The organism is Bradyrhizobium sp. UNPF46 (genome assembly GCF_006658625.1).
Lineage (GTDB): Bacteria > Pseudomonadota > Alphaproteobacteria > Rhizobiales > Xanthobacteraceae > Bradyrhizobium > Bradyrhizobium nitroreducens.
Map to the genome: position 1 here is coordinate 1 of NZ_LFJB01000017.1, position 46,816 is coordinate 46,816.

Below are 46,816 nucleotides of genomic sequence, written 5' to 3' on the forward strand. Positions count from 1 at the left end.
GACACCGGTTCGCGTGAAGAAAACGCGTCAAAACAAGAATCTAGAGCTTCGGTTCTGATTCAATCAGAACCGAAAATGCTCTAGCATAACTCAATGGTGCAGGCAGCAGGCTGCGCCATCAAGTGGCTTCCGCCTGCCGCATCAGCTCGCCGAGCGCTCGCGTGATGCGAGCCGGACGGCGTGGGCTTTGGCGTTCTTGCCGGCCGCGCGCGCTGCAATCATGCTGCGCGCCTTGCCATGGGCGGAAGCGCTCTTCCGGAGCAGGGTTGCGAACCGCTTGCGGGAACGGCTCGTCGCCAACCGCGCGGCGAGCTGCTCGGCCTTGCGAATGAAGGCGATGGCGGAGGGCGTCAGATTGACTGGAACCCAGGCGACGTCCTTTGCCTTCGACAGGCTGCCGACCCCTTCGCAAGGTGCTTCGCGCGGCAAGTCGATCCGGATCGCAAGGGCCTCCGATCGCTCGGTCCAGTCCTCGGCCTTGGTGCCGGTGATGATGCGGACATAGTCTCGCGTCTCGCGGGGCAGCTCGCTTTCCTTGGCCAGCCACTTCTGAACGCGGCCCGGGCCCGCATTGTAGGCGGCCGCGGCGAGGCCGAGATTGCCGAAATCATCGCGCAGCTTGCGCAGGAACTTTGCCGAAGCGGGCAGCGCCTTCATGGGATCAAAGGGATCGTCGAGCCCGACTTCGGCGGCCGTCTCCGGCATGAACTGCGCGACGCCCTGTGCGCCGGCCTGGCTGACCTCGTCGGACTTGAAGCGGCTCTCCTGCCAGAGCAGGCGGGCAAAGAACGGCACGGGAATGCCGCTGGCTTCGGCAGCTTCCCTCAGCGCGGAGCAGAATTTCTCGGTCGCGGAAGCCGGAGCCTGCATGGCGGTCTCGACCGTGAGCGGCGGCTCGATCGTCTCCTCGTAGGCCGCGCGTGCATTCGCAAGTTCGATGGCCTGTACGCTTGCGAGAAAGAGCTCGACGAGCGGAACCAGAGAATGCCCGCGATCGGCCTTCGGAAGGGAGCTGTCGATGTCGTCTGCGTGCCGGGACGTCGTCGACCCGACGTCGAACATCAAGATCAGGAACGCAGCGCAAGCCGCGACGAGAAATCGCATCTCGGGAAAAGTCCTCGAACTGTGGGGGAACGACCGGCGTCGGCCGGTGACGAGGACTTCATTAACCGTAATTGCGGCGAAGCTGCGATTCCGCTGGAGAGCCGGTGTTAGTACGGTGTTCCCGCCCCACAGCGAGCGCATCGGCCCGCGGATCTACGGGGCCGCGGCGCTCCGAGCGGTATTGCAGCTCAACCAGTGGCGCTTACGCCTTCGGAAAATCCTTGCGCATCGCGATCTCGGCGGCATCGCCGGGCGACAGTACGGTCTGGTCGAAGGCGGCCTGCGGCTTCGTCATGATGTCGTAGAGCGAGATGCCCTTGATCGGCTTGCCCATGAGCTCGCGGACGCAGTCGGCGAGCGTGCCGTTGTAGACGAGATAGGGCGGACCGCGGTCCTTCTGCCGCTCGCCCTTGAGCGACGGCCACTTCTTCAGTTCGGCCGGCGCGTCATAGGCGATCGGCGATCCCTCTTTGAACATGCGTTGGCCCCGGTGGCTTGGATCGCGGGGAATCCTAGAGCCGCCGGGTAAACATGCGTTAAAGAATTAGCTCAAATCAGCCGGTCACGAAGGCGAGCAGGGTGCCGTTGGCCTTGGCCGGCGGCACGCAGACCGCAGACCCGCTGCGCACGGCGGCCGACCCCAGCGTCTTCTCCGTCGCAGCGAGATCGCCGCTGACGAGCACCAGCGCTGCCCCGCCGCGCTCGGAGAGGCCGGCGAGCGGCACGCCGGGATAGCGCTTTCCGAGTTGCTCCAGCGTCAGATAGACGAAGTCGGCGCGATCGTCGCCGGAGGGCACGGTCACGGCGCCGTCGGACTCCGCGTTCGGCTCGCGGTCGATCAGCCGGCCGAGATGTGCAGCTTCCTGCGCCGGCTCGGGCGTTGCGATCAGCGTCTGCTTGATCCGCTTCGCCATGTTGGCGTGCTTCATCAGCTCGGGGATCCACACGGTCTCGCGCGTCTTGTGCTGGCAGGCGAAGATGCGAACGCCGCCCGGCGCTTCCGCGGTCGGCCACATGAAGGTGCGGAATTTTGCGGCCGAGACCGTGCCGTCAGGCAGCGTCACCGGCCGCTCGAAATCGGTGGGCCCGATCGGCGTCAGGCCGCGTGCGCGGATCTCCTCCGCGCCCGCGGCGGAATCGACGGCGGTGAAGGCGATGCGCTCGATTCCCTCGCCATGCTTGTCGAGGAAGGCGCGTGCCGGCGCGTTGTGCTCGGTCGCGGCGAGCACGCCGAGCAGCTCCATGTAGTCGGGGTCGAACATGATGGTGTAGTTGCCGGTGCCCATATGCGCACTATGGGTGCCGCGCGGGGACACCGTGAAGCCGAGCTGCCGATAATTCTCGGCGGCCTTGTCGAGGTCCTGAACCATGACCACGGCGTGGTCGATACCGATGACGTTCCTGAGGGCCACTGTTCTTCCCCGATTGCAAACCAACTTCGTGCCGCGGCGGCGGCTGCCGGTCCTGTCTACGCCGGATAGGCGCACAAGTCATTTTCAATTCGGCGCGAGACGAGCAATTTCGTTCCGCAGAAATGATCTGTTGGCGCGGCGATCAGCGGGCCTGCTCGAGATAGGCGGCGAGGACGGCGCGCTCCTCGCGGGTCATCTCGGTGATGTTGCCCGGCGGCATCGCGCTTGACCAGGCCGCGACGCGGCCGATCAGGCGGATGTTGCGGTGGATGTGCTCGGGTGCGTCGAGCAGGATGCCTTTCGGCGCGGTGACGATCCCGGCCCAGACCGGCTCGGCTGCGTGGCACATGCTGCAGCGGGACATCACGATCTCCTCGACGTTGGCAAGCGTGACCGGTGCAGACAGCGCGCTCGTTTTCGCCGCGCGCGGACCTGCCGCGGAGAGGAAGAGAATCGCGATGACGCCCACGGTTGCCACGCCCCACACCCACCATGGCGATTTGCGGCCCGCGTGCCGCTCGTTGAAGAAGTGGCGGATCACGGGACCGAGCGCCAGAATGATCGCGACGATGATCCAGTTGAAGCGGGTGGCGTAGAGCAGGGGATAGTGGTTGCTGATCATCAGCACGACGACCGGCAGGGTCAGATAGTTGTTGTGGACCGAGCGCTCCTTGCTGGCCTTGCCGAGCTTTGGATCCGGCGCCTGCCCGGCGATCAGGCTGGCCACGATCCTCTTCTGGTTCGGGATGATCAGGGTGAAGACATTGGCCACCATGATGGTGCCGATGATCGCGCCGATCTGGTTGAAGGCGCCACGGCCGCTCAGCACGTGGGTGAAGGCATAGGTCAGCGCGACCAGGAACAGATAGCCGCCGATGGCGAAGGGCAATTCGCGCTGTGCGAGACCGGAACGGCAGGCGGCCTCGTAGAGCAGCCAGGCCAGCGCGAGGCTCGCGAGGCTGAACAGGCCGGCCTGGAACGGCGTGAGGTCGAGGATCGACTTGTCGACCAGGAACAGATCGGCCTCGAGATAGTACACCACCACCATCAGCGCGAAGCCGGACAGCCAGGTGGTGTAGGCCTCCCATTTGAACCAGGTGAGTTCGTCCGGCATCTGGCTGGGGGCAACCAGATATTTCATGATCCGGTAGAAGCCGCCGCCATGGACCTGCCAGGCCTCGCCCTGCACGCCATCGGGCAGGTTACTTCCGGGCCTGAGGCTGAGGTCGAGCGCGATGAAGTAGAAGGAACTGCCGATCCAGGCGATCGCTGCCACTACGTGCAGCCAGCGCAGCAGCAGGCTCGCCCATTCCGATATGATCGATCCCCACATGGTCTTCCCAACGATCGCGATAGTGATGCCGCAACTTGCGGCCGCGCCCATATAATCTGTCGCATCGATCGGCCGCATTTTCCAGTACGATGGTCGTGGTTGATGCCCATCGTGCGGGCATCAGCTGGCGCAGGGGCTCGTGGACGTAAAGGGTCGGGAGGATCATGAGGTGACGAGCAGAATTTCGATCGTGGTGCTGGCTGTGGGGTTGGCTGCGACCTGTGCGCAGGCGGAGCCGGCGCTGCAGGGCAAGGATGCCTATGGCGATTGGCAGGCCGACAAGCCCGGCACGGTCAGGCTGATCCGGCCGCAGGATCTGGTCCGGCCCGGCGCGACGCGCTCGGTCGCGAGCTCCTCGCGCGTGGTGCCGCGTCCGGCGGAGGCCGCGCTCCGGGTGCCCGCGGGCTTCAAGATCGAGCTGTTCGCCGATGGCTTGCGCGCGCCGCGCATCATCAGGGTGGCGCCGAACGGCGACGTGTTCGTCGCGGAGACGCGGGCCGGAACCATTCGTGTGCTGCGCGCCGGCGAGGGTGGCAAGGTCGCGACCAACGAGGTGTTTGCCAGCGGCTTGCGCCAGCCCTTCGGCATCGCCTTCTTCCCGAACGGCGACAATCCGCAATGGGTCTATGTCGCCAACACCGACAGCGTCGTCCGCTTTCCCTATCAGGCCGGCGATCTCAAGGCGCGCAAGGCCGAGACGATCGTGCCGAGCCTGCCGCATGACGGTGGCCATTCCACCCGCGACATCGTCTTCACGCCCGACAACAAGCGCATGCTGGTCTCCGTCGGCTCGCTCAGCAACGTCGCCGAAGGTCTGGGCACGCCGCCGGGCGGGATGGAGGCCTGGTCGAAAGCGCAGCCGCTCGGCGCGGCCTGGGCCAGCGAGACCGAGCGCGCCGCGGTGCTGGCTTTCACGCCCGATGGCAAGGAGCGGAAGATCTACGCCACCGGCATCCGCAACTGCGTCGGTCTTGCGATCCAGCCTCAAACCGGTCTGCCCTGGTGCTCGACCAACGAGCGCGATGGTCTCGGCGACGATCTCGTGCCCGATTACGTCACCAGCGTGAAGGAGGGCGCCTTCTACGGTTGGCCGTGGTTCTACATCGGCAGCAACGAAGACCCGCGCCATGCCGGCGCGCGGCCTGATCTCAAGGACAAGGTGACGGTGCCGGATGTGCTGATCCAGCCGCATTCGGCGTCGCTCGGCATGACGTTCTACCAGGGCACGCAGTTTCCGGCCGAATACCAGGGCGATGCCTTCGCCGCCGAGCACGGCTCCTGGAACCGCTCCAAGCGCACCGGCTACAAGGTGATCCGCATCCGCATGAAGGACGGCAAGCCGACCGGAGAGTACGAGGACTTCGTCACGGGGTTCGTCGTCAGCGACACGGAGGTGTGGGGAAGGCCGGTGGGCGTGGCGGTGGCGAAGGATGGATCGCTGCTGATCTCGGAAGATGGCAACGGCACGATCTGGCGGGTGACAAGCGCGGCGCGGTGACGGTCTCCTTCGCCTCTCCCCGCGTGCGGGGAGAGGCCGGAATTTGCGGGAGCAAATTCCGGGTGAGGAGGACTCTCCGCGAGTCCATCTATCACCGACTTCGCGGAGGCTCCCCCTCACCCCGACCCTCTCCCCGCAAGCGGGGAGAGGGAGAAGAGAGACTACCCCCGTCTCACGCTGGCGCCGCCATCGACCGGAAGCGTCACGCCCGTGATGAAGTTCGCCTCGTCCGACGCCAGGAACAGCGCGGCGTTGGCGACGTCCCAGCCCGTGCCCATTTTCTTGCGCAGCGGTACCTTGCTGTCGCGCTCGGCTTCGACCTCGGCGCGCGTCTTGTGCCATTCGCGGGCGCGGGTGTCGACGGCCATCGGTGTGTTCATCAGCCCGGGCAGGATGACGTTGGCGCGGATGCCGTATTCGGCGTTCTGGTAGGCGAGCTGCTCGGTGAAGGCGATCATCGCCGACTTCGTCGCCTTGTAGGCGACGTAAGGATAGGTCGTGATCGCCGCCATCGAGGAGATGTTGATGATGGCGCCGCTGGCTTGCGCGCGCATGATCGGGATGACTTCCTTCGCGGCGAGAATGCAGCTCTTGAGATTGATGGCGACGACGCGGTCGAACGCCTCCTCGGTGAGTTGCAGCAGCTCGGCGTCGCCGCCGGACAGGCTGACGCCGACATTGTTGTGCAGCACGTCGATCCGGCCCCAGCGCGCCTGCGCGTCCGCCACCATTGCTTTGATGTCGGCGGACTTTGTGACGTCAGCCTTGAAAGCCGCGGCAGTGCCGCCTTTCGCGGCGATCATCGCAACCGTCTCCTGTGCCGATTCCAGATGATGGTCGACGCACAGGACCTTCGCGCCCTCGCGCGCGAAAGTCAGCGCGGTGGCGCGGCCGTTGCCCATGCCTTCGCCGGGGCTCTGTCCGGCGCCGACCACGATCGCAACCTTGTCCTTCAAGCGCATCTCAGTTCACTCCCGGGATCGGGTACTGCTGGAGTACCTCTTTGTAATACGGCTCGTTGTCGATCTTCATGGTCGCGAGCACGCGGACCACGCCGCAATAGAAGGCGATGGTGAGAACGAGGTCGACCATGTGCTCGTCGGAGAGGTGCGCCTTGATTTCGGCGAAGGTCGCATCGGACATCGCGAGCTCGCGCACCATCTCGCGGGCGCCCTTCAGGATCGCTCTCGCCAGCGGCTCGAGCTTCGACGGCTTGCCCTCGGTCTCCGCCATCAGGCCGGCGATATCAGCGTCGGTGACGCCGAACTCCTTGCCGATCTTCACGTGGTGGGTGAACTCGTATTCCGACTTCTCCATCCAGCCGACTTGGAGGATCGCGAGCTCGCGCAGGCGCGGGTCGAGCTTGCTCTTGAAGCGGATGTAGCCGCCGATGCCGTTGAAGGCGCGTGCCATCTCCGGCGAGTTGACCAGCAGCTTGTGGAGATTGGTGTTGCGCTTGAGCATGTCGCGATATTCGGGCGCGACCTGGTCGGCCTCGAGGTAAGGCAGGCGGGCCATTTCCATGTTTCCTCTAGTGTTCTTGCGACTCGCGTTCGGGGGCTTGCAGCGTCACGCCGCCGTCGACCACCAGCACTTGGCCGGTGATGTAGCGCGCGAAGTTGCTGAGCAGGAATCTGACGGCGTGGCCGACGTCCCAGCCGGTGCCTTCGGTCTTGAGCAGGGAAGCCCTGGCGCGGTTGGCGCGCGCCTGCTCGCTCATGCCGCGGGCGTAGACCATCGGCGTGTACATGGGGCCGGGGCAAATGCAGTTGACGCGGATGTTGTCGCGACCGTGGTCGACGGCCATCGCGCGCGTCAGGCCGATGATGGCGGCCTTCGATGTCGAGTAAGTCGTGAGCCCGCGCGGCCGCAGCGCCGAGATCGAGGAGATATTGACGATCGCGCCGCCCCCGGCGGTCCTGATCATGGCGGGGATCGCATGCTTCGACATCAGGAACATGGTCTCGACGTTGACCTGCATGACGCGGCGGTATTGCTCGGGTGCTTCGTCCACCACGCTGCCGCGGCTGCCGATGCCGACATTGTTGTCGAGGAAATCGAGCCGACCCCAGCGGTCGAGCGCGGCTTCGACGAGCCGCTTGCAATCGGCTTCATCGGTGACATCACCGCCATGCGCAGCGGCGGTGCCGCCTTCGGCGGCGATCATTCCCACGGTGCGTTCGGCAAGCTTGAGGTCGCGATCGGCCACCAGCACTCTTGCACCGGCGCGAGCCAGCAGAATTGCTGCGGCGCGGCCGTTGCCGATGCCGTCGCCTGCGGCGCCGCCGCCGCTGATGAGCGCCACCTTGCCGGCGAGGCCGGCATCGTCCTCTGGGCCCTGCATGTCGTTTCATCCCACGATTTTCGTGCAGACTAGCAATCGTGCCGACGAGAGAGAAGGCCGGTGGTCCCGCGCCGATGTCATTGACATCGCATGGAATTGCATGCCGCCGCACGAGATTGGAGACCGCAGGGATCGCGCGACTTGGAACCGGCTTCACGCGATCGCGTTTGTTGCGGAGCCTGTCCCGCGCTAGGCTGTCTCCCGGGGCTTCCCAACCGCCAGTGGCTTGCCGATGAATCTGCTCGATCCGCAAGGGCCCGTGGCTGCGGCCAACAGCACCATCCTGATCGATTCCGTCTTCATCATGCTCGCGATCGTGGTGCCGACCATTGTCGCGATCCTGGCCTTTGCGTTCTGGTTTCGTGCCTCGAACACCAAAGCGCGCTACCAGCCGGACTTCGTCTATTCCGGCCGGGTCGAGATGGTGGTGTGGTCGATCCCGGCGCTCACCGTCATCCTGCTCGGCGGCGTCGCCTGGATCGGCTCGCACCAGCTCGATCCCGCAGCGCCCGTGCCGGGGACGGGCAGTCCGGTCCGCATCCAGGCCGTCTCGCTCGACTGGAAATGGCTGTTCATCTATCCGGACCAGCGCATTGCCACCGTCAACACGCTGACGGTGCCGGCCGGCGCCGAGCTGAATTTCCAGCTGACGTCGTCGAGTGTCATGAACACGTTCTTCATCCCGCAGCTCGGCAGCATGATCTACACCATGAACGGCATGGTGACGAAGCTGAACTTGCGCGCCGACAATGAAGGCAAGCTGCAAGGACTGTCGGCGCATTTCTCCGGCGACGGCTTTCCCGACATGATGTTCGACGTCAACGTGATCTCGCCGCTCGCCTTTCCGGACTGGGTGGCGACCACGGCGAAGACGGACGCGGTGCTGGACGAGGCCAGCTACAGGAAGCTGATGCAGCAGGGGATCGAGAAGGGCAGGCCGGCCTATCGTCTCGAAGACCCGCGCCTGTTCGACCTGATCGCGAACCAGCACATTCCGCCGGGACCGGGGCCGGAGCTGATCTCCGAGGCCGGCCGTCCGCACAGTGGAGGCCACGATGCTCGGTAAGCTCGATTGGTCCGCGATCCCCGTCGATCAGCCGATCCCGCTCGTCGCGGGCGCGGTCGTGCTGGTCGCGATTCTGGGCGTGCTGATCTGGGTCGTGGTGAAGGGGCATCTGCCCTATCTCTGGCACGCATGGATCACGAGCGTCGATCACAAGCGCATCGGCGTCATGTACATCCTGCTGGCGTCTGTAATGCTGCTGCGCGGCGGCAGCGACGCCATCATGATGCGGATCCAGCAGGCCGTCGCCTACCAGTCGCAGGGCTATCTGCCGCCGGAGCACTACAACCAGATCTTCTCGGCGCACGGCACCATCATGATCTTCTTCGTGGCGATGCCGTTCGTGATCGGGCTGATGAACCTCGTGGTGCCGCTGCAGCTCGGCGTGCGTGACGTCGCCTTCCCGACGCTCAATTCGGTCGGCTTCTGGCTGACCGCGACCGGCGCGCTGCTGGTCAATCTCTCCCTCGTGATCGGGGAGTTTGCGCGCACCGGCTGGCTCGCCTTTCCGCCGCTGTCGGAATTGTCCTATTCGCCGGGCGTCGGCGTCGATTATTACGCCTGGTCGCTGCAGATCTCGGGCGTCGGCACGCTGGTGGCCGGCATCAATCTCGTCACGACCGTGCTGAAGCTGCGCACCAAGGGCATGAACTATCTGCGCATGCCGATGTTCTGCTGGACCACGCTGGCTTCGAACCTGCTCATCGTCGCGGCCTTCCCGATCCTCACCGCCACGCTCGCGATGCTGCTGCTCGACCGTTATCTCGGCTTCCACTTCTTTACCAACGAAGCCGGCGGCAACGTCATGATGTTCATGAACCTGATCTGGGCCTGGGGCCATCCGGAGGTCTACATCCTGGTGCTGCCGGCCTTCGGCATTTTTTCCGAGGTCGTCTCGACCTTCTCCGGCAAGGCGCTGTTCGGCTATCGCTCGATGGTGCTCGCGACCATGGCGATCTGCGTCATCTCCTTCATGGTCTGGCTGCATCATTTCTTCACGATGGGCGCAGGGCCCGACGTCAACGCCATCTTCGGCATCGCCAGCATGATCATCGCGATACCGACGGGGGTGAAGATCTACAATTGGCTGTTCACGATGTATGGCGGCCGCATCCGCTTCGCGACGCCGATGCTGTGGTCGGTCGGCTTCATGGTCACCTTCATCATCGGCGGCCTGACGGGCGTGCTTCTCGCGGTGCCGCCGGCCGACTTCATGCTCCACAACAGCATGTTCCTGGTGGCGCACTTCCACAACGTCATCATCGGCGGCGTGCTGTTCGGTGCCTTCGCCGGCTTCGAATACTGGTTTCCGAAGGCGTTCGGCTTCCGCCTCGACGAACGCTGGGGCAAGGCTGCGTTCTGGTTCACCTTCCTCGGCTTCTTCATCACCTTCGTCCCGCTCTACATTGCCGGCATGCTCGGCATGACTCGCCGCATGCAGCATTACGACGTCGCGGCCTGGCGGCCTTGGATGATCGTGGCCGCATTCGGCATGGCGGTGCTGACGATCGGGGTGATCTGCCAGATCGTGCAGCTCGTGGTCAGCATCCGCAATCGCGAAGCGCTGCGCGACCGCACCGGCGATCCCTGGGACGGCCGCTCGCTGGAATGGGCGACGTCGTCGCCCCCGCCGGTGTTCAATTTCGCCTTCAATCCCGACGTGCGCGGCGAGGACGCCTATTGGGACATGAAGGTACGCGCCCGGCAGCAATCGCTCGAGCATGACGTGCCCGAGTATCGTGACATCGAGATGCCCCGGAACTCGCCGACCGGCTTCGTCTGCGCGTTCTTTGCCACCATCATGGGCTTTGCGCTGATCTGGCATATCTGGTGGATGGTGATCCTCGGCGGCCTCGGCGCATTTGCGACCTTCGTCGTGTTCGCCTGGCGCGACCATGACGAATACGTCATTCCGGCCGAGGAAGTCGCCCGCATCGACCGCGTCAATATCGAGGAGCGCCGCAGCCTCGTCAGCATGGCGGGAGCGATCTGATGTCGATGACTGCAACCGCCGGCCGTGCGCATGCCGATCCCCATCACATCGGCGTCGTGATCGAGCATCCCGGGCCTGCGTCGAAGCGGATCGTCACCGCCTACGGCTTCTGGGTGTTCCTGCTCTCCGACATCGTGATGTTCTCCTGCTTCTTCGCCGCCTATGCGGTGCTGTCCGGCCAGACCGCCGGTGGCCCGAAAGGCTCGGAGATTTTCGAGCAGGGGAATGTCGCGATCGAGACGGTCTGCCTGCTGCTGTCGAGCTTCACCTGCGGCATGGCCAGTATTGCCGCCGACGTCCGCAACCGCTTCTGGTTCTATCTCGGCATGGCCGTGACCTGCGTGCTCGGGCTGATCTTCCTCGCCATCGAGTTCCGCGAGTTCGCCGATCTCGTCGCCCGCGGCTATGGCCCGTCCCGTAGTGCGTTCCTGACCGCTTTCTTCTCGCTGGTCGGCTGCCACGGCCTGCATGTCTCTGCCGGCGTCTTGTGGCTGCTCACCATGATGGCCCAGGTGTTCGCCAAGGGTTTCCGCGCCGATGTCTTACGCCGGATGATATGCTTTGCGCTGTTCTGGCACGCGCTCGACATCATCTGGGTCGGGGTCTTCTCCGTGGTCTACCTGCTTGGGAGTGGCGTATGAGCGATCAGACGCACATGCATGCCGAACATGACCTCGCACCGGGCGACGAGGAGCAACATAGTGTCGGGGTCCGTATCCTCGGCTACGTCGTCGGGCTCGTGCTTGCGCTGCTGCTCACGGCGACGTCGTTCTTCATCGCCGGCACCGATCTGGTGTGGCAGCCCTCGATTCCCGTCGCCCTGATCGTGCTCGCGATCGCGCAGATGGGCGTGCATCTGGTGTTCTTCCTGCACATCACCACCGGCCCGGACAACACCAACAACGTGCTGGCGCTCGCCTTCGGCCTTCTGGTGGTCTTCCTCGTGGTCGGCGGCACGGTCTGGATCATGGCGCATCTGAACGCCAACATGCCGCCGATGGACCAGATCATGCGGATGCAGTGATAGGACCGGCGCAAAAAAGAAGAGCCGCTTGTTGTGACAAGCGGCCCAAGTCTAGGGAGGAAACGCCCAAGCAAGGCAATCGGCCGAAGCCGGATTGCTGCCAAGGAAACGCATGCGCAAGCGCTTGCGTACGCATACAAATGCAGCAAGTCCCGCCTGAGTTCAATTCCGGATCAATACGGTCCCGGACTACCACTCACGGCTGCGTGAGCGATTTCATTCACTTCGGCCGGCGGCAGTTGTAGGCCTTGCGGAAGCCGGCAGCCTGGGCGTCGTTCTCCGAGCAGAACCAGCGGTCCGGCTTGGTGGTGGCCGGGTAGCTCGGGCAACCCCGCAGATGATAGATGCCGATATTACCGGTGACGCGGGCGCGCACCGCAAGCTTGCCCTTGATGCTGCAGCTCGGCGGCATCGTCAGCTCCTCCGGGAAGAGCACGGCTCGAATTTCCTTGTCGCGGTCCTGGCGGCAGGCAGCGCCCAGGAGGGCGCCGTCCTTCTTGCCACTGCGAAAGTCTTGCGGTGCAACAAAGCAGCCCTTCCAGATTCCGGCCGAGGCCGTCTTGGCTTCGCCCGCCGCCGGCTTGACGTTCGCCTTGATCGGCTCCCGCGCGACGGCAAATCCGAGCTTGACCAGCTGCTCGTTCAAGGTGGCCTTGTCGCCCTCGGCCGTGCAGATGGCGCGATGCCGCTTACCGAAGCTCTTCTCCGGTCCGACATCGTCACAACGCACCGAGCGCTTGTTGATCAGCTTCGCCAGCTGGTCGCGGGCCTCGATACCGCAGGTCCAGGGATCGGCGTGATCGTCGATGCAGACCTGGTCCAGCTCGGGCGCGTCGACACCGTCGAGCCGGTAGGTGACGTCGCCAAGCTGGATGGAGTTGCCGTCACGGACTGTCGCGGCGGCGGTCAGCGCGGAAGCCGGCTCGGAGGACGACAGAAATCCGGACAAGGCGAAAGTCAAAATGAGCGCAAAAGCGCGGGCGGCGGCAAAGACATTTCGGAAGGACATACGATCTCGCTATCGATTGCTCGTGCACCTCGTTCCTAGCATCCGGATGTGGCGATACCAATGGTCTGCACCCTGCGAAGTGCGACATTCCGGCCCTGCGGCTTTACTCCCCGCCCGCTCTGACCCTATCGTTCGCAGGCCTTGCCGACCATGCAGGCCGAATCGCCCGGTAAGCGGCGAGGGCGGGAGGAAGAGGTTGCGATGAAAGACCCCGTGGACGTCCTGATCATCGGCGCCGGCGCTTCGGGCGCGGCGGTGGCGTGGTCGCTGGCCGACACCAAGATGCACATTCTCTGTCTTGAGCAGGGCGGCTGGATGAACCCGGCGGAATATCCGAGCACGGGCCGGGACTGGGAGGCCAAGTTCTTTGGTGAGTGGTCGTCGAGCCCGAACGTGCGCGGCCGGCGAGAGGACTATCCCATCAACGACGACAATTCGCCGATCAAGGTCGTGAACTACAACGCTGTCGGTGGCTCGACGGTGATGTACACCGCGCATTGGCCGCGGCTGCATCCTTCCGATTTCAAGGTCAAAACGCTCGATGGCGTCGCGGACGACTGGCCGATCGACTACGACGCGCTGACGCCGTTCTTCGAGGAGAACGACCGCATGATGGGCACGTCGGGGCTCTCAGGCGATCCACTCTCGCCGCTGACGCATCCGCCGATGCCGCAGCAACCGATGGGATTGTCCGGCGCCATCATCGGCAAGGCCATGAACAAGCTCGGCTGGCACTGGTGGCCGTCGGACACGACGGTCGCGACCATGGACTACGAGGGCCGGGCGCGCTGCATCAATCTCGGCCATTGCACGCCGGCCTGCGCGCAAGGCGCGAAATCCTCCACGGACATCACCTATTGGCCGCACGCGATCCGCGCCGGCGTCGAGCTGCGAACCCATTGCCGGGTGCGCGAGATCACCACCGACGAGAACGGCATGGCTTCGGGCGTGGTCTATTACGACAAGGACGGCGTCGAGCAGTTCCAGCCCGCGCATGTCGTCATCATTGCCTGCAATGGCGTCGGCACGCCGCGGCTGCTGCTCAACTCGAAATCCAGCCGCTTTCCGAACGGCCTTGCCAATTCATCTGGCCTCGTCGGCAAGAACCTGATGTTCCATCCCTATGCGCAGATCTACGGTTATGTGAAGGAGCCGACCGACAGCAACCGCGCGCCGCCGACCTGCCTGTGGAGCAAGGAGTGGTACGACACCGACCTGTCGCGCGGATTCGTGCGTGGCTATGGCGTCCAGTTCGTGCGCGGCGCCGGTCCGGTGTTCGAAGCGGTCGTCAGCGAGCAGAAGGGCATTTTGCCGTGGGGCGAGGATCATCACCGTGTCTTCCGCAAGCTCAACGGCCATCGGCTCGGCTTCTCGGCGATCTGCGAGGATTTGCCGGAGGAGCACAATCAAGTCACGCTCGATCCGGCCCTGAAGGACAGCCACGGCATTCCCGCGCCGAAGATCGACTATACCATCAGCGAGAACAGCCGGAAGATGATGGAGCACGCGCTTGCCCGCGGCCGCGAGTTTCTGGAGACGGCAGGCGCGACCGATATCTGCATCAACTCGCCGATCCCCTGGGGCGGCTGGCACCTGCTCGGCACCGCGCGGATGGGTATCGACCCCGAACGCTCCGTGGTCAACGAATGGGGCCGCAGCCACGACGTGAAGAACCTCTTCATCGTCGATGGCAGCATCTTCGTCACCTCGGGCGGCGTGAACCCGACCTCCACCATCCAGGCCCTCGCGCTCTACATCGCCGACCAGATGAAGCAGCGCCTCGCCAATTTGTTCGATTGAGGCCGTCATGTCCGCAGACAATCAACTGACGCGCACTCAGCGCGACGACCTCCGCACCATAGCCGCGATGATCGTTCCCGCCAGCGACGAGTACAAGGTGCCCGGCGCGGACGATCCCGTGATCCAGGCCGACATGCTGGCAACGCTCGGGCGCGACACCAAATTGGTGGCGGCGGCCCTGGATCATCTGGCCCGGTTGGCAGGAGCGCCGCTCGCCGGGCTCGATGCCGAGAAACGCGATGCGGTGGCGCAGGAGTTCCGCAAGAGCGGCGGTGCTGCTGCGGCCACGCTCGCCCGTGTCGTGCTGCAATGCTACTATCGCGACGACCGCGTGCTGCGCTCGCTGGGGATCGAGCTGCGCGCGCCGTTCCCCAAGGGCCATGTGCTGCCGGACGGCGACTGGTCGCTGCTCGATCCGGTCAAGGCGAGGGGCGGCTCGCTGAGGCAGGTCCCCTAGCCACCTGGGCAGTCAAGACCCGGCAGTCCAGCCCTGCGCGCCAGGCGGGCACCTTGCGCGGCAGTGAGCAGGCCACCATCTGTGTGTGCCTTCAAGGACTCTTGCCATGCTGGATTTCACCTCAGATATCGTCGATGACACCCCGTCATCGCGAACAGCGGCTGCTGCCCCGGACGACGACCGGGCACTGCTCGACGCCTATTCCAACGCCGTGATCGACGTCACCGACCGTGTCGGCCCTGCGGTCGTGCGCGTCGAGACGGGTCCCAAAGTGCCTGATAGACGCGAGCGCGGCGGGCTCGGCTCGGGCATCGTGATCTCGCCCGACGGCCTCGTCCTCACCAACAGCCATGTGGTCGGCACGTCCAAGGAGATCCGGCTGCGCGACGTCGAGGGCCATGTCGGCGAGGCCCAGGTGCTCGGTGTCGATCCCGACACCGATCTTGCGCTGCTGCGCGCCAATGGCGTGCGGCATCTGCCTTATGCTGCGCTCGGCAATTCCAAGACGTTGCGCCGCGGCCAGCTCGTGATCGCGATCGGCAATCCTCTCGGCTTCGAATCGACCGTGACCGCCGGCGTGGTCTCGGCGCTCGGACGCTCGATCCGCTCGGTCAGCGGGCGTACCATCGAGGACGTGATCCAGACCGATGCCGCGCTCAATCCCGGCAATTCGGGCGGACCGCTGGTGTCGTCGCATGCCGAGGTGATCGGCATCAACACGGCGATCATCAACGGCGCGCAGGGCATCTGCTTCGCGGTCGCCAGCAACACCGCGCAATTCGTGCTGTCGGAGATCATTCGTCACGGCTATGTCCGTCGCGCCTACATCGGCGTTGCCGGGCAGACAGCGCCGGTCCCGCGGCGGCACGCGGTGCTGGCCGGCGTCGAGAACAAGATGGGCGCGCTGATCGCACAGATCGAGCCTGACGGCCCTGCGGCGAAGGCGGGCCTGTTGCCCGGCGACGTCGTGATCAGGCTCGACGGCGTCGAGATCAACGGCGTCGACGATCTGATCCGCGTGCTCGACCGCGACCGGATCGGCCGGCGGCTCGCCATGGACGTGCTGCGGCTCGGCCGCCTGCGGGCGATCGACATCGACCCGATCGAGCGGAGGCCGGCGCGCTAGCATTGGCCCCTCCGGGCGAGGTATGACGGTGTCATGCCTCGTCCTCGGACCCTTGCCGCATGATGCCGGCGCATGAGACCTACGACGTCATCGTCATCGGCGCGGGTGCCGGTGGCATGACGGCGGCGGCCGTGGCCGCGGCCGAAGGCCTGCGCGTGCTGGTGATCGAGAAGACCGCGTTCGTCGGCGGCACCACCGCCTGGTCCGGTGGCATGGTCTGGATTCCCGCCAATGCCAAGATGAAAGAAGCGGGGCTGTCGGACAGCGTCACGGATGCGGTTCAATATCTGTCGAGCACCGTGCCGGAGCCGGCCAATGCCGGTCTGCGCGCCGCCTTCCTCGCGCGCGGGCCTGAGGCGGTCACCTGGCTCGAAGCTAACACCGAAGTCCGCCTCCAGCCGGTGAAGGCCTATCCTGACTGTTATCCCGAGCGATTGGGTGCGGCGTCAGGCGGTCGCGTGCTGGGGCCGGTGGCGTTCGACGGCACGCGGCTCGGCCAGGCTTTTGCGCGGCTGCGGCCGCCGCTGCCGGAGTTCACGCTGTTCGGTGGGATGATGGTCGATCCTCTCGACATCCCGCATTTGCGCAGCGTCGGAAAATCGCTGCGCTCGACCTTGCGCGCGGCGCGGCTGGTGTCGGCATACGCGTTGCAACGGTTGCGCAGCCCGCGCGGGACGACGCTGCATCTCGGCAACGCGCTTGCCGCGCGGCTCTATGCTTCGCTGCTGGCGCGGCGGGTTGAGGTTCTCTTCAGCGCCGACGTCGAAGACCTCTCGATGCAGGGCGATCGCGTTGGCGGCGTGGTCATCCGCTATGGCTCGCGCGACCGGCCGATCGCAGCGCGTCGCGGCGTGGTGCTGGCGACCGGCGGCTTCTCGCACGACGCCGTCTTGCGCAAGCGCTTCTTCCCTGCGGCAGCGCGACTTGTCTCGGCGACCAACACCGCCAGCACCGGCGACGGACTTCGACTCGCGACCGCGGCCGGTGCCGCACTCAACACGGAAGCGACAAGTCCGGCCTATTGGGTGCCGGCCTCGCTATTCCGCAGGGCCGACGGCAGCCGTGGCGTGTTCCCGCACACCGTGACCGATCGCGCCAAGCCCGGCGTGATTGCCGTGAATGCGGCCGGACGACGCTTCGTGAATGAGGCGCTATCCCACCACGAATTCGTGCTCGCCATGCTCCGTGACGGCAATGGCGAGCCGGATCGGCCGTTCTTTCTGATCTGCGACCGTCCGTTCCTGTGGGGTTACGGCCTCGGCCGCATCAAGCCGTTCACGTGGAGTGTGCGGCGCTATGTGATGAGCGGCGAACTGATCGAGGCGGCTGACATCGCGCAGTTGGCGACGAAGATCGGCACCAAGCCTTCCGTGCTGACGGCCACGCTCGCGCGCTACAACGAAGGCGCAAAGCAGGGGCGCGATCACGAGTTCGGCCGCGGCAGCACCATCTATCAGCGGCATCTCGGCGACATCAGCCACAAGCCCAACCCCTGCGTCGCGCCGATCCTCCGCGCCCCGTTCTTCGCGATGCGCATCTACCCAGCCGATCTCGGCACCGCGATCGGCATGCAGGTGGACGCCCAGGCCCGCGTGCTGCGCGCGGACGGCACGCCGGTCGCGGGTCTCCATGCCTGCGGCAACGACATGGGCTCGATCATGAACGGCAATTATCCGGCGCCGGGGATCACGTTAGGGCCGGCGCTGACGTTCGGGTATATCGCGGGGCGGCATCTGGCCGAGGGGAGCATGACATGCAAGACCGCTGCAGGCGTGTCGGCGTCCGTCTAGCCATCTCCACTGCTGTCATGCTCCGCGAAAGCGGGGCATCCAGTACGCCGCGGCCCATCGGTTCAATCACTGCCATCTCGGCGTACTGGATCGCCCGGTCAAGCCGGGCGATGACATCGAGTGTGAGGCAAGTGCGTCCCTTTACTCCGCAGCCGCCGCAAAGCGGCTGTTGTCCAGCTCAGCCTCCAGCCGCGCCTTCTCGGCTGCCGCCAATTTGACATTGGCTTCCTTGACGTGCCCGAAGCCGCGGATCGTCTCCGGCACGCGGGCGAGCCTTGCCAGCAGCGGGATCTGCTCGGCCTTCAGCCCGGTCATCCGCTGATCAATCATCGCCAGATAATCCACAACCAGCTTCCGCTCGGTGCGGCGCTCCTCGGTGCGGCCGAACGGATCGAACGCGCCGCCGCGCAGGAACTTCAACTTGGCGAGAACGCGGAAGGCGTGGATCATCCAGCCGCCGAATTCCTGCTTCTGGAGATGCCCCGTGGTCTTGTCGCGCTTGGCGAAGATCGGAGGGGCCAAGTGGTACTTCAGCGTGAAGTCGCCGTCGAACTTCTCCGACACCTTCCTGGCGAAGCTGCCGTCGGTGTAGAGTCGTGCGACTTCGTACTCGTCCTTGTAGGACATCAGCTTGGACAGGTTCTTCGCGACCGCCTCGGTCAACTCCGTGGATGCGGGCGAAGCCGTGCTCTCGGCCTTGCGCACCTTGGCGACGGCCGCGAGATAGCGGTCGGCATAGGCCTTGTCCTGATAGCCGGTCAGGAATTCCGCGCGGGTCGCGATGATGTCGTCGAGCGACTTGGTCGGCGCGGCGGCCCTGTTCTTGAACTGCAGCACGCTGCGCACCCGCGACATGTCGTGGGCGGCGAGGCGGCCCCAGGTGAAGGCGAGCTTGTTCATCTCGATCGCGGCGCCGTTGATCTCGATGGCGCGGAGCAGCGCCTCCAGCGACAGCGGGATCGCACCCTTCTGGAAGGCGAAGCCGAGCATGAAGGGATTGGTCGCGATGCTGTCGCCCATCAATGCGGCGGCAATGCCTGTCGCGTCGATGATGTCGAGGTTCTTGTCGCCGACGGCGTCGCGCAACACGGTCTGCATCGTGCCCATCTCGAAATCGAGGTCGGGGTTCTGCACGAAGCTCGCTGTCGGCTGCAGATCGGCGTTGATGTAGGCCTTGGTCACGCCGCGCTCGGCGCGGCTGAGCGCGGAGGGGCCTGCCGAGACGATCATGTCGCAGCCGAGGATGACGTCGGCGCCGCCGGTGGTGATACGGACCGCCGAGATATCCTCCGGCTTCGGTGCGATGCGCACATGGCTCATCACCGCGCCGTTCTTCTGCGACAGGCCGGTGAAGTCGAGTGCCGAGCAGCCGCGGCCGTCGACATGCGCGGCCATGCCGAGCAGGGCGCCGATGGTGATGACGCCGGTGCCGCCGATGCCGGTGACGAGGATGTTGTAGGGGCCGTCAAGTTCGCGCGCGGGCGGCAGCGGCAGATCGGCGAACAGCTGGCCGGAATCCACCGCCGAAGTCTTCATGCGCTTGAGGGTGCCGCCATGCACGGTGACAAAGCTCGGGCAAAAGCCCTCGACGCAGGAAAAGTCCTTGTTGCAGTTCGACTGGTCGATCTGGCGCTTGCGGCCGAACTCGGTCTCCAGCGGCTGCACCGAGACGCAGTTGGAGGCCTGCGAGCAATCGCCGCAGCCTTCGCAGACCAGCTCGTTGATGAAGGCGCGCTTGGCGGGATCGGGATAGAGCCCGCGCTTGCGGCGGCGGCGCTTTTCGGCGGCGCAGGTCTGGTCGTAGATCACGACCGTGAGGCCCTTGATGTCGCGCAGCTCGCGCTGCACGGCGTCGAGCTCGCGGCGGTGGTGGATGGTCGCGCCTTGCGGGAAGTAATTGCCTTCAGGATATTTCGTGGGATCGTCGGAGACGATCGCGAGCCGCTTGACGCCCTCGGCCCAGACCTGATGCGCGATCTGTGCGACGTTGAAGGCGCCTTCGGCCGGCTGGCCGCCGGTCATCGCCACGGCGTCGTTGTAGAGGATCTTGTAGGTGATGTTGATGCCGGCGGCCGAGGCGGCGCGCAGGGCAAGAAGGCCGGAATGGGTGTAGGTGCCGTCGCCCAGATTCTGGAAGATGTGCTTCTCGCTGGTGAAGGGCGACTGGCCGATCCAGTTCACGCCCTCGGCGCCCATATGCGAGATCAGATCGGTGCGGCGGGTCGGCATGCTCAGCGCCATGCCGTGGCAGCCGATGCCGGCCATGGCGCGGCTGCCTTCGGGCACGCGCGTCGAGGTGTTGTGCGGGCAGCCCGAGCAGAAGAACGGCGTACGCGCGAGCTTGATCTGGGTGCTGGTGGTGACGGGATTGTCGAAGGCCTCCAGCCGGGCGAGACGCTGCTCCAGCACCGGGCTGTGATGACCAAGCTTGCGCAAGCGCGCCACCAGGGCGCCGGCGACGATGGTCGGCGTCAGCTCGCCTTCGCTCGGCAAGAGCGGCGCGCCGCGCTCGTCGCGCTTGCCCGTAATCGTCGGGCGCTTGGAGGCATCGATGTTGTAGAGGATGCGCATGAGCTGGTCTTCGATGAAGCCGCGCTTCTCCTCGACCACGAGCACGTCCTGAAGCCCTTCGGCGAACCGCCTGGCGCCGCTTTCCTCCAGCGGCCAAGTCAGCGCGACCTTGTAGATGCGAAGGCCGAGGTCCTGCGCGTCCTTGTCGGTGATTCCCAAGTCGGCGAGCGCCTGGCGCAGGTCGAGATAGGCCTTGCCGGTCGCGACGATGCCGAGCCGCGCGGGCTTGGAATCGAGCACGATGCGGTCGAGCTGGTTGGCGCGGGCGAAGGCCTGCACGGCGGCCATCTTCGGCCCGAACAGGCGTTTCTCGGCATCCAGTGGTGGATCCGGCCAGCGGATGTTGAGGCCGCCGGGCGGCATCTCGAAATCATCGGGCAGCACGATCTTGATGCGCTCAGGGTCGCTATCGATCGAGGCCGAGCTTTCCACAGTCTCGCTGATCGCCTTGAAGCCGACCCAGCAGCCGGAGAAGCGCGACAATGCGAAGCCGTAGAGGCCGAGATCGAGATAATCCTGCAGAGTCGCCGGATTGATCACGGGGATCAGCGCTGCCGCAAACACCTGCTCGCTCTGATGCGCCAGCGTCGAGGACTGGCAGCCATGGTCGTCGCCGGCCAGCGCCAGCACGCCGCCGTTGCGTGAGGTGCCGGCCGCATTGGCATGCTTGAGCGCATCGACCGAGCGATCGACGCCCGGACCCTTGCCGTACCAGATGCCGAACACGCCATCGACCTTGGCGCCGGGGAACAGGCCGACCTGCTGGCTGCCCCAGACGGCGGTCGCCGCCAGATCCTCGTTCAGGCCGGGGACGAAGGCGATATCGTGCTGCTGGAGGTGCGACTTCGCGCGCCACAGCGCATGATCGTACATGCCGAGCGGGGAACCGCGGTAGCCCGAGATGAAGCCGCCGGTGTTGAGCCCCTGGAGCCGGTCTCGTTCGCGCTGCAACATGGGCAGACGGACCAGCGCCTGCGTCCCGGACAGGAAGATCCGCTTGGATTCGAGCCGGTATTTGTCGTCCAGCTCGACCTGCAACAGCGTCATTTCGGAGGTCCTTGTTCTTCTTGGTCTGGCGGGGATTTTGCGCCGCGGATGGAGATGCGGCTTGCGAAGCGGATGTTCGCAGTCAAAAGCATGGGTCGCCGAAGTCAATACGGCTAGCCGCATCCGTGGCGCTCCTGCTAGTCATGGCTGTCTGTGGAGGACACCAATGGCTGCAAACGCGTTCGAGACCGAAATCACCGAGACGGCCGAGTCGCTGATCGGCCCGTGGCGGCGGCCGGGCCAGATGCTTCAGGCGCAAACCTACGACGCGCACGCCTCCATCCACGACGACGCCACCGCGCAGAAGCTCGGCTTCAAGGGCGGCACCATCGAAGGCCCCACCCATTTCAGCCAGTTCGCCCCGCTCGGTGCGCGGCTGTGGGGACAGGCCTGGTTCGAGAGCGGCTGTCTCTCCGCGCATTATCGCAGCGTCTGCTACGAGGGTGAGGAGGTGCAGGCGATCCTGTCGAAGCCGCTGCCCGGGACAAGCCAGTGCCAGATCCAGATGGTCAAGCGCGACGGCACGGAGGTGCTGCGCGGCACGGCTTCGGTCGGCGAACCGCACGCCGCGACGGCGCTGGAGGCCCGTCTCGCCGAGCTCAAGCCGCTGGCCGATCCGGTGATCCTGCGCGACGTCAAGGTGGCACGGACCGGCAAGCGCCAGACCGTCCGCATGGCGTTCGATCAGGCCATGGGTGACCTTTATCCCTTCTCGCTGCGGCAGAAGCTCGCCGTCATCACCGAAAGCTCGCCATACTATTCCGGCGCCGACAACCCTGGGGCAGACCGGTCATCCCGATGGAGATGCTGAGCGTGCTGTTCCAGTACCGCTCCAAGGACGATCCACTGCCCGCTAAGGGCCCGGCCGTCGGCCTGTTCGCCGACCAGGAGATCCGGCTCGTGAAGGGGCCGCTCTTCGTCGATGAAGATTACGAGGTCGAGCGCGAGGTGGTCGCGCTCTCGGGCAGCCGCCGCACCGAAAGCGCCTGGGCCAAGACGCGCGTGTTCGACAAGACGGGCGCGGTGGTCGCGACCATGCTGCTGAACATGGCGACGCTGAAGGACTCCTACGCGCCGTACGAGGAGGAGTACCAACGGCTGTATGGAGCGGGGCGCAACTGACAGCCCGTCGTCAGGCCAGCGGTCGAGCTTCTACACGATTGACAACTCCGCCCAAATTCGAAAGATTGCAACCAGAGGGTGGGGGAGAGCGGTCTATTCGAAGGCGCGTGTCTGCTTGGCATCATGAATTTCGTCGAGCGACGAGCCTCCGAAGATTATTGCGTACCAGCGGAGAATGATATTCGCGGTTCGTTCAGTCCTTTTACGAGCCATCTTTTTCAAGTCGGGCGAAAATAGCCCAGCCGTCGCAGGTCATCGTTTTCTAACCGTCAGGCACTCCTGAAGAGCCGCGTTTCGCCGGCCGATGGAATCATCTTATGCGTTTGGTCCCTTGCCATCCGTATGTCCTTGCGTTGTTCGCTGTGGGGCTTGCGCCGGGCCTCGCGATCGCGGGCCCGTGCTCGCTCGAGACTGCCAAGAGCGCCCAGATCCGATCCAAGGCAATGAGCCTGGTGAACATCGAGACCAGAGTACTCCATCCGCTCAATTCTCTTCTTGATAACGGCGCGTCGGCAAGCGGATCGGGGGGCAGCAGGCCGACCTTGCGCTTCGACGACAGCGCTTTGCGTTCGCTTCGCAACCTCAGTGGCGGGCAGTTGAACATCGCCCAGCTGAGCGAGCATGACCGCCTTCGGCTGACTGCCGATCCGCTCCGGCTGAATCCGTCATCCAGCGACGCCGTTGCAAGGGTGCACACGAAGCCGTGGTCAACCGACATCGTTCGATCCAGCAAGCAGATGGCCTCGCCCTTCTTCGTTGTCGGCGATGACGGAACCAAGCCGTTGCCAAAGCTGCCCGAACGGCCGGCCGGGTCGCCAGCCCCGAACTGCGTCGGCACGATCAGCCGCCCCAAAGACCCGTCATGCGCGTTCGACCTTCCGCCATATCGCGCCTTTCCCGTCGGAGATCCTCCAGAGGATGCCTTCAGGCGGCGCGACGCGATCGCGAATCTCGCGACCGTGACGATCCTGGTGGACAGCACCGATGGCAGAACCCAGATATGCACCGGCGCCCATCTCGGCCACGGGATCGTTCTGTCTGCGCATCACTGTCACCGGCACGACTCCTTTGTGGCCGAGAAGTATCGCGTCTACTTCAACTCCGACGAGCTGAAGTCGCCGTGGCCGGGCGGCCTGTCCGCCAGCCCTCTCAACGGCGATGATCCATCGGCAAGCGAGCTGGACTTCCTGCTGATCAAGATTCAAAGCCTGCCGGACGAATTCGCCGGAGCATTCCTGAAGCTGGCGATGGGCGATCCGTGGAAGGCGTGCAAGGACGGCGCCGACCTGGAAGCCTATGTGACGTGGCATGAGAGCGAAAAGCGCGTCACCAAAAAGGTGTCTGCTGACTCTCAATGTGTCACGAAGACGAAAGCCACCTGCGTGGGTGAGCGCGGCCGGCGTGTTCACGGTTGCGACACCACGGAAGATTCGAGTGGCGCACCCATCCTGCTGAGAGGTGGCAGCAGCATCGTCGCGGTCCACACCAATGGACGGATCGACGACGATTCCAACTGCGCGCTTCCGAGCTCCGAAATTCGCAGCGCTCTCTACGACGCCTCGGGGTTGCCAAAGATTCCCGAAGCGGCTTCGATACTCTGGGAGGAATGACAATGTGGAAGGGACGACTTGCGGCATTCGCCCTGCTGACGATCGCAGCCACCGGTTCGGCACGCGGCGATGAGGATCAGCCCGAAGGTCTTCCGCCGACGGTCTCGGCACTTGTTCAGGCCGCCGGCGCCTTGACGAAGTCGGCCGCGCCGCCTCTCGATAGCAGGCGGGCCGAGGTCCGGGCCTATCGCATACGCCAGGCACTCTCCCTGTACCTGACGGAGAAGGATCTGGCGCAGCCGCCTTCCTTGCCCAAGATCAGCAACCTGCTATGCGAGCCCCGCGTCAAGCAATTGGCATTGCGCGCATCGATCACCTACCTCGACGCGGTGACGGCGGAGGTCAAGAAGACCGCGAAATCCGCGATCACGGACTCGACCGATTTCAACAACATCATCCTCGCTTTCAAGTCACTGTTTGCGGATTACCAGATCCAGGTCGACGCCAAGGACATGTCCTCGGAGGAGGTGGAGGCCCAGATCAAGAAGAGCTGCGAAGACGACATCAACGGCTTCGCCGGCACCTACTACGGCCTGAAGCCAGTCGACGAGTCCGGAGTGATCGCGGCCTTCACGACCCTGTTCGACTTGTTCAAATCGATCGTCGCGCCGGTGATCGTCGAAGGCGCGAAGTTCATCGATGAACAGAGGCGTCTCGATAGGATCAAGAAGTTCCTCAAGGAGGAGAAGAACCAGAAGCTCATCACGGCGAATGCCGCAAATTTGCGCGACTACCTCGTCAAGGTCGAGCAGATCAAGACGGCCGAAGCCGTTGGGCATTTCGTCGAGGCTCACACGAGGCTGAATGCGAGCTTCAAGCCGGCCAAGGATGTCAAGGAGTGTGCCGACTTCAACAGCCTTGCCCCGGAGAAGCGCGGACTGCCCGCGACCGGATTGCCGTCACGCGAGTTCGTGACGTGCTTCGCGGCGATCTGGGGCGCCATGAAGGACCCCGTGATCGATCTTGCCAAGGCTGCCGCGGACTATGACCAGCATGCCGACGTCGGCACCAGGCAGGAACTGGATGCGTTCGAGAAGATCAACACCAATCTCGCCAAGATCGCGTCGGGTCAGGACGATGCGCCGTCCTTCAACGCGATCTGGCAGGCGGCCATGCGGATCATAGCGATCGGCGAAAAGATCGAGAAAGCAAACTCGAAGGACAACCGCGACAAGGTCGCGAAGGCAATCAAGGATCTCGTGGAAGCGCTTTGAGGAGGGTGGCGATGGTTGGACTGGATCAATATTTCGGAACGCATACGGGGAATCTGAAGATCTATGTGGGGCCGTTCAAGGTCGGATCTGGCAGCTTCACCTCGTTCAACTCCAACTTCGCTGCGTTCACCGGCTCGTACAATGCATTCGGAAGCAGCGGCGCCTTCACCATAGCCATCCAGCTTCTGCATGCTCAGAATGCCTCGTCCGGGACCTGCAAGGTGACGCTCAACAACAGCACGGATGCCAGTGCGGCCTACACCGTCGCGGGAGACAAGTTCTCCCTCCAGACCAATCTCAATCCAACACCCATCGACATTTATGTCAGCCAGGGCGGAACGCAGTTCGATGGGGTTTCGGGGCATAATCTCTGGATCGGCCAGTGGTCCTGAGCTGCAGGCCGGCCAGGAATTGTCCGGCGCCTTGATAGCCGCGCGCGTCGCACTGCACCCCTCTGCGCGAGCTTGGCCACCTCGCGCGGAGGGGCCCGCAACGCCTGGCCTGACCCAGGCGCCGCGGTCGAGAAAGCAAACAGTCCGCCCAAGACTTGAGCAAATTGCGTGGGGCGAGGCGGTCGCACAGTGAATAAGCAGACCTGATATCGACTCATAAGATTTTGACTCCGCTGCGAATTTTTCCGCACCTCGGCGCCAATCGCAATTGTACACAATGGCACGGCGCTTGCAGAACTCCTGACAAAGTGAGTTCTCGCGAGGGGCGGGCGTCATGCTGGACTCGAGCAAGCGGACATGGGGCGTCATCGGCGCCGAGCCCGAGCCGATCAAGCTCGACTGGCCCGCCACCGCGCTTCTAATCATCGACATGCAGCGCGACTTCATGGAGCCCGGCGGCTTCGGGGAGACGCTCGGCAACGACGTCAGTCAGCTTGCGCGCGCGGTGAAGCCGATCAGCGCGGTGCTGACGGCGGCACGCGACACCGGGATGCTGGTGATCCACACCCGCGAGGGTCATCTTCCCGATCTCTCCGATGCGCCGCCGGCGAAGGTCGAGCGCGGCGCGCCGAGCCTTCGCATCGGCGATCCCGGCCCGATGGGGCGCATACTCATCCGCGGCGAGGCCGGCCACGACATCATCCCCGAGCTCTATCCGCTCGACAGCGAGGTCGTGATCGACAAGCCCGGCAAGGGCGCGTTCTACGCCACTGAGCTTGGCGACGTGCTGGAGAAGTACGGCATCGAGAATTTGCTGGTGTGCGGCGTCACCACCGAAGTGTGCGTCAACACCACCGTGCGCGAGGCCAACGACCGCGGCTATCGCTGCGTCGTCATCTCGGACGGCTGCGCGTCCTACTTCCCCGAGTTTCACGAGATGGGCCTGAAGATGATCAAGGCCCAGGGCGGCATCTTCGGCTGGGTCACGGACTCGGCCGCGGTCCTGGAGGCAATGAAGACTTCGAACATTTCAGCTTAGGGGCATCACCATGAGCACAAGCATGACGGGGACGGCCGGCAGATCTGAGAGCAACACGTCCGAGTTCAAGCCGGCACTATGGACATCGGGCGACTGGAACGCGTTTTTCGGCTTCGGCACCAACATCCTCGTCAACATGCTGGTGCTTACGGGCCTCTTGCGCTTCGTCCTGAAGATGCCTGACAGTCTGGTGTTCGGCCGCATCCTGCCCGCGCTCGGGCTGATGATGTGCCTATCCACCTTCTACTATGCATACCTCGCCTATCGGCTCGCGCAGAAGACCGGCCGAAACGACGTCTGCGCGCTGCCCTCGGGCGTCAGCGTGCCCCACATGTTCATCGTCACCTTCGTGATCATGCTGCCGATCACGCTGAAGACCGGCGACCCGCTCAAGGGCTGGTCGGCCGGCCTCGTCTGGGTGTTCTTCCAGAGCTTCATTCTGATGATCGGCGGCTTCATCGCGCCGTTCATCCGCAAGATCACGCCGCGTGCGGCGCTGCTCGGCACGCTCGCCGGCGTCTCCGTCACCTTCATCTCGATGCGGCCGGCGCTCGAGATGTACATGACTCCGCAGATTGGCCTCGTCTGCTTCGCCATCATCCTGGTCAGCTGGTTCGGCGGCGTGAAATATCCGCGCGGCATTCCCGCAGGCCTCGTCGCCATTGCCGCCGGCATGATCATCGCCTGGGGGTCGAACCTGTTCGGGCTCGGCCTCGGCGGATTGAGCATTGCAGGCGTTGGCGCGGCGTTTGCCAATTTCGGATTCTCGGTGCCGCTTCCCGCCGTGGGCTACGTCTTCTCCGGCTTCGAATTCCTCGGCATCATCCTCGTCACCGCCATTCCGTTCGGCATCTACGACCTCGTCGAGGCCATGGATAATGTCGAGAGCGCGGAAGCCGCCGGCGACGAATATCCGACCACGCGCGTGCTCACGGCCGACGGCGTCGTCAGCCTGATCGGCTGCCTGATGGGCAATCCATTCATCAACGCCGTCTATATCGGTCATCCCGGCTGGAAGGCGATGGGCGGCCGCATCGGCTACTCCGCCGCAACTGGCCTCATGGTGATCGTGCTGGCCTGGTTCGGCATCATTTCGGTGCTGCTGGCACTCGTGCCCGTGGTCGCGATCTCGCCGATCCTGCTCTATATCGGCATGCTGATCGGCGCGCAGGCGTTCCAGACCACCCCGGTCAAGCACGCGCCCGCGATCGTGCTGGCGCTGACGCCGCATCTGGCCGCCTGGGCCAAGCTCCAGATCGACACGATGCTCGGCTCGACCATGATGGCCGCGACGTCAGTCGGTGGTCTGGCTGCGGACAAGGCGGACGCGGTCAAGGCTGCCGCGATCGCCGCGCTGCCGCAGCAGGGCGTGTTCTATCACGGCCTTGAGGTGATGGGTGGCGGCTCCATCCTCGGCGGCCTGATCCTGGGGGCGATCGGTGTCTTCATCATCGAGCGCGACTTCGAAAAGGCCTCGGGCTTCGCGCTGGTCGGAGCGGTGCTGACCTATTTCGGCTTCATGCACGGCGAGGCCGTCGGCATCGGCGGTGGCTTCGGCGTCACGCCTGCCGTCGCGCTGGCCTATGCCGTGATGGCCGCCGGCCTGTTCGCGGCCGGCAAGCTCGGTGCCAGCGAGCACTATGCCGCGCATCCGGAAATGTCGGCCGCACCGGCGGAGTAGAAGCGAAGCGGAGATTGCGGCCGGGGACGTGATGTCGCCCGGCCGCTCTCTTTCCGGCCGCACGCGAAGGCAAGTCAACCCAGCTGATTGATCCACTCGCGGAATAGCTCCGGGCTGGCGTCGACCGCGGCTGCGAGATCGCGGGAGTCGCGCGCTGCGCGTGGCGAGTAGCCGAAGCGCTGCCGGAAGCTGCGGCTGAAATGCGCCTGGCTCACGAAGCCGAATTCGGCGGCGATCTCCGCATTCCAGCGATCTTCGTCGGCGTCATCGAGCAGCACATGGATGGCCTCAAGGCGTCGCCCGCGAATGTAGTCGGCGACGCCCGCGAGCGGCGCGAAGACCCGATAGAGCACCGAGCGGGAAACGCCGATCTCGCGGCAGATGGTTGCCACCGAGAGATCGGCACGACCGAGGTTCTGATCGATGAAACGGCTGGCGCGATGAAGGATGGCGATGTCGCGCCGGGCAAGCCCTTGCTCGCGCGGCCGCGCAGCCATGCCAAAACATCCGCGCAGCAGCCCGAGCGTCGTCTGCACCGCTTCGGGCGCCTCATTCGCGTCCATTGCCGGAAGCCGCCGCCGTAGCAGTCCCATCTGATCGGCAAGCACCCGGCCGGCGGCGCCGTCAAGCACGAGCCCGTGCAGGTCGAGGCCATCGGGCGCAGCGCTGACGATTGGGTCGCGCTCGACGTCGAGGCTGATCGTGTCGGTCGCGGTGGCGATGCCATCGAAGGGGCGGGTCAGGTCGAGCACCAGGACCTGGCCAGGACCGGCGGAGATCGGCTCGCCGTCGACCTCGCCGCTCCAGGCACCGCGACGGAGCAGCAGCAGCGCGAATGAGTTGCGGCCATCGGCCTTTACCAGCGCGGCGGAGCGGGTGAAGCGCACCGGCCCCATCCGGGTGGATGCGGTCACGAGGCCGCCGAGCAGCCAGGCCTCGGCCAGAACCTCGAAGTCGTCGCTGGCCGTGCCCTCAGGGACCGACACCTCGTAATGCGTGAGAATCGCGCGGTAGCGGTCGAGCCGCTCGGCGGCGGGCAGCTCCGCGGTATCGAAACGCAGATACGGAATTTTCGTCATGCCAGGCCGCTCCCTCCGGCAGTTGGTCTGCAAATTGGGACGATCAGGCAAGTTTCCACGCCGTCGAACCGCAGTCTCCGGACATGAATATTCATATTATCGCGCGCGGGCCAGACGTGTGTTTCGCGGCCCGGACAATTTGCAATGACGTGAAGGGTGAGCGATGACGGCGCGGGGGACGGGGTTTGCGACGCGGCTGGCCGATCGGCGGACAGGCGAGATGGCGGCGCGAACGGGGAGGGAAGCGGCGTGGCCGCGAATGCGGCCAGCTTCGATCTGCGTGGCCGCGGCGATCGTGCTCGGCGTCTTGCTCGATGCGCCATCCGCGCAGGCGCAGTTCGTCTGCGTCGACGCCAGTAACAGCGCCGGCGGCGCCGTCGCCGGTGCTGCCGGAAGCACGGCATGTGGTGCCAGCAGCGCGGCGGGCGGTGCATCCAGCACCGCCTTCGGCTATGTGAGCAATGCGGCCGGCAATCAAACCGTGGCCGTTGGTACCAATAGCAGTGCCGCCGGCTGGTATTCCACGGCGGTGGGGGCCGACTCCCGCGCGTCCAGTGACTTCGCAACTGCGACCGGTGGCCGGAGCACCGCGACCGGCCTGTCCAGCTCAGCTTACGGCATGGACAGCTATGCGTATGCCGATAGTTCAGTGGCGGTCGGATCGTGGGCGGTCGTCAATGCGGGCAGCACGAGCGGAACGGCTGTCGGCAACAACACCACGGTGACCGGCGTCAACAGCACCGCGGTCGGTGCGTTCAACAGCGTCACCGGCACCAACAGCGGTGCATTCGGCACCGGTCAGACCGTGCGCGGCAATGGCAGCTACGCCATCGGCGACCCCAATACGCTGAACGGCAATGGCAGCTTCGTGCTCGGCGACAACAACACCATCAACGGCACCAACCAGACCGGCCGGGGCGACAACGTCAATGTGGTCGGCTCCAACAATGCGGTGGCCGGCACGGCGAGCGCTGCGGGATCCTCCGTGTTCGGCTCTGGCAACACCGTCAATGCGCCTAATGCGCTGGTGATGGCGAACGCGGCGACGGTGACCGGCGCAGGGGGTATCGCAATCGGCAACTCCGTTTCGGTCGCCGGCGCCAATGCCGTCGCCGTCGGCAACAATTCCAGCGCCGGCTTCTCCAATTCCGCCGCCTTCGGCAATGGCGCTACAGTGACCCGCGCCAACCAGCAGACGTTCGGCACCGCCGGCAACACCTACACCATGGCCGGCATCACCTCGTCGGCGAGCAAGGCGGCGCAAAGCGGTGCGACGCAGCTCGTCACCTCCGATGGCGCCGGCAATCTCGCGACCACCACGCTTGCCAATCTCGGCATTGCCTCGTCCAGCGATCTCAGCGCCATTAACGGCCAGCTCGCCAGCATCAACGGTCGCCTCGACGACCTCAGCAGCCGGACCAGCAAGGCGACCAGCGGCGTCGCCATGGCCTTTGCCATGGCCGGTGTACCGACGCTGCTACCGAACGAGAGCTTTGCCGTGACCATGAACTACGGAACCTTCGAGCGGGCCAACGGCCTCGCGTTCAACGCGGCGCTGCGCCTCAATCGGAACATGCAGTTCAACGGGGGAATAGGGTACGGACCCGACCAGCGTATCGCCGGCGGGCGCGTCGGCTTACGCCTGGGCTGGTGAAAAGCATGGTCGTATCCCCACGATTGGCCGCATGCCTGATCCTCATGGTTGCGTGCGCGCCCCTGCGAGCAGAGACGCAATCGTCTTCCGGCTTCGCCGATCGTTGGGCGGTTCAGCCGGCGGCAGGCTCCACAGGACAGGGCGGTCCGCAGGTCACCATCGAGCAGGCGCTCTATCTCATCCGCTCCTCGCTCATGAGCCTGAATGACGCGAATCGCTCCGGCAATTATTCGGTGTTGCGCGACCTTGCCGCACCCGAATTCCAGGCCCGGAACAGTGCCGCCGATCTCGCGCTTGCGTTCTCCGACCTGCGCGCCCGCAGGTTCGACCTGTTTGGCGCAGCACTTCTCGCCCCGCGATTGTCGATGCCACCCAATGTGAATGCCCGCGGCATGCTGCGGCTCAGCGGCACCATTCCAACGAGGCCGTTGCAGATCGATTTCGATCTGGTGTTTCAAAATGTCGGCGGCAGTTGGCGGCTCCATGGACTGTCGGTCGCGACACCCGCCGCTGCGGCGCAAGCTGCTCCGGCGCAAGCAGAAGCCTCGAAGCACTAGTCTCAGGGCCGGACGGCCGGCGTCTCCATCGGCAGGCCCCGCGCCCGCGACATCAGATAGAGCTCGAGCGCGACCAGCTCGGGTGAGCCGTAATCAAAGGCCTGGGCGCGGACGCCACTCATGCAGCTGCGCAGGCGCCGCTCCAGCGAACCCAGCGTCTGCCATTCCAGGCGGTAGAGCGGATAGCCGGTGGGCTGTCCTTGCGTGATCGGCGCGCCCGCGAGGCGTCTGTCGAAATTGTCGTCGTGGCAATTGGTGCAGGCGAGGTTGAGCTGGCCCTTCCGCTGCATGAAGAGGTCGCGGCCTTGATCCACGAAGGACTTTACCTGCGGATCGTCGCCGGCGGTGATCGCGACGCCGCGCGATTGATGGGCGACGAAAGCGGATAGCGCCAGCAGGTCGCGGCTCTCATAGGGCAGCGGCGCTGCCTGCTGATGATTGGCCCGGCAGAGATTGATGCGCTGGTCGAGCGTGACCGGGCGCCCCACCGCCTTGTCGAAGGCCGGGTAGCGTGCGGCGACGCCCTTCATGCTGTTGCGCGCATCGCCATGACAATCCGCGCAGGCTTTCTCCGCGCTGCCGGACTGCTTGCCCCACAGCTGCTCGCCGTCGAGCACGAACAGCATGCCGGGATTGGAGGTGTCGTCGTCCTGCATGGTGCGCGTCTCTGGCCCCATGAAGGAATAGCCGGACCGGCGCGCATCGGGCGGAATTTCGCCGGCGAGCAGGGCCGGGGCCGTGGCGAACAGTGCTGCCGCCGCTATCGCGCGCCAAATGGTCATTCGACGGTGATCGATGCCGATGCGGTGGACGAATAGCCGTTGTCGCCGATCCACTCGAACTCGAACTTGCCGCTCTCCTTGGCGATTGTGAAGAACGACAGGTAGGGATTGGCAGCGATCGCGGGAAAGAGATCGGCACGAAAGATCTCCGCGCCGTTGTAGCGGCAGGTGAAGCCCGTGATGATGTCGCGCGGCACCAGCTTGCCGTCGGCAGTGTGACGGAAGCCCGTTTCCATGATGTGCGAGGTCAGCGTCCGGATCTCGATGACATCGCCGCGTTTGGCCCTGGCGGGAACGTTGACGAGTGCGGCCATCAGTTCATCTCCTCGGTGCAGGCGGCCAATGTCACGACCACGTCCGCGGCGACCTGCCAGAACGTGTCGTCGGACAGGCGCGCGATCGCGATTACCTTCTGGGTGTCGGCAAGGCGGATCCGGGTCGAGATCTGGGCGCGGCCGGAGGCGGGGTTGAGATAGAAATTGCCGATGTTCGGTTGCGGGTTCTTCTCATTGAAGACGTGGATGCTCTTGACGTGGTCGTCAGCCGTCATCGGGCTTGCGACGGTTACCGTCATCGGCACGGTATTGCCGTTCTCGACCAGCGGCGGAATGTCGAGCTTCACCTTGCCCGTGCGGATCTGAGCTTCGCCGACGACGTTGCGGACCGCGGTGCTGAGCATCGCGGGCGTTGCTCGAAGTGGACGCAGGGTGACGATGGGGATCGCCCCGACGACTGTCACGCCTCCGGCAAGGTTCAAGAATTGTCGTCGCGTGGTTGGCATGAAGCTAGTCCCGAAGCGTTGCAAGAAAGGCCACGATGTCCTCGATCTCCGCAGCCGACAAGATCGGCTTGCCGGCGAAGTTGCGGCCCACCCGCACGAGGCCGTTGCTGCGATAATAGGACGGCATGATGGTCTGGGCGTTGAATCGCGACGCATCGACCAGTCGAAGCCGCAACTGGCTCGTCGTCCACCGGTTCCCGGCGCCGGTGAGGTCGGGTGCGAGGTCGCCCTGGAATCGCGTTTCCGGGAACGGGCCGGAATGGCAGAGGATGCAGGTCGTGGTGCGCGCCAGCACCAGCGCGCGGCCGCGCGCCACGTCCCCGGGCGAGCCCGTGAGTGATTGCGGGATGCCGTCGCCGACGATGTTGTAGGCGACGAGTTCGTCCGCCTTGGTGGGCGAGGCGAAGGCGAGGCTCACCACGATGAATGTTGCAATCGCAGCTGTCGAACGGGATGTGCGGCGGCGCCGCGGAGTCCTCTTATCTTTCCCGCCAGCGGGAGAGGTCGAGCCGAAGGCGAGGGTGAGGGCTCTTCCCTCTTGGGGGGGCTCGCGAGTGGAGACACCCTCTCCCCGACCCTTCCCCGAAAGGCGGGGGAGGGGGCGCACTGTGGTCGTGGCAATAGGCTCGTCCCATCATCGCATCAGCCGAAAGTATCCGTCGTGATGGTCTGAAACCAGCGCTCCGCCTCCGCCGCCTCGCGGGCCCGCAACTCGCGCGGCGCATCGACCGGGCTCGTCGCGCCGCCCTCGACTTCGGCGAAGATGTCGCCCTTGGGCTGGTAATTGCCCGCGAGCGAGAAGCCGTAGTCGGGCGCGACGGTGTTGTAGCAGACGCCGGTCAGTCGCGGCGGCTCCGGCGTGCGGCCGGCGAGCAAAGCGACGATCGCGGCGGCGCAGGCCTTGCCTTGCGCGCTTGCGGCCGACGCCGATTTGGGAATGCCGCCGCCTAGGCAGGCATCGCCGATGACATGGACGTTCTTGACCAGTTTCGATTCGAAGCTCATGGGGTCGATCGGACACCAGCCGGTTGCGTCCGCAGCGCCCGCGATTTCGGCGATGCGGCCTGCGCGTTGCGGCGGGATGACGTTGGCGACATCGGGCGTGTAGTTGCCGAACTCGGTGACGATAGTCATGGTCGCCGGATCGACCGAGGTGACGCGGCCGCCTTGCGACAAGCCGATCCGCTCGATCATATCGCCGTACAGCTCCTTCCATGCTTTCTCGAACAGCCGCTGCTGGGAGAAATTGTCCTTGGCGTCGAGGATCAGAACTTTCGAGCGCGGCTTCTTCGTCTTCAGGTAATGCGCAATCAGGCTGGCGCGCTCGTAAGGCGCCGGCGGGCAGCGCGAGGGATTGGCCGGGATTGCAATGACGACCGTGCCGCCATCGGCCATCGCCTCCAGCTGCCTGCGCAGCAGCAATGTCTGCGCGCCGGCCTTCCAGGCGTGCGGCATCTTCTCCGATGCGGCGTCGTCGTAGCCGGGCAGGGCTTCGCCATGGAAGTCGATGCCGGGCGAGAGCACGAGACGATCATAGGTCAACACTGTGTCATCGGTCGTCGTGACGCTTCGCTGCTGCGGCTCGATCTTCGCGGCCGCCTGGCCGATCACGGCGATGCCGTCGGCGGCGAGCTTGTCATAGCCGAAATGTTGCGTCTCCATCTCGCGCAGGCCAGCGATCACCTCGTTGCTGAACGGGCAGGAGGTGAAGATCTTGTTCGGCTCGATCAGCGTAACCTGCAGTTTCGCGTCGGCGCGCTTCAGCGCACGCGCGCAGGCCGCGCCGCCGAAGCCGCCGCCGATCACGACGATGCGGCCTGCCGATTGCGCACGCAGGATCGAAGGTGTGGCGAGCGATGTGGCCGCGGCGGTGATGCCGAGAACGGCAGTCCGCCGTGTCACCGGCACATTCATGAGTCCTGTCCGAAAAAGTGTGCCGCGGCGGCCGTCGTGGCCGCCGCGGCGTTTCTCAGGCGAAGGTGATGTTCTGGTCGCGCAGCGGCACCGAGCGGATGCGTTTGCCGGTCGCGGCGAAATACGCATTGAGCACCGCCGGCGCCGCGACGCCGATGGTGGGCTCGCCGACACCGCCCCAGAACCCGCCGCTCGGCACCATCACCGATTCCACCTTCGGCATCTCGCCGATGCGCATCGAATTGTAGGTGTCGAAGTTGGTTTGCTCGATCTTGCCGTCCTTGACGGTGCAGCCGCCATAGAACAGCGCGGAGAGGCCGTAGACGAAGGAGCCGGCGATCTGCCGCTCCACCTGCGCCGGATTGACGACGTAGCCGGGATCGGTGGAGGCGACGATGCGATGCACCTTGATCTTGCTGCCGTCGGTCACCGAGATCTCGGCGGCGCCGGCAACGTAGCTGCCATAGCCCATGACCTGGGCGATGCCGCGATAGACGCCCTGCGGCGCCGGCTGGTCCCAGCCGATCTTCTCGGCGACCGCATTGAGCACCGCCAGATGCTTGGGATGGTTGCCCATCAGCTTGCGGCGGAATTCGAGCGGGTCCTGGCCTGCGGCCTGGGCCAGCTCGTCCATGAAGCATTCCATGTAGATCGCGTTGTGATTGACATTGACGCCGCGCCAGAATCCCGGCGGAACGTGCGGGTTGCGCATTGCATGCTCGATCAACAGATTCGGCACCGAATAGCCGAACGCGGCCTCGCCCGATTGGGCGACGCCCTGGAATGCCGCCGGGTCCATGCCGTTCTGCAGCGCTTCGGGGCGCAGCGAGAACAGGATCGACTGCCCGGACAGGCGGTAGTGCAGCGCGACCAGATTGTTGTTGGCATCGAATGCGCCGGTCATCTTGCACTGGGTGATCGGGTGATACCGGCCGTGCGCCATGTCCTCTTCACGCGACCACAACAGCTTGATCGGCGTGCCCGGCATCTGCTTGGCGATCATCACGGCCTGGCGGACATAGTCGGTCTGGCCGCGCCGGCCGAAGCCGCCACCTAACATCACCTTGTGGACGTCGCACTTGTCGGCCGGCAGGCCTGAGGCCTCCAGCACCGCGGCGAACGCCGCTTCGCCATTCTGCGTGCCGCACCAGACCTCGCATTTGTCCGCGGTGTAGAGCGCGGTGGCGTTCATCGGCTCCATCGTGGCGTGGTTCTGGTAGGGATAGGAGTAGACGGCTTCGACCTTCTTCGCCGCACTCGCTATCGCCGCCTTGGCGTCGCCGTTCTTGTTGCCGACATAGGCCGGCTGGTCGTTGTCGAGGCCTTCGGCCAACCACTTCGCAATCGATCCGCTGGAGACCTTTGCGTTGTCGCCCTCGTCCCAGACGATCGGCAATGCGTCCAGAGCAGTCTTGGCGTGCCACCAGGTGTCGGCAACGACCGCGACCGCGGTATCGCCGACCTTGACGACCTTCTTGACGCCTTTCATGCCGGCGATCTTGGCTTCGTCATAGCTCTTCAGCTTGCCGCCGAACACCGGGCAGTCCTTGATCGCGGCGTTCAGCATGCCCGGCAGCTTGACGTCGACGCCGTAGATCATGGCGCCGTTGGTCTTGTCGACGGTGTCAAGGCGCTTCACGCCCTTGCCGATCAGCTTCCAGTCCTTCGGGTCCTTCAGCTTGACGTCCGCCGGCGGCGTCAGCTTTGCCGCAGCTTCCGCGACCTTGCCGTAGGTCGTGGTCCGGCCCGAGGGCTTATGGGTGATGACGCTGTTCTCGGCCGCGCATTCGGAGGCCGGCACCTTCCATGTGTCGGCGGCGGCCTGGATCAGCATCACGCGCGCGGTTGCGCCGCCCTTGCGGACGTAGTCCTGCGAGGAGCGGATGCCGCGGCTGCCGCCGGTGGAGAAATCGCCCCAGACACGCTTGCGGGCGACACTCTGGCCCGGCGTCGGATATTCGGTCGTGACCTTGGTCCAGTCGCATTCGAGCTCCTCGGCGACGAGCTGGGCAAGGCCTGTCAGCGAGCCCTGGCCCATCTCGGAGCGGGCGATGCGGATCACCACGGTGTCGTCGGGCCTGATCACGACCCATGCGCCGATCTCGGGTGAGCCGTCGGCGGCGCGGACCAATGCGGGGCCGCCGAAGGGGAGGTCGAGGCCGATGGCAAGGCCGGCGCCCAGCGTGGCGCTGCCGATGACGAAGGCGCGGCGGTTCATCTTGGGAGAAACATGCTTGTTCATGGGGCGGCTCCCTTAAGCGCTTGCGATCGTGTGGATCGCTTCGCGCACCTGCTGGAAGGTGCCGCAGCGGCAGATGTTGGTGATGGCTTCGTCGATGTCGGCGTCGGTCGGTTTCGGCTTCTCGCTCAGCAGCGCCGCCACCGCCATGATCATGCCGCTCTGGCAATAGCCGCATTGCGGTACGTCCTGGGCGATCCAGGCCTCCTGTACCTTGTGCAGCGTGTCGCCCGAGGAAAGTCCCTCGATCGTGGTGATCTTCTTGCCCTCGGCTTCGCTGACCGAGACGCCGCAGGAACGGGTCGCGACGCCTTCGATGTGGACGGTGCAGGCGCCGCATTGTGCAATGCCGCAACCGTATTTGGTGCCGGTCAGGCCGGCATTCTCGCGGATCGCCCAGAGCAGCGGCGTATCCGGCTCGACGTCGAGGGTGAAGGTTTTTCCGTTGATTGTTAGGTTTGCCATCGCAGTCCCCTGATTGGCCCAATCCACCGATTGAACTCCGGGGCGCAATGTGTCCGGCAAACTGGAACTGTTCAAATCAACAGTGCGAGGGGTGGCTGCCGGAAAATTTCACGGCATGGGAAGATAACGGGCCGAGCGGTGTCACGGCCGAGACGTGCCCGGCGCAGACAAGGGTCCTCTCTCGCCGCCAGGATGCGGTCTGGGACGACGCCCCCGATTGTTCCGGGCGCATCGATCGGGAGGTTTGCCACCATTGTCGGGATGCAACGCGGCGATGCTTTGCTACACTGGGGCGACGCCTCGAGGAGTTCCATGATGGTGCCGAGCCCCTGCAACGTGCTGATGCTCTATCCGCTGTTCACGGCGGAATCGTTCTGGAGCTTCGGCGAATCCTGCAAGCTGATGGGCGTTCGGCGGCCTGCGGCTCCGCTCGGCCTGATCACGGTCGCTGCGATGCTGCCTTCGAACTGGATCGTCCGGCTGATCGACTGCAATACGCAGGCCTTCGGTGACGACGATCTCGCCTGGGCCGACGTCGTCTTCACCGGCGGCATGTTGCCGCAGCAGGCCGACACGCTGCGCCTGATCGACACGTGCCGCGCGGCGGGCAAGCCGGTCGTCGTCGGCGGTCCCGATCCGACCTCGAGCCCGCATATCTACGAGAAGGCCGACTTCCAGGTGCTCGGCGAGGCCGAGAGTGTGATCGACGACTTCATCGCGGCCTGGGAGGGCGGAAAGCGGTCCGGCGTCTTCACCGCGCCGAAGTTCCAGGCCGATGTCACCAGGACGCCGGTGCCGCGTTTCGACCTCTTGAAGTTCGAGGACTATCTCTATCTCGGTGTGCAATATTCGCGCGGCTGTCCGTTCACCTGCGAGTTCTGCGACATCATCGAGCTCTACGGCCGCGTGCCCAGGACCAAGACGGCCGAGCAGATGTTCGTCGAGCTCGAGACGCTCTACAAGATGGGCTATCGCGGCCATCTCGATTTCGTCGACGACAATTTCATCGGCAACAAGAAGTCGCTGCGCCAGTTCCTGCCCCAGCTCGCCGAGTGGCAGCGCGCCCACAATTATCCCTTCGAATTGTCGACCGAAGCGTCGGTCAATCTCGCCGACGATCCCGAGCTATTGGAGATGATGGGGGCCGCCAATTTCTTCGGCATCTTCGTCGGCATCGAAAGCCCGGATCCTGCGACGCTGGTCGCGATGCGGAAGAAGCAGAACACGCGGCGCAACATCGCCGAGAGCATCCACAAGATCTATGCGGCCGGCATGCTGGTCACTGCCGGCTTCATTGTCGGCTTCGACAATGAGAAGGTCTCGATGGCGGACGCCATGGTCGATTTCATCGAGGAAGCCGCCATCCCGGTCGCGATGGTCGGGCTGCTCTATGCGTTGCCGAACACGCAGCTGACGCGGCGGCTGGAGAAGGAGGGACGGCTGCATGCCGACCATGATCTGGCATCGACGAAGGGGGGCGACCAGTGCACCAGCGGCATCAATTTCGATCCGGTGCGGCCGTTGCGGGATATCTTGATGGACTACAGGACCGTGCTGGAGCGCATTTATAGCCCGGCCGCTTATGCGGGACGCGTGGACAAGCTGATGACGCTGCTCGACCGTTCGCGGCAGCGTCACGAGCTTGCGGAGGGCGACATCCGGTCGCGGGTCGGAGCGATGGAGACCGTGCATCGCGTGATCACCGCGATCCCCGAGGCGCGCGGACCGCTGTGGCAGACTTTCATGAACTGCGCCAAGCGCGATACCTCGTCGGCGCGCATCGCGGTGCAGATGATCGCGGCCTATGCGCATCTCGGGCCGTTCTCGCGCAAGGTCATCGACGCGATCGACGCGCGCCTCGCCGAGCTCGATGACGCGCCGACAATGCTCGCTGCGAGCATCGACGTCACGGCGGCCAGACATCTGGCCTGAGGGGTTTACTTCACCGCCAGCCGCAGGAAGCTCATCACGCTGCCGAGCGCGGCAAAGCCGGCGCCGAGGGCCAGTGCCAGCGTCGCACCCTCGTGACCGGCGAGTGCAAAGCAGGCTGCGGCGAGCGCCGCTCCGGTCGTCTGCCCGGTCAGGCGCGCGGTGGCGACGATGCCGGAGGCGCTGCCGCTGCGGTGCGGCGGTGCGCTCGACATCACCGCCTTCATGTTCGGCGCCTGGAAGAAGCCGAAGCCCATGCCGCAGATCACCATTCGCCAGATGATATCAGGAATGGCCGGATTGGACGGCAGCATCGCGAGCAGCGCCATGCCGAGGCCGAGCAGCACGAGACCGATGCCGCCGAGCAGGCCGACCGCGTGGCGGTCGGAGAGGCGGCCGGCGATCGGCGCCATGATGCCGACCACCAGCGGCCAAGGCGTCATGAAGAAGCCGGTCTCGACCTGCGAGCGCCCCAGCACGTCCTCGAAATAGAATGGCAGGGAGACGAAGGCGAGGCCCTGCACGGCGAAGGAGCAGACGGCCGTCGCCGCTGACAGCGCGAACATCGGCCGCGCGAACAGGTCGATCGGCAGCATCGGCGCGGGATGATCGGCGTGGCGGCGCGTCAGGACGAAGCCGAGCGCGAGCGCTGCGACCAGCTCGACGCCGACGACAATTGGCGACAGATTGTGCGCGGCGCTGCCGATGCCGGTGATGAACAGGCCGAGGCAGGCCGATGCCAGCACCGCGCCGAGAAAGTCAAAGCCGTGATCGGCGCGCGGCGTCTTCGGCAGCATTGCAAAGCCGATGCCGGTGGCGACGAGGCCGAACGGGATGTTGACGGCGAACAGCCACGGCCACGGGCCAAGCGCGAGAATGGCGGAGGCGACCGAAGGTCCGAACGTGAACGCGGTCGCGACCACCAGCGCGTTGTGGCCGAAGCCGCGGCCGAGCATCCTGCCGGGATAGACGAAGCGCACCAGCGCGGTGTTGACGCTCATGATGCCGCTGGCGCCGAGGCCCTGCAGCGTGCGCGCGACGAGGAGGCTGTCCAGCGACCACGCGACCGCGCAGAGCAGCGATGCGATGGTGAACAGGATCAGGCCGCCGAGATAGATGCGCTGGTGCCCGACGATCTCGCCGAGCGCTCCGAGCGGCAGCAGCGTCGCCACCAGCGCGATCTGGTAGACGTTGACGACCCACACCGACTGCTCCGGCGAGACATGCAGATCGGCGGCAATGGCGGGCAGCGCGATGTTGGCGATCGCGGTGTCGAGCGAGGCCATCGCCAGCGCGGTGAAGATCGCCGCGATCGCCCAGCGGCGCTGGGCCGCCGGAAGTCCATCGGCGACAGGATGGTCGGGCTCGCGTGCGGCGGAGGGTAACGTGATTGTCATTGCGTGGACGCGTGGCTCCGGCGGCGCGGCTCAAAAGGGACATTCGGCATGTACTACGGTGGGACCGCCTTCCACAGGCGCATGCTTGCATGCTGTGTATGCGCGAAGGTAAGGCGATGTGGCCGCGTGCCGGCATATGATCGCGGCGCGACGGCAAATTCAGGGGATCGCCATGCAAATCGTCGTTCTGCCGGGTGACGGCATCGGACCCGAGATTACGACCGCGACCACGGGCGTGCTGCGCGCGGCCTCCGAGCGCTTCCAGCTCAATCTGCGGCTGGAGGAGCATGCGGTCGGGCATGCCAGCCTGAAGCTGTCAGGCACCACCGTACGGCCCGAGCTGCTCGATATCGTCCGTGCCGCCGACGGCCTGATCCTGGGGCCGACCGCGACCTTCGACTTCAAGGACGAGGCACATGGCGAGATCAACCCCTCGCGCCACTTCCGCAAGAACCTCGACCTCTACGCCAATGTCCGGCCCGCGCGCACCTATGCGGGGAAGCCCGGCCGCATCAGTGACTTCGACCTCGTCGTGGTGCGCGAGAACACCGAGGGCTTCTACGCCGACCGCAACCTCGAGCAGGGCAATGGCGAGCTGCTGGTCACACCTGACGTCGTGATCTCGCTGCGACGGATCACGCGGCTGTGCTGCGAGCGCATCGCGCACGCTGCCTGCCGGCTGGCGATGAAGCGGCGCAGGCACCTCACCATCGTGCACAAGGCCAATGTCCTCAAGCTCGGCGACGGCATGTTCCTCGACATCTGCCGCGCGGCGGCGAGGGATTATCCCGGCCTCGCGGTCGACGACATCCTCGTTGATGCCATGATGGCGCATGTGGTGCGCAACCCCGGCCGGTTCGACGTCATCGTCGCCACCAACATGTTCGGCGACATCCTGTCCGATCTCACCGCGGAGCTGTCAGGCAGCCTCGGCCTCGGCGGCTCGCTCAATGTCGGCGACCGCTACGCGATGGCGCAGGCCGCGCACGGCTCGGCGCCTGACATCGCAGGGCAGGACGTCGCCAATCCGGTGTCGCTGATCCTGTCGACTGCGCTGCTGCTCGCCTGGCACGGAGAGAAGACCGGCGCTGTCCGCTACGAGGAGGCGGCGCGTGCGATCGAGGCGGCGGTGGCGAAGGCGCTTCGCGAGGGCAGGGCGACGCGCGACGTCGGTGGCAGGCTCGGCACGATCGCGGCGGGGGCGGCGATTGCCGAGACCCTGCAGGCGGGGTGAGGACCTCTCGCAATTTTTTCCGGGGCTCGAACCAAAAAGTCGAAAAACAACCCCATGCACAGTAGAATGCCCTTGATCGATAAGGGGTTTTCCGACCGTGCTGCGGCGACATTCGCGGCGGCGATGACGTTGACCCGTCGGGCAAAACACCAAGGCGCTGGTCGTGAGCGGGGGCTGAGCGCCAGCACGCTTTCGTCACCCGCGATGTCCTCGCCGCATGGCGGCACGCATCTCCCAGCCTCTCATTGAGCCAGATCCGTAGCGCGTCAGCGGACCTTCCCGTGATCGCATCGATGAAGGGAGCCGACATGCGGACTCTGTTCAGGGAAATCCGCGAGAACCCTTTGCTCTGGATGCTGGTGAAGGCTTCAATGAGGTGCGCTGATGGTCTTCGTCTACGCCATGTTCGCACTGACGCTGTATGTGGCTCCGCCGGCGGGCCAGGGATGACGTTCGCACCTGAGACGAACCAGGGTCGCACATTGCGTCGGCCCGAAGTCACGGTTCGACACTGCGGCCCACCTTGACCTGGTCCTCCCAGTCCTCCCACGCCACGTTGTTGATTTCGAGATAGCTGGCAACGGCCGAGCCAATGGTTGGAAAGAACTGGGATTCGCCGACCTGCGCATACAAACCAAAACGCTTTAGCTTGTCCTTCACCGGATCCTTGAGCTCGGCAAAGCAAAGTTCGATGCCCCTGGCGTGGAGCGCTTCGTCCAGTTCGGCAACGGTGTCGCAGGCGGTGACGTCCACGCTCGTGACCGGTTCGGCGGCGACGACCAGCCAGCGCACAGGTGTTGGCGATGTCTCGATCGCGGCCAGAATGCGCTCCTTGAAAAACTCGGCATTGGCGAAGAACAGCGGCGCATCCCAGCGGAACAGCACGAGCCCGGGGATCAGGCGGGCATCGGGATATCTCGTGATGTCGTGATAGCCCTTGACGCCTTGCGCCCGCCCCAGAATCGCGGAGTGCGGACGCCAGCCGTCCCACAGGAACTCCGCGATGGCGACCGCGATGGCAAGGCCGATTCCCGGAATTGCCCCGAGCACGGCCACGCCCACGAAGCACAGCACCGTCAGCCAGAACTCCCAGCGCTGGATCCGGTAGATCCGTTTGAGGTCGCCAATCTCGATCAAGCCGATTGAGGCTGCGATCACCACCGCGGCCAAGGCAGAGCTTGGCAGGTGCTGCAAGAGATTTGGCGCAGCCATCAGGGGGAACGCGATGGCAAGCGCACCTACCACGCATGTGAGCTGGGTGCGGGCACCGGCCGCCTCGGCAACTGGCGTGCGCGAGGAGCTGCTGCTGATCGGGAAGCCTTGAAAGAAGCCGGTCGCCAGGTTGGCGGCGCCGAGACCCACCATCTCCTGGTTCGGATCGACCTTGTCGCCCAGACGAGCAGCATAGGTTCGCGACAACACGCTGGTATCGGCGAAAGAGACCAGAGCGATGGCGCACCCGCCGGCCAGCACGGGGATCAGGTCGCTATAGTCGATCGAGGGTATGGAGAAGGCCGGCAGGCCTTGTGGAAGCGGCCCCAAAACTTTCACACCATAACCCGTTCCCAGGTCGAGGAGCGAGACGACAACGGTCGCCCCGACGACGGCAATCAGGATTCCCGGCAGTCGCTTGCTGTCCTTGAGCAGCAGGATCACGATCAACGTGCCAAGTCCGACTGCGAAGGCGGCCCAATTGATCTTGCCAGTGCTGATCCCGACGGCGATCGCCCACAGGTCTCTCAGCGGGCCTTCACTCTGCATCGAGAAGCCGAGCAGCTTCGGCAACTGGCTGATCAAAACGGTCAGTGCGATCCCGTTCATATAGCCGTAGCGTATCGGCTTGGACAGAAGCTCGGTCACAAACCCCAATCGCGCGATGCCGGCGACAATGAGCACAGCTCCTGAAACGAGCGCCATCATCGCGGCGAGCATTGCGGCGCGTACCGGATCGCCGCCGGACAGGGGCGCAATAACACCGAGGATGACCGCAGCCAGCGCCGAGTCGGGCCCGAGCACGATGATGCGGCTCGGACCGAACATCGCGTAGGCCAGAAGAGGGACGATCGTTGCGTAAAGGCCGTGGATGCCCGGCAGGCCAGACGCCGCGGAATAAGCAATTCCGACCGGGACGAGCATGGTCGCCAGCACGAGACCTGCGAATACATCGCGCCGAAGCCAATCAGCTTCGTAGTGGCGAAGCGTGTCGATCCCTGGCACCCAACGCGTCCAACCGCTCACTGCGCTCACTCCCAAAGCCTATCGCCATGTGGATTGTGGCGGCGGGGCGAAAAAGCCTATCTGATCTGCCTTGGCAAGGTCCTTGGCAAGGTCCTTGGCAATGTCATCGCAAGGGCTCGATTGGCACGCGCCGGCAGGGCGCAAGGATCCCGCAATGCCTCGACCGCTCCCTTGACGCAAATCAACATTGTCGACGCCTAGACACCTTCGCGACGCGACACGGGACGTTCGAAGTATTGCCACATCATTTGAGGCTGCGATCAAGTTGACCCGTCGGGCAGAACACTGGCGGGATGCCGACGATGTGTGCTCGCACATCGTTCGTAGAGGCGGGGCGTGGCACCTCGCGAGCGCCGGCTCGCGATGTCGGGACGATGACCGGCCTTGTGGCAGGGGGCTCCGGCGAAGACGCGAACGGTCGTTTTGGCAGGAGCGGCGGCGCTGTGCTGACCATCAATCTGAAGGCGGTCAAGGCGCTCGGCCTCGTGATCCCCGAGAATTTTCCCGTCGGCGCCGATCACGCGATGGACTGACGCGCCGTTCGCGTTCGAGCATGACGCTCCTCGATGTCTTTTCCAGGCTTCACGGCATGAGCGTCATGAATACATAAGTCACCACGGCGGCGCCGAGGCAGCGCCGCCAGGGATTCACGCCGCGGAAGATCTCGTCCGCGCCCCAGATGATGAGGCCGCCTTTCATGACGATGGTCAAGCCGACGCTGGCTTTGTCTGCGGAAGGCCAGATCCAGAGCAGAACGCCCGCAACGATCACGATCCAAAGCAGAAGATTGGGCCATTGCGCGATGGTGATGGCGCCCGTTGCGCGATTGCGGAAGAACCACTGAAGGAATTGCCGCATTGTGATCGTACCGATCAGAGCGCAATCTCGCCCTCTTCACGGCCTTTCCAGTACGTGACGCGGTTGGCTTTCACCTTGATCAGGACGATGCCAGGCGTGTCGATGCCGTTGTCGAACCACTTGTCGAGGTCGCTGGTCCAATGCTGTCGGAGGACGGCCTTGTCCCGGATCAGCTCGGCGGTCCCCTCGACGGCGACATAGATCCCCTTCGAGAAGAGACCCGCTTCTGACGAAAATCCGAGCGCGACTTTCGGATTTCGCTGGATGTCCGATACGGTACGGGTCTGCTCATAGGCAAAGTAATATGACGTGCCATCATAGGCGACATCGCCGTTATTGCTCATCGGACGATTGGCGATCTCGCCGTTGTCGGTGTGGGTCGAAAGAATGGCGATGTCGATGCCGGCCATGTCCTTTGCGATCTCGGCCAGCGGTTTCTTGGACATGAACTTTCCTCAGTCAGGGTTACACAACGGCGGCTTCAGGGTAACGCCCCGTGCGCTCTTTGCTTCCAAAAATAAAACCGCCCCCGACACAGCCGGAGGCGGTTTGAATCAGATCGGATTAGTGGCCGGTGCCCGGCTTCGTGGTCTTTGGGGGCTTGCCGTCTTCCATGCGGCCCTCGTTGCGAAGATCGCGTCCCTCCTGAGCCTTGCGCTGGCTCTCGGGATCCTTGCCGTGCTCGTTCATCTCTTCCTTGATGTAGCCGGCGCGCCTTCCTTGATCTTGCCTTCAACGCTCATGATGTTCTCCTTCTATATGGGAGACAACGCGTTGGCCGACCGACCGTTCCGGCATCGAACCGACGCCAATTTGCGCGGAAACCTACCGGCTCGCGAATGCTGATGATCCGGGCGTTTCCACCATTCGGGCACCCCTTAAAACTGATGTCGCCGCAAGCCGCCATCGCACAGTAGAATGTCCCTTGATCGATCACGTGATTTTCGCGCGGTGCCGGCAGTGGGCTCCGGGCGACCGTGACGTTGACCCGTCGGACAAAACATTGGCAAGATGCGATCATGGCCGAGATCGCGGCGTGAATGTATCGGCGGTGCCCGCC

At 64.8% G+C, this 46,816-nt stretch carries 41 protein-coding genes and 1 pseudogene; 21 read left to right on the top strand and 21 right to left on the bottom strand.

Going from position 1 to position 46,816, the window contains the following annotated elements:
• Positions 1 to 141: 141 nt before the first annotated feature.
• From UNPF46_RS08060 to UNPF46_RS08075, 4 genes are all read right to left on the bottom strand, one after another.
• On the bottom strand, positions 142 to 1,104 hold the full coding sequence (locus tag UNPF46_RS08060; RefSeq protein ID WP_142249629.1) for a lytic transglycosylase domain-containing protein: 963 nt from the start codon (positions 1,102 to 1,104) through the stop codon (positions 142 to 144).
• Positions 1,105 to 1,306: 202 nt separating this feature from the next.
• Positions 1,307 to 1,582: a hypothetical protein gene (locus UNPF46_RS08065; RefSeq protein WP_100179281.1), complete on the bottom strand. Its 276-nt coding sequence runs from the start codon at positions 1,580 to 1,582 to the stop codon at positions 1,307 to 1,309.
• Positions 1,583 to 1,658: 76 nt separating this feature from the next.
• The gene (locus UNPF46_RS08070) at positions 1,659 to 2,516 is read right to left on the bottom strand and encodes a VOC family protein (protein ID WP_142249630.1); all 858 of its coding nucleotides are present in this window, start codon (positions 2,514 to 2,516) and stop codon (positions 1,659 to 1,661) included.
• Between the two features lie 142 nt (positions 2,517 to 2,658).
• Positions 2,659 to 3,849, bottom strand: coding sequence for a urate hydroxylase PuuD (locus UNPF46_RS08075; RefSeq protein ID WP_181769837.1), 1,191 nt, complete (start codon positions 3,847 to 3,849; stop codon positions 2,659 to 2,661).
• Positions 3,850 to 4,018: 169 nt separating this feature from the next.
• Between UNPF46_RS08075 and UNPF46_RS08080 the strand changes: the two genes are divergently transcribed.
• The gene (locus UNPF46_RS08080) at positions 4,019 to 5,347 is read left to right on the top strand and encodes a PQQ-dependent sugar dehydrogenase (protein WP_142249632.1); all 1,329 of its coding nucleotides are present in this window, start codon (positions 4,019 to 4,021) and stop codon (positions 5,345 to 5,347) included.
• Between the two features lie 161 nt (positions 5,348 to 5,508).
• Here the strand turns inward: UNPF46_RS08080 and UNPF46_RS08085 are convergent, their stop codons facing one another.
• The 3 genes from UNPF46_RS08085 to UNPF46_RS08095 are packed head-to-tail and all read right to left on the bottom strand — an operon-like array spanning position 5,509 to position 7,691.
• Complete coding sequence (locus tag UNPF46_RS08085; RefSeq protein WP_142249633.1) at positions 5,509 to 6,309, bottom strand: SDR family NAD(P)-dependent oxidoreductase; 801 nt, start codon at positions 6,307 to 6,309, stop codon at positions 5,509 to 5,511.
• Position 6,310: 1 nt separating this feature from the next.
• Positions 6,311 to 6,865: a carboxymuconolactone decarboxylase family protein gene (locus UNPF46_RS08090; RefSeq protein WP_142249634.1), complete on the bottom strand. Its 555-nt coding sequence runs from the start codon at positions 6,863 to 6,865 to the stop codon at positions 6,311 to 6,313.
• 13 nt (positions 6,866 to 6,878) lie between these two features.
• Positions 6,879 to 7,691, bottom strand: a complete 813-nt coding sequence (locus UNPF46_RS08095; protein WP_142249635.1) for an SDR family NAD(P)-dependent oxidoreductase — start codon at positions 7,689 to 7,691, stop codon at positions 6,879 to 6,881.
• Between the two features lie 232 nt (positions 7,692 to 7,923).
• Between UNPF46_RS08095 and UNPF46_RS08100 the strand changes: the two genes are divergently transcribed.
• The 4 genes from UNPF46_RS08100 to cyoD are packed head-to-tail and all read left to right on the top strand — an operon-like array spanning position 7,924 to position 11,771.
• Entirely contained in the window at positions 7,924 to 8,757 is an 834-nt protein-coding gene (locus UNPF46_RS08100) for a cytochrome ubiquinol oxidase subunit II family protein (protein WP_142249636.1), read from the top strand.
• A complete protein-coding gene (cyoB, locus tag UNPF46_RS08105; RefSeq protein ID WP_142249637.1) occupies positions 8,747 to 10,747 on the top strand; it encodes a cytochrome o ubiquinol oxidase subunit I in 2,001 nt (666 codons plus the stop codon). Before UNPF46_RS08100 ends, cyoB begins: the two co-directional genes overlap by 11 nt.
• A complete protein-coding gene (locus UNPF46_RS08110; RefSeq protein WP_142249638.1) occupies positions 10,747 to 11,388 on the top strand; it encodes a cytochrome (ubi)quinol oxidase subunit III in 642 nt (213 codons plus the stop codon). The genes cyoB and UNPF46_RS08110 overlap by 1 nt, the downstream gene beginning before the upstream one ends.
• Positions 11,385 to 11,771, top strand: a complete 387-nt coding sequence (gene cyoD / locus UNPF46_RS08115; protein WP_100175797.1) for a cytochrome o ubiquinol oxidase subunit IV — start codon at positions 11,385 to 11,387, stop codon at positions 11,769 to 11,771. The genes UNPF46_RS08110 and cyoD overlap by 4 nt, the downstream gene beginning before the upstream one ends.
• 220 nt (positions 11,772 to 11,991) lie before the next feature.
• Here the strand turns inward: cyoD and UNPF46_RS08120 are convergent, their stop codons facing one another.
• A complete protein-coding gene (locus UNPF46_RS08120; protein ID WP_142249639.1) occupies positions 11,992 to 12,780 on the bottom strand; it encodes a thermonuclease family protein in 789 nt (262 codons plus the stop codon).
• A gap of 201 nt (positions 12,781 to 12,981) precedes the next feature.
• Between UNPF46_RS08120 and UNPF46_RS08125 the strand changes: the two genes are divergently transcribed.
• The 4 genes from UNPF46_RS08125 to UNPF46_RS08140 all read left to right on the top strand — a co-directional run bounded on the left by UNPF46_RS08125 (position 12,982) and on the right by UNPF46_RS08140 (position 17,953).
• On the top strand, positions 12,982 to 14,580 hold the full coding sequence (locus UNPF46_RS08125; protein WP_142249640.1) for a GMC family oxidoreductase: 1,599 nt from the start codon (positions 12,982 to 12,984) through the stop codon (positions 14,578 to 14,580).
• A 7-nt stretch (positions 14,581 to 14,587) separates the two neighbouring features.
• Positions 14,588 to 15,037 carry a hypothetical protein gene (locus tag UNPF46_RS08130; protein WP_142249641.1) on the top strand — a complete coding sequence of 150 codons (450 nt, stop codon included), beginning with the start codon at positions 14,588 to 14,590 and terminating at the stop codon, positions 15,035 to 15,037.
• Between the two features lie 106 nt (positions 15,038 to 15,143).
• Positions 15,144 to 16,163 carry a S1C family serine protease gene (locus UNPF46_RS08135; RefSeq protein ID WP_100175801.1) on the top strand — a complete coding sequence of 340 codons (1,020 nt, stop codon included), beginning with the start codon at positions 15,144 to 15,146 and terminating at the stop codon, positions 16,161 to 16,163.
• Positions 16,164 to 16,222: 59 nt separating this feature from the next.
• Positions 16,223 to 17,953 carry an FAD-dependent oxidoreductase gene (locus UNPF46_RS08140; protein ID WP_142249642.1) on the top strand — a complete coding sequence of 577 codons (1,731 nt, stop codon included), beginning with the start codon at positions 16,223 to 16,225 and terminating at the stop codon, positions 17,951 to 17,953.
• A 141-nt stretch (positions 17,954 to 18,094) separates the two neighbouring features.
• Here the strand turns inward: UNPF46_RS08140 and UNPF46_RS08150 are convergent, their stop codons facing one another.
• Positions 18,095 to 21,571 carry an indolepyruvate ferredoxin oxidoreductase family protein gene (locus tag UNPF46_RS08150; RefSeq protein WP_142249643.1) on the bottom strand — a complete coding sequence of 1,159 codons (3,477 nt, stop codon included), beginning with the start codon at positions 21,569 to 21,571 and terminating at the stop codon, positions 18,095 to 18,097.
• Between the two features lie 166 nt (positions 21,572 to 21,737).
• On the opposite strand from UNPF46_RS08150, the pseudogene UNPF46_RS08155 reads away from it, so the two are divergent.
• The 6 genes and pseudogenes from UNPF46_RS08155 to UNPF46_RS08180 all read left to right on the top strand — a co-directional run bounded on the left by UNPF46_RS08155 (position 21,738) and on the right by UNPF46_RS08180 (position 28,629).
• Positions 21,738 to 22,693: pseudogene (locus tag UNPF46_RS08155) on the top strand (hypothetical protein).
• 443 nt (positions 22,694 to 23,136) lie between these two features.
• On the top strand, positions 23,137 to 24,303 hold the full coding sequence (locus UNPF46_RS08160) for a trypsin-like serine peptidase (protein ID WP_142249644.1): 1,167 nt from the start codon (positions 23,137 to 23,139) through the stop codon (positions 24,301 to 24,303).
• Between the two features lie 2 nt (positions 24,304 to 24,305).
• Positions 24,306 to 25,517: a hypothetical protein gene (locus tag UNPF46_RS08165; protein WP_100175806.1), complete on the top strand. Its 1,212-nt coding sequence runs from the start codon at positions 24,306 to 24,308 to the stop codon at positions 25,515 to 25,517.
• Positions 25,518 to 25,528: 11 nt separating this feature from the next.
• Positions 25,529 to 25,909, top strand: a complete 381-nt coding sequence (locus UNPF46_RS08170; RefSeq protein ID WP_100175807.1) for a hypothetical protein — start codon at positions 25,529 to 25,531, stop codon at positions 25,907 to 25,909.
• Positions 25,910 to 26,243: 334 nt separating this feature from the next.
• Positions 26,244 to 26,948, top strand: a complete 705-nt coding sequence (locus tag UNPF46_RS08175; RefSeq protein WP_142249645.1) for a cysteine hydrolase family protein — start codon at positions 26,244 to 26,246, stop codon at positions 26,946 to 26,948.
• A gap of 10 nt (positions 26,949 to 26,958) precedes the next feature.
• Positions 26,959 to 28,629 (top strand): regulator, encoded by a 1,671-nt coding sequence (locus UNPF46_RS08180; RefSeq protein WP_142249646.1) that lies wholly within the window; start codon positions 26,959 to 26,961, stop codon positions 28,627 to 28,629.
• 74 nt (positions 28,630 to 28,703) lie between these two features.
• On the opposite strand, the gene UNPF46_RS08185 is transcribed toward UNPF46_RS08180, so the two are convergent.
• Positions 28,704 to 29,741: a helix-turn-helix domain-containing protein gene (locus UNPF46_RS08185; RefSeq protein ID WP_246668615.1), complete on the bottom strand. Its 1,038-nt coding sequence runs from the start codon at positions 29,739 to 29,741 to the stop codon at positions 28,704 to 28,706.
• Positions 29,742 to 29,967: 226 nt separating this feature from the next.
• Here UNPF46_RS08185 and UNPF46_RS08190 point away from each other — a divergent pair, with 226 nt between their 5' ends.
• Together UNPF46_RS08190 and UNPF46_RS08195 are read left to right on the top strand one after the other, a co-directional pair.
• Positions 29,968 to 31,362, top strand: coding sequence for a hypothetical protein (locus UNPF46_RS08190; RefSeq protein WP_181769838.1), 1,395 nt, complete (start codon positions 29,968 to 29,970; stop codon positions 31,360 to 31,362).
• A gap of 5 nt (positions 31,363 to 31,367) precedes the next feature.
• Positions 31,368 to 31,919, top strand: a complete 552-nt coding sequence (locus tag UNPF46_RS08195; RefSeq protein WP_246668616.1) for a hypothetical protein — start codon at positions 31,368 to 31,370, stop codon at positions 31,917 to 31,919.
• Between the two features lie 2 nt (positions 31,920 to 31,921).
• Here UNPF46_RS08195 and soxA read toward each other — a convergent pair whose 3' ends face one another.
• The 7 genes from soxA to UNPF46_RS08230 all read right to left on the bottom strand — a co-directional run bounded on the left by soxA (position 31,922) and on the right by UNPF46_RS08230 (position 38,100).
• Entirely contained in the window at positions 31,922 to 32,701 is a 780-nt protein-coding gene (gene soxA, locus UNPF46_RS08200) for a sulfur oxidation c-type cytochrome SoxA (protein ID WP_181769839.1), read from the bottom strand.
• Positions 32,698 to 33,015 carry a thiosulfate oxidation carrier complex protein SoxZ gene (soxZ, locus tag UNPF46_RS08205; RefSeq protein WP_100175813.1) on the bottom strand — a complete coding sequence of 106 codons (318 nt, stop codon included), beginning with the start codon at positions 33,013 to 33,015 and terminating at the stop codon, positions 32,698 to 32,700. The genes soxA and soxZ overlap by 4 nt, the downstream gene beginning before the upstream one ends.
• Positions 33,015 to 33,482: a SoxY-related AACIE arm protein gene (locus UNPF46_RS08210; RefSeq protein WP_142249649.1), complete on the bottom strand. Its 468-nt coding sequence runs from the start codon at positions 33,480 to 33,482 to the stop codon at positions 33,015 to 33,017. The genes soxZ and UNPF46_RS08210 overlap by 1 nt, the downstream gene beginning before the upstream one ends.
• A 4-nt stretch (positions 33,483 to 33,486) precedes the next feature.
• Positions 33,487 to 33,903 (bottom strand): sulfur oxidation c-type cytochrome SoxX, encoded by a 417-nt coding sequence (gene soxX / locus UNPF46_RS08215; RefSeq protein ID WP_246668617.1) that lies wholly within the window; start codon positions 33,901 to 33,903, stop codon positions 33,487 to 33,489.
• Between the two features lie 221 nt (positions 33,904 to 34,124).
• Positions 34,125 to 35,396, bottom strand: coding sequence for an NAD(P)/FAD-dependent oxidoreductase (locus tag UNPF46_RS08220; protein ID WP_142249650.1), 1,272 nt, complete (start codon positions 35,394 to 35,396; stop codon positions 34,125 to 34,127).
• Between the two features lie 55 nt (positions 35,397 to 35,451).
• Complete coding sequence (locus tag UNPF46_RS08225; protein ID WP_142249651.1) at positions 35,452 to 37,638, bottom strand: xanthine dehydrogenase family protein molybdopterin-binding subunit; 2,187 nt, start codon at positions 37,636 to 37,638, stop codon at positions 35,452 to 35,454.
• A 12-nt stretch (positions 37,639 to 37,650) separates the two neighbouring features.
• Positions 37,651 to 38,100 carry a (2Fe-2S)-binding protein gene (locus UNPF46_RS08230; RefSeq protein WP_174718803.1) on the bottom strand — a complete coding sequence of 150 codons (450 nt, stop codon included), beginning with the start codon at positions 38,098 to 38,100 and terminating at the stop codon, positions 37,651 to 37,653.
• A gap of 312 nt (positions 38,101 to 38,412) precedes the next feature.
• Here UNPF46_RS08230 and UNPF46_RS08235 point away from each other — a divergent pair, with 312 nt between their 5' ends.
• Positions 38,413 to 40,032 (top strand): B12-binding domain-containing radical SAM protein, encoded by a 1,620-nt coding sequence (locus tag UNPF46_RS08235; protein WP_142249652.1) that lies wholly within the window; start codon positions 38,413 to 38,415, stop codon positions 40,030 to 40,032.
• A gap of 5 nt (positions 40,033 to 40,037) precedes the next feature.
• Here the strand turns inward: UNPF46_RS08235 and UNPF46_RS08240 are convergent, their stop codons facing one another.
• Complete coding sequence (locus UNPF46_RS08240) at positions 40,038 to 41,426, bottom strand: MFS transporter (protein ID WP_142249653.1); 1,389 nt, start codon at positions 41,424 to 41,426, stop codon at positions 40,038 to 40,040.
• A gap of 172 nt (positions 41,427 to 41,598) precedes the next feature.
• Between UNPF46_RS08240 and UNPF46_RS08245 the strand changes: the two genes are divergently transcribed.
• On the top strand, positions 41,599 to 42,660 hold the full coding sequence (locus UNPF46_RS08245; protein ID WP_181769840.1) for an isocitrate/isopropylmalate dehydrogenase family protein: 1,062 nt from the start codon (positions 41,599 to 41,601) through the stop codon (positions 42,658 to 42,660).
• A gap of 498 nt (positions 42,661 to 43,158) precedes the next feature.
• Here UNPF46_RS08245 and UNPF46_RS08250 read toward each other — a convergent pair whose 3' ends face one another.
• Positions 43,159 to 44,898 (bottom strand): SulP family inorganic anion transporter, encoded by a 1,740-nt coding sequence (locus tag UNPF46_RS08250; protein ID WP_142249655.1) that lies wholly within the window; start codon positions 44,896 to 44,898, stop codon positions 43,159 to 43,161.
• A 374-nt stretch (positions 44,899 to 45,272) separates the two neighbouring features.
• Here UNPF46_RS08250 and UNPF46_RS37345 point away from each other — a divergent pair, with 374 nt between their 5' ends.
• Positions 45,273 to 45,431 (top strand): hypothetical protein, encoded by a 159-nt coding sequence (locus UNPF46_RS37345; protein WP_161497193.1) that lies wholly within the window; start codon positions 45,273 to 45,275, stop codon positions 45,429 to 45,431.
• Positions 45,432 to 45,480: 49 nt separating this feature from the next.
• Here UNPF46_RS37345 and UNPF46_RS08255 read toward each other — a convergent pair whose 3' ends face one another.
• A complete protein-coding gene (locus UNPF46_RS08255; RefSeq protein ID WP_142249656.1) occupies positions 45,481 to 45,756 on the bottom strand; it encodes a hypothetical protein in 276 nt (91 codons plus the stop codon).
• Between the two features lie 14 nt (positions 45,757 to 45,770).
• Positions 45,771 to 46,166 (bottom strand): pyridoxamine 5'-phosphate oxidase family protein, encoded by a 396-nt coding sequence (locus UNPF46_RS08260; RefSeq protein WP_246668618.1) that lies wholly within the window; start codon positions 46,164 to 46,166, stop codon positions 45,771 to 45,773.
• Between UNPF46_RS08260 and UNPF46_RS37350 the strand changes: the two genes are divergently transcribed.
• Positions 46,165 to 46,602 carry a hypothetical protein gene (locus UNPF46_RS37350; RefSeq protein ID WP_181769841.1) on the top strand — a complete coding sequence of 146 codons (438 nt, stop codon included), beginning with the start codon at positions 46,165 to 46,167 and terminating at the stop codon, positions 46,600 to 46,602. The genes UNPF46_RS08260 and UNPF46_RS37350 overlap by 2 nt on opposite strands.
• Positions 46,603 to 46,816 lie beyond the last annotated feature (214 nt).

What these genes read in the sequence shown, in the direction of transcription:
- UNPF46_RS08060 (WP_142249629.1), bottom strand. Translation starts at nt 1,104, where the DNA reads ATGCGATTTCTCGTCGCGGCTTGCGCTGCGTTCCTGATCTTGATGTTC.
- UNPF46_RS08065 (WP_100179281.1), bottom strand. Translation starts at nt 1,582, where the DNA reads ATGTTCAAAGAGGGATCGCCGATCGCCTATGACGCGCCGGCCGAACTG.
- UNPF46_RS08075 (WP_181769837.1), bottom strand. Translation starts at nt 3,849, where the DNA reads ATGTGGGGATCGATCATATCGGAATGGGCGAGCCTGCTGCTGCGCTGG.
- UNPF46_RS08085 (WP_142249633.1), bottom strand. Translation starts at nt 6,309, where the DNA reads ATGCGCTTGAAGGACAAGGTTGCGATCGTGGTCGGCGCCGGACAGAGC.
- UNPF46_RS08090 (WP_142249634.1), bottom strand. Translation starts at nt 6,865, where the DNA reads ATGGCCCGCCTGCCTTACCTCGAGGCCGACCAGGTCGCGCCCGAATAT.
- UNPF46_RS08095 (WP_142249635.1), bottom strand. Translation starts at nt 7,691, where the DNA reads ATGCAGGGCCCAGAGGACGATGCCGGCCTCGCCGGCAAGGTGGCGCTC.
- UNPF46_RS08100 (WP_142249636.1), top strand. Translation starts at nt 7,924, where the DNA reads ATGAATCTGCTCGATCCGCAAGGGCCCGTGGCTGCGGCCAACAGCACC.
- cyoB (WP_142249637.1), top strand. Translation starts at nt 8,747, where the DNA reads ATGCTCGGTAAGCTCGATTGGTCCGCGATCCCCGTCGATCAGCCGATC.
- UNPF46_RS08110 (WP_142249638.1), top strand. Translation starts at nt 10,747, where the DNA reads ATGTCGATGACTGCAACCGCCGGCCGTGCGCATGCCGATCCCCATCAC.
- cyoD (WP_100175797.1), top strand. Translation starts at nt 11,385, where the DNA reads ATGAGCGATCAGACGCACATGCATGCCGAACATGACCTCGCACCGGGC.
- UNPF46_RS08120 (WP_142249639.1), bottom strand. Translation starts at nt 12,780, where the DNA reads ATGTCCTTCCGAAATGTCTTTGCCGCCGCCCGCGCTTTTGCGCTCATT.
- UNPF46_RS08125 (WP_142249640.1), top strand. Translation starts at nt 12,982, where the DNA reads ATGAAAGACCCCGTGGACGTCCTGATCATCGGCGCCGGCGCTTCGGGC.
- UNPF46_RS08130 (WP_142249641.1), top strand. Translation starts at nt 14,588, where the DNA reads ATGTCCGCAGACAATCAACTGACGCGCACTCAGCGCGACGACCTCCGC.
- UNPF46_RS08135 (WP_100175801.1), top strand. Translation starts at nt 15,144, where the DNA reads ATGCTGGATTTCACCTCAGATATCGTCGATGACACCCCGTCATCGCGA.
- UNPF46_RS08140 (WP_142249642.1), top strand. Translation starts at nt 16,223, where the DNA reads ATGATGCCGGCGCATGAGACCTACGACGTCATCGTCATCGGCGCGGGT.
- UNPF46_RS08150 (WP_142249643.1), bottom strand. Translation starts at nt 21,571, where the DNA reads ATGACGCTGTTGCAGGTCGAGCTGGACGACAAATACCGGCTCGAATCC.
- UNPF46_RS08160 (WP_142249644.1), top strand. Translation starts at nt 23,137, where the DNA reads ATGAGCCTGGTGAACATCGAGACCAGAGTACTCCATCCGCTCAATTCT.
- UNPF46_RS08165 (WP_100175806.1), top strand. Translation starts at nt 24,306, where the DNA reads ATGTGGAAGGGACGACTTGCGGCATTCGCCCTGCTGACGATCGCAGCC.
- UNPF46_RS08170 (WP_100175807.1), top strand. Translation starts at nt 25,529, where the DNA reads ATGGTTGGACTGGATCAATATTTCGGAACGCATACGGGGAATCTGAAG.
- UNPF46_RS08175 (WP_142249645.1), top strand. Translation starts at nt 26,244, where the DNA reads ATGCTGGACTCGAGCAAGCGGACATGGGGCGTCATCGGCGCCGAGCCC.
- UNPF46_RS08180 (WP_142249646.1), top strand. Translation starts at nt 26,959, where the DNA reads ATGAGCACAAGCATGACGGGGACGGCCGGCAGATCTGAGAGCAACACG.
- UNPF46_RS08190 (WP_181769838.1), top strand. Translation starts at nt 29,968, where the DNA reads ATGCGGCCAGCTTCGATCTGCGTGGCCGCGGCGATCGTGCTCGGCGTC.
- UNPF46_RS08195 (WP_246668616.1), top strand. Translation starts at nt 31,368, where the DNA reads ATGGTCGTATCCCCACGATTGGCCGCATGCCTGATCCTCATGGTTGCG.
- soxA (WP_181769839.1), bottom strand. Translation starts at nt 32,701, where the DNA reads ATGACCATTTGGCGCGCGATAGCGGCGGCAGCACTGTTCGCCACGGCC.
- soxZ (WP_100175813.1), bottom strand. Translation starts at nt 33,015, where the DNA reads ATGGCCGCACTCGTCAACGTTCCCGCCAGGGCCAAACGCGGCGATGTC.
- UNPF46_RS08210 (WP_142249649.1), bottom strand. Translation starts at nt 33,482, where the DNA reads ATGCCAACCACGCGACGACAATTCTTGAACCTTGCCGGAGGCGTGACA.
- UNPF46_RS08220 (WP_142249650.1), bottom strand. Translation starts at nt 35,396, where the DNA reads ATGAATGTGCCGGTGACACGGCGGACTGCCGTTCTCGGCATCACCGCC.
- UNPF46_RS08225 (WP_142249651.1), bottom strand. Translation starts at nt 37,638, where the DNA reads ATGAACAAGCATGTTTCTCCCAAGATGAACCGCCGCGCCTTCGTCATC.
- UNPF46_RS08230 (WP_174718803.1), bottom strand. Translation starts at nt 38,100, where the DNA reads ATGGCAAACCTAACAATCAACGGAAAAACCTTCACCCTCGACGTCGAG.
- UNPF46_RS08235 (WP_142249652.1), top strand. Translation starts at nt 38,413, where the DNA reads ATGATGGTGCCGAGCCCCTGCAACGTGCTGATGCTCTATCCGCTGTTC.
- UNPF46_RS08240 (WP_142249653.1), bottom strand. Translation starts at nt 41,426, where the DNA reads ATGACAATCACGTTACCCTCCGCCGCACGCGAGCCCGACCATCCTGTC.
- UNPF46_RS08245 (WP_181769840.1), top strand. Translation starts at nt 41,599, where the DNA reads ATGCAAATCGTCGTTCTGCCGGGTGACGGCATCGGACCCGAGATTACG.
- UNPF46_RS37345 (WP_161497193.1), top strand. Translation starts at nt 45,273, where the DNA reads ATGACCGGCCTTGTGGCAGGGGGCTCCGGCGAAGACGCGAACGGTCGT.
- UNPF46_RS08255 (WP_142249656.1), bottom strand. Translation starts at nt 45,756, where the DNA reads ATGCGGCAATTCCTTCAGTGGTTCTTCCGCAATCGCGCAACGGGCGCC.
- UNPF46_RS37350 (WP_181769841.1), top strand. Translation starts at nt 46,165, where the DNA reads ATGTCCTTTGCGATCTCGGCCAGCGGTTTCTTGGACATGAACTTTCCT.
- UNPF46_RS08260 (WP_246668618.1), bottom strand. Translation starts at nt 46,166, where the DNA reads ATGGCCGGCATCGACATCGCCATTCTTTCGACCCACACCGACAACGGC.